Origin of the sequence: Actinoplanes sp. NPDC049802, assembly GCF_040656595.1 — a bacterium.
GTDB lineage: Bacteria > Actinomycetota > Actinomycetes > Mycobacteriales > Micromonosporaceae > Actinoplanes.
The window spans coordinates 1-54,277 of sequence record NZ_JBFAMR010000014.1 but is presented as its reverse complement, the minus strand read 5'-3'; the positions used below and the strand labels follow the sequence as shown (position 1 = coordinate 54,277).

Genomic DNA, 54,277 nt, shown 5'->3' with positions numbered 1-54,277 from the left:
GGCGCACACCACCGGCGGCTTCCTCATCGCCCTGGTGGCCCTCACCGCCTTCGCCCTCTGGGAGCGCCGCGTCGCCGAGCCGATGCTGCCGCTGTCCCTCTTCCGGGACCGCAACTTCCGGGGCGCCAGCCTGTCGCTCGTGCTGCTCTCCTTCTCCACCGGTGGCGTGATGCTGGCGATCACGCAACACCTCCAGTTCGTCCTCGGGTACGAACCGATCCGGGCGGGCACGGCCTTCATCCCGATGATCGTGACGACGATGGCGTTCAACGGGGTCGGCGTGGTGGTGGACAAGAGGTTCGGTGCCCGGGTGGCGCTGTCGGCCGGACTCCTGCTCGTCGCCGGCGGTTTCGCGATCCTCTCGTCGCTGGATGCGGGCGATGGATACCTGATGCTGGCCGCGGCCCTGGTCGTCATCGGGATGGGCGGTGGAGTGGCGGCACCGGCCGCAGTGGGAACGCTGCTGAGCGCGCTGCCGCCGGAGCGCGCCGGAGTCGGCTCGGCTGTCAACGACACGGTGCAGCAGATCGGCACGGCACTGAGCGTGGCGATCCTGGGCAGCGTGCTGACCACGGCATATCGCGCGTCGATGCCCGCGGAGGTCACCGGCCCGGCGCGCGACTCGCTCGGTGACGCGCTCGGGGTGGCCACGGCGACCGGGAACACCGGCCTGGCCGAGACCGCGCGTGCCGCTTTCGTGGACGCCATCGCGGTCACCTCTCTCATCGGCGTGGTGGGTGGGATCGCGGCGGCGGCGCTGGCCGCCGCGGTGTTGCGCCCGAAGCCTGCCACGGATCCGGAGGCGCCCGGCCCGTTGTCCACAGAAGCCGAATCAGCGACTTCGTTGTCCACAGGTCTGGAGGCGAAGGCCGTGGAAATCGAACGCCAGTACTAACATGGCGGCATGACCAGCGCCTACCAGCCTTCGATGCTCGACCTGCTGTCCGGTTCGGCCGCGGTCGAGCCGCTGACCGGCCGCCTCCACCGCCATCACCTCACCGCCGGCGCCTGGATCGATGTCCTGCCCGGCTGGCTGCACGGCTCCGACGCCGTGTTCGAGACGCTGCTCGGCATCGACTGGCGTGCCGAGCGGCGGCGGATGTTCGACGACGTCGTCGATGTCCCCCGGCTTCTCCGCTGGTTCCCGGCGGAGGAGCCGCTGCCCCATCCGGCGCTGACCGCCGCCCGCACCGAGCTGAACCGGCATTACGCCGATGATCTGGGCGAGGAGTTCATGACCGCCGGGATGTGCCTCTACCGCGACGGCCGCGACAGCGTGGCCTGGCACGGTGACACCATCGGCCGTTCCGCCACGCAGGACACGATGGTCGCGATCGTCTCGTTCGGCTCCCCACGAAACCTGCTGCTGCGACCACGCGCGGGCGGGCACGAGACGCTGCGTTTCCCGCTCGGGCACGGCGATCTGATCGTGATGGGCGGGTCCTGTCAGCGCACTTGGGAGCACGCCGTCCCGAAGACCACGAAGGCGGTCGGATCGCGGATCAGCGTCCAGTTCCGCCCTGCCGGCGTCGCCTGAGGTAACAGGGTTATCGCAAGTGGTTGACGAGTCGGCCGAGAAAGTTACACTCCAAGTGTAAATAGTTGATGCTCCATCTCCACCTAGGATCTCCACCGGTCCGGCGAGGCGGCCATGTCAACAGATCCCCCGCTCAAGGAGCTCGCGCTCCACAACATCACGGTCCGCTTCGGCGGCCTGACCGCACTCGAGGACGTCTCCCTGCGCGTGGCGCCGGGGCGGATCGTAGGCGTCATCGGGCCGAACGGCGCAGGCAAAACCACCCTTTTCAACGTCATCTGCGGTTTTGTGAACCCGACCACCGGGTCACTCACGCTCGACGGGCAGCCCTGGCGGCCCCGGCCGCACCAACTGAACCGTCTCGGCATCGCGCGTACCCTCCAGGGAGTCGGCCAGTTCGCCGGCATGACCGTCCTGGAGAACGTGATGGTCGGCGCCCGCAACCGGCACGCCGAGCAGGAGGCGCTCACCGCCCTGGAGCGGTGTGGTGTCGCCCGTTACGCGGCCGCCCATCCCGGCGCGCTGCCGTATGCGATTCGTAAACGCATCGAGCTGGCACGGGCACTGGTCGCCAAGCCACGCATCCTGATGCTCGACGAGCCGGCCGGCGGGCTGGACTCGGATGAGATCCGCTGGCTCGGCAACCTGATCAAAGAGGTCGGCACCACCGTCCTGCTGGTGGAACACCACATGGACCTGGTGATGTCGGTCTGCGACGAGATCCTCGTGCTCGACTTCGGCAAGCCGATCGCGCTCGGGAGCCCCGGCGAGATCAGCGAGAACCCTCGGGTCACCGAGGCCTATCTCGGCGCTCCGGCCTGACCCCGGGCCGCCGTTCCCTCCTCGGTCTGACGGCCCGGGCTCGCTGACCTATTTCCGCACCATCAGCTTTCCGCACCATCGAGGCCGGACCGGCCTCCCATTTCGCATATCCGGAAAGCCGGGCATCAACCGGCTCTCCTCGGCATACCCACCGAGCGGCCCCGAAGGAGGAGCGCCGATGATCACCCGTCCCCCGGCACCGGCCGGAGACACCCCATGAGCGGGGCGTTACTACAGGTCGAAGGCCTGACCGCCGGGTACGGCGCGGCGCCGGTGCTGCACGACGTCGGCCTCACCGTCCAGCCGGGAGAGATCGTCGCCGTGCTCGGGGCGAACGGCGCGGGGAAGACCACTTTGCTGCGCACCCTCTCGGGCCTGGTTCGCACCACGCGTGGCCGGGTCGTCTTCGACGGCGCGGAGCTTTCCGGCACCAAAGTGGAGCACCTGGTGCGGAGAGGCATCGCCCACGTCCCGGAGGGGCGCGGCGTGGTCACCGAGTTGACCGTGGACGAGAACCTCCGGCTCGGCGGCCTGTGGCGGCGCGACCGGGCGGACAGCCGGAAGGCGCTCGACGAGGTCTACGAACTGTTCCCCCCGCTGGCGCAGCGCCGGACCTTCGCCGGCCACCAACTGTCCGGTGGCGAACGGCAGATGCTGGCCCTGGGCCGGGCGCTGGTCGGGCGGCCGAGGCTGCTGCTGCTCGACGAGCCGTCGCTGGGCCTCGCTCCGAAGGTGACCGGGCAGATCATGGCGCTCCTGCGTGACCTGCGGGAACGCACCGGACTCGCGGTGCTGCTGGTCGAACAGAACGTGCGCAGCGCGCTGTCCATCGCCGACGAGGGCGTGGTGCTCGCGCTGGGCCGGGTGGTCGCTCGCAACAAGGCGTCGGTGTTGCGCGACGACGCTGATCTCCGTCACGCCTATCTGGGGTTCTAGCGATGGACCGATTCGTATATCTGACCTTCGACGGGCTCAGCCGCGGGCTGGTCTACGCCGCGTTCGCGCTGGCTCTGGTGCTGATCTGGCGGGCCGCCCGGATCGTCAACTTCGCACAGGGCGCGATGGCGGTCGCCGCGGTGTACGTGGCCTATTCGGTGACGAACGCGACCGGGTCGTACTGGCTCGGGTTCGTGGTGGCTCTGCTGGCCGGGCTGGTGCTCGGTGTCACCGTCGAACGGGTGGTGATGCGGTTCGTCGACCACTCGTCACCGCTCAACGGGGTGGTGGTGGCGCTGGGCCTGGTCCTGATCATCCAGGGCACGCTCGGCATCATCTACGGCAACGAGTACCTGCCGGTGGAGACACCGTTCAGCCGGGACGCGTTCGAGGTGGGCGGGATCGCGATGCTGTCGCGGTACGACCTGTTCGTCTTCGCCGCGGTGGGCACGGTGGTCGTCCTTCTCTCGCTTCTCTTCACCCGTACGGCGATCGGTCTGCGGATGCGGGCAGCGGCCTTCGCTCCGGACGTGTCCCGCCTGCTCGGCGTCTCGGTGGGCGGCATGTTGACGCTCGGCTGGGCGCTGGCGGCGGCGGTCGGATCGCTCGCCGGGATGCTGGTCGTCCCCACCGAACTGGGCGTGCATCCGACCGCCATGGACGTCGTCTTCGTGTCGGCGTTCACGGCAGCGGTGGTCGGCGGTCTGGACAGCCCGATCGGCGCGGTCATCGGCGGCCTGGTCGTGGGGCTGCTGCTGTCGTATGTCAGCGGATACATCGACGTCACCGTCGCCCCGATGGCGATCCTCACCCTGCTCGTGGTGGTCCTGCTCGGCAAGCCGGGCGGATTGTTCTCCAGCTCGAAAGCGAGGGTGGCATGACCGACTGCACCGAGCGGCACCCGGCTGCGCCCCACCACCAACCTCACAGGCGAGGGCCGGGAGGGCATGCCCAGGGAGGGACAGCATGACGGAGGTACAGCAGAAGGCGAACGCGGCGCCCGTACCGGATGTGGGGTTGAGCGTGCCGAAGCGCCGGCGGCGCGTGCACCCGGCTCTGGTGATCGTGGCCGGCGCGGTTCTGGTGGTGGCGCTGACCTACGTGCTGCCGCCGTTCCGGAACTATCAGCTCGCCACGGTGGGCGCCTACTTCTGCGTGACCGCCGGCTTGACCGTCCTCACCGGATTGAACGGCCAGTTGTCGCTGGGGCACGGCGCGTTGATGGCGACCGGCGCCTACACGCTGGCGCTGACCCAGAACAAGTGGGTGAACCTTCCGCTCAGCTTCGCCGTGGCGATTCTGGTGACGACGGTCGCGGGCGCGGTGATCGGTCTGGCCGCGGCCCGGCTGCGCGGTCCCTATCTGGCCGGTCTCACGTTGGCCGTGGCGATCGTCGTCCCGTCGGTGACCAGCACGTTCGACGAGACGTTCAACAGCGATCAGGGCCTGTCGGTGATCCTGAACCCGCCGCCGGAGACGATCCCGATGGAGCGCTGGCAGGCCTGGCTGTGCTGGGGCGCGGCGCTGATCGTGGTGCTGGTCCTGGCGCTGCTGATCCGTGGCCGGTTCGGGCGTGACCTGCGGGCGGTGCGCGACGACGAGACCGCCGCGAAGCTGGCCGGGATCAACATCGCCCGGACCCAGGTGCTGGCGTTCGTGGTGAGCGCCGTCTGCGCCGGTGTGGCCGGTTCCCTGTTCGCCGTGCTCGCGCAGAGCGTGTCGCCCGGCGCTTTCCCGCTGACGCTTTCCCTGTTCCTGGTCATGGCGATCGTGATCGGCGGGCTGGGGAGCCTGTTCGGCGCTCTGTGGGGCGCGGTTCTGCTGGTGCTTCTCCCCACGCTGGCCCAGTCCGTAGGCGAGCAGACCGGATCTCAGCAGCTCGAGGGCAACCTCGCGCTCGTCGTCTTCGGTGTGGTTCTCGTCGTCGTCATGCTCGCCGCCCCGGGCGGCCTCGCATCCATCCCATCCCGAATTTCACGTCTTATCAGGAGGAATCGATGAAACGTACGGCGACGGCGGCTCTGGCCGTCGTGCTGCTCGCCACCGCGGGCTGCACGAGCGATAGCGACGGCGGCGGTTCCAGCAGCGCGAGCGTGCCGGGCGTGACCGACACCGAGATCGTGGTCGGCACCCACATGCCGCTGACCGGTCCGGCCGCGGCCGGCTACTCGAAGATCGCGCCGGCCACCAAGGCGTACTTCGACTATGTGAACGCCAACGGCGGCGTGCACGGCCGGAAGATCAGCTACAAGGTCAAGGACGACGGCTACAACCCGGCCAACACCCAGACCGTGGTGCGTGAGCTGGTGCTCCAGGACAAGGTCTTCGCGATCCTGAACGGCCTGGGCACTCCGACGCACACCGGCGTGCTGGACTTCCTCAAGACGAACCGGGTGCCGGACCTCTTCGTGGCCAGCGGCAGCCGCAGCTGGAACCAGCCGGACAAGTACCCGGGCACTTTCGGCTTCAACCCGGACTACACGGTCGAGGGCAAGATCCTCGGCACGTATGTCAAGGAGAACCTGGCCGGCAAGAAGGCCTGCTTCCTGGGCCAGGACGACGATTTCGGCCGGGACAGCCTGGTCGGCATCGAGAAGATCCTCGGCCCGGTCGCGGCCAAGGAGAGCTACGTGACCAGCAATCCGAACGTGGGCCCGCAGATGGGCGCGCTGAAGGCGGCCGGCTGTGAGGTCGTGCTGCTGGCGACTGTGCCCGGTTTCACTGCCCTGTCGATCGGGACGGCTGCGAAGATTGCGTTCAAGCCGCAGTTCGTCGTCAGCAACGTCGGCGCCGACCCGACCACCGTCGGGAAGACGCTGGGTGCCGCCGCGCCCCTTATGGAGGGTCTGGTGGCAGCCAACTACCTGCCGCTGAACAACGATGACACCAATCCGTGGATCCAGCTGTTCAAGAAGGTGAACGCGGCGCACAACGGCAACGCCGAATTCGACAACAACGTCGTCTACGGCATGTCGGTCGGCTACCTGTTCGTCCAGGCGCTCCAGGCAGCGGGCAAGGACCTGACCCGCGACAAGATCGTCGAGGCCGTGCAGAAGAACGGCTTCCAGGGCCCCGGCCTGGTGCCGCTGCGCTTCTCCGCACAGGACCACTCGGGTTACGGCGGAGAGCAGCTCACCAAGATCCAGGGCGGCAAGGCGGTGTACTTCGGCACGCCGTACACGACTGACGACAAGGACGCTCCGGTCGCGCCGTACTCGGGCCAGGCAGCGACTCCGCCGCAGAACGGCGTACCGGCCCCGTAATATCTGCACTCACACTGCAATAACACGACTTCAGGAGGTTTGAGCGATGGCGGACCAGATAGCGATCGTGACCGGGGCAAGCCGCGGAATCGGGTTCGCCATCGCCCAGCGCTTCGTCGCCAAGGGAGCGAAAGTCGCGATCACCGGCCGTGACGCCGACGCCCTCGAGGCCGCCGTGAAAGAGCTCGGCGGCTCCGAGGTGGCGGTCGGTGTGGCGGGCAAGGGTGACGACCCGGCGCACCGGGCAGCCGTGGTCGACACGGTGCGGGAGCGGTTCGGGCCGATCACCACACTGATCAACAACATCGGGATCAACCCGGCGTACGGGCCGCTCGCCAGCCTCGACCTGAACGCCGCCCGCAAGATGGCCGAGGTCAACCTGATCGGCACGCTCGGCTGGGTCCAGGAGGCGCTGCGGGGCGGGCTCGCCGACGGTGGCTCGATCGTCAACATCTCCTCGGTCTCCGGTGTGCGGCCCGCACCCGGGATCGCCTTCTACGGCACCACCAAGGCGGCTCTGATCCACCTCACCGAAGAGCTCGCGGTCGAGTTGGCCCCGAAGATCCGGGTCAACGCGGTCGCGCCCGCGGTCGTGAAGACCCGGTTCGCCACCGCCCTCTACGAGGGGCGGGAGGCGGAGGTGGCGGCCACGTATCCGCTCAAGCGGCTCGGCGACACCGATGACGTGGCCGGCACCGTGGCATTCCTCTGTTCCCCGGAGGCGGGCTGGATCACCGGGCAGACCATCGTGATCGACGGCGGCCTCACCCTCACCGGGGCCGTCCAGTGAAACGCGTCGTGGTCACCGGCGCCGGCGGCGGGATCGGGGCGGCGCTGGCCCGCCGGTTCGCCGCGGACGGCGCCAAGGTCGTGGTCAATGACCTGAACGGTGACACCGCCCGTTCGGTCGCCGGTGAGATCGGCGGTCTCGCGGTTCCCGGCGACGCTGCCGACGAAGCCGACGTCCAGCATCTGATCGACACCGCCTGGAACGAGTTGGGCGGCATAGACCTGTTCTGCTCCAACGCCGGAGTGCTGTCGTCCGGTGACGAGACGACGCCGGACGCCCAGTGGCAGCGCGACTTCGGGGTCAACGTGATGTCGCACGTCTACGTGAGCCGGGCGCTGCTGCCGCGCTGGCTGGACAGCGGCGAGCCGAAACGACTGCTGATCACGGTGAGCGCGGCCGGGCTGTTGACCCTGCTGGGCAGTGCCACCTACTCGGTGACGAAGCACGCGGCACTGGCCTATGCCGAGTGGCTGCGGGCGACCTACGCCCATCGGGGTCTGATCGTGCAGGCGCTCTGCCCGCAGGGAGTGCGCACCGACATGCTGACCCGCGGCAACGATAGCGGCAGCGGGTCCGCGTCACTGCTCGCCGAGGGTGCGCTGGCCCCCGAGGCGGTCGCCGACCTGGTCGCCGGCTCGCTGGAGGGCGAGGGTTTCCTGATCCTCCCGCACCCCGAAGTCGAGGGTTACTACCGCTTGCGTGCGAGCGATCCGGACCGTTGGCTGGGTGGCATGAACAAACTTCAGCGCGGTTTTGAGCAGAAGGCGTCACAGGCATGATCGACTGCATGGAGCGGCACAGAGCGGTACCGGCCGGAGACTCCGCGGGCGAGGGCCGGGAGAGCATGTCAGGGCAGGCACAGTGAAGGGCCTGGACCTGGAGAGACTCCAGGCCTATCTGGACAGTCCGCCGCTCTCCGGGACGATGTTCGCGGGCGGCAGGTCGAACCTGACGTATGCGGTCACCGACGGCGTGAACCGATGGGTACTGCGCCGCCCACCGCTGGGGCACGTACTGCCCACCGCCCATGACATGGCCCGTGAGCACAAGGTTCTCGACGCGCTATCCAAGGCCGGCTTCCCGGTGCCGAAACCGGTGCTGCTCTGCACCGACACCGACGTGATCGGGGCGCCGTTCTACCTGATGGAGCACGTCGACGGCACCATCTACCGGGACGCGGCCGGCCTCTCCCCCGCCGAGTTCCGGGAGCTGACGTTCACGCTCGTCGACACGTTGGCCGACCTGCACGCCCTGGACCCGCAGGCGATCGGGCTGGGTGACTTCGGCAGGCCGGAGGGCTTCAACGCCCGGCAGGTGCGCCGCTGGAAGCAGCAGCTCGACGCGTCCCACAGCCGCGAGCTGTCCGGCATCGACGAACTGCACGCACGGCTCGCCACCGACATCCCGGACGGTGCCGGCACCGTGGTGCACGGCGACTTCCGGCTCGACAACGTGCTGGTCAGCGACAAGCTGACGGTGAACGCGGTGCTGGACTGGGAGATGTCCACACTGGGCGATCCGCTCAGCGACCTGGCGCTGATGCTGATCTACGCCGGGCGGCCGCTGCTGGAACGCGACGGCATGGCGGTGGCGCCGGTCGACATCCCGGGCCATCCCACCCTCGGCGAGATCTCCGCCCGGTACGCCGAACGGAGCAAACGGGACGTCAGCGACCTGCACTGGTATGTCGGCTTCGCCGCTTTCAAACTCGCCGTCATTCTCGAGGGCGTGCACTACCGCTACACCAAGGGACAGACGGTCGGTCCCGGCTTCGACACCGTCGGGGCGATGGTTCCCGCCCTGGTCGAGCAGGGCCACCGAGCGCTGGAAGGACACTGATGGACTTCGAGTACGACGCGAAGACCGAGGACTACCGCAAGAGACTGCTCGCCTTCATGGACGAGCACGTCTATCCCGCCGAGGCCGAGTTCCACTCCGACGGCGACGGCTGGGAGCCGCCCGCCGTCCTGGCGAGCCTCAAGGAGGCCGCCAAGGAGGCCGGGCTGTGGAACCTCTTCCTGCCCGGCGAGCACGGCGCCGGCCTGACGAACCTGCAGTACGCACCGCTCGCCGAGATCACCGGCCGTAGTCCCGCGGTGGCGCCGCCGGCGCTCAACTGCGCCGCCCCGGACACCGGCAACATGGAGGTGCTGGCCGAGTTCGGCACGCCCGAGCAGCAGGAACGCTGGCTCAAGCCTCTGCTGGCCGGGGAGATCCGGTCCGCCTTCGCGATGACCGAGCCGCAGGTCGCCTCGTCCGACGCCACCAACATCGGCACCCGGATCCAGCGGGACGGCGACGACTACGTCATCAACGGGCGCAAGTTCTACATCACCGGCGCGATGAACCCGAACTGCAAGATCTTCATCGTGATGGGCAAGACCGACCCGGACGCCGCCCGGCACGTGCAGCAGAGCCAGATCCTGGTGCCCCGGGACACCCCGGGCCTGACCGTCGAGCGCGGCATGACGGTCATGGGTTACACCGACGGCGACCACGGCGGTCACGCCGAACTGATCTTCGAGGACGTGCGGGTTCCGGCGTCGAACCTCATCGGCGTCGAGGGCGGCGGCTTCGCCATCTCCCAGGCGCGGCTCGGGCCCGGCCGGATCCACCACTGCATGCGGCTGATCGGCATGGCCGAGCGGGCGCTGGAGCTGATGTGCACCCGGGCTCTGTCGCGCACCACGTTCGGCAAGACCCTCGCCGAGCAGGGCGTCATCCAGGACTGGATCGCCGAGTCCCGGGTGCGGATCGAGCAGGCCCGCCTGCTGGTGCTCAAGGCCGCCTGGCTGATGGACACGGTCGGCAACAGGGGCGCGCACACCGAGATCCAGGCCATCAAGATCGTGGTGCCTTCCGCCGTGGAGTGGATCATCGACAAGGCGATCCAGACGTACGGTGCGGCCGGGCTCAGCCAGGACACCCCGCTCGCCGGCCTCTGGGCGAGTGCGCGCATGCTGAGACTGGCCGACGGGCCCGATGAGGTGCACAAGCGTTCCCTGGCCCACCGAGAACTGAAGCGTTACCGGAGTAATTCGTGACAACACCGCCCACCCGCGTCGATGGTCGCACCGCACGGTCCGAGCGGACCCGCAATGCGATCATCGACGCGCACCTCCGGTTGATCGGCGAAGGGGACATGCGCCCCACCGCCGACCGGGTGGCCAAGCTGGCCGGGGTGTCACTGCGCGCCCTGTGGAGCCACTTCGCCGACATGGAGGCGCTGATGACCGCTAGTGGTCAGCGTGTCCTGGAGCAGCGCGACGCGTCGTACCGGCCGATTCCGGCGGATCTTCCGCTGGCCGAACGGATCGAGGCGTTCAGTGAGCAGCGGGCCCGTCTCCTGGAGGAGATCGGGCCCGCCGCTCGGGCGTCCGCGCTCAAGGAGCCCTTCTCGGCCGGATTGCAGCGCTATCGCAAGTTGCACACCGCGCGGGTGCGTGATGAGTTGACCGCCACCTTCGCCCGCGAGATCGGCAACGACGAGGACCTGCTCAACGCGCTCACCGCGGTCAGCCTCTGGCCGACGTGGGCCTCGTGGCGTGAGGGCATGGAACTGTCGGTCGAGTCGGCCCGGTCCGCTCTGGCCCGCACGGTGTCCGCACTGATCAACCCGGCCACGGCGACCCGCTCCTGAGAGACACCACCGGCTGGCCGCGCCGACGCGCTCGTGAGCAACACCGCCGGTCGGCCCGGCCGGACCACCATGTGCGGTACGAACCGCCCGAGGCGGGTCGAATGGCTCAGCCGGACAGGGTTTCCACCGGCTGCCCGGTGATCGTGGCGATCAGATCGAAGTCTTTGTCCATCGCGAGCACCGTCAAACCCGCCTTCTCCGCGGTCGCCGCGATCAACAGGTCCGGAATGGGCGGGGCCCGGTGCTGACCACGGTCGGCGAGAATCATCTGTACTTCCAGGGCGCGATCCTCGATCGCGGGGGTCAGGTACTCGACGGGCATGTACGACAGCGGCGGCAGCGCGAACTGCCGGCGCCCCGCCTCCCCGGAACGGGCAGAGTAGCCGAGTTCGAGACGCGTGATCGTGGAGAGCCGGACCAGTCCGCGGCTGATCCGGGTGCTCCACCTGTCGCGACCGGCCACCTGCCCGGATTGCAGCCGGGCGTAGGCGGACTTGTCGATCAGCCAGCTGGTCACCGCCACGCGGAGTCCATGACGTCGGGATCGCTGAGATCCGCGAAGACCTCGGCGGATCGTTGCCAGTCATCCGCCGTCACCGTGCGCTCAGCGGAGGTGGCGCCTTCCTCGAATTTGCGGCGCAGGTACTCGTTACGGGACAGGCCGAGCCTCGCTGCCGCGGCGTCGATGCGGTCGACGGCTTCCTGGCTCAGGTCCCGGATGAGGATGTTCGGCACGGCGACCTCCGGCGTACAGGCAGTGATATCACGATATCAACCGGCGATGCCGCTCGATCCCCCGAACGGGTGAGCCGCGCGCTCATGGCCCACACGCCCGCCTCGGGCTGCTGCGCGGTTGCCCCCGCGTGACGAAAGGCCGCATTTCGCAGATCGAACAGGGCGAGGTCTCCACGGTCGAGGTCATCGCCCGCTACGTACAAGCACTGGGCGGCCGTCTGCAGATCTCCGCGGTCTTCGGTGACGATCACTACGTTCTGCGCAGCACCGAGCCCGACGCCGCTTGAAACGACGCGAGCCAGCCCCGGTCGGGGCCGGCTCGCATGCTGGGAACGGTCAGAGGAGAGCGACGGAGCGGGCGCCCTCGCCCCGGGACATGCGGTCGAAAGCGGCCGGGACCTCGGCCAGAGTGATCCGGTCGGTGATCAGGTGGTCGAGGTTGAGCTTGCCGTCGAGGACGTCACGGGCCAGGGCCGGGACCTCGATGTCGGTGTCGGCCTGCCCGTACACCGAGGCTTTGAGCGTGCGCGCCGACGAGAAGATGTCGAGGGCGGCCAGCTGGACCATGTCGTCGGCCGCGCCCATGCCGACGACTGTGACCTGGCCGCCGCGCCGGGTGGCGCGCCACGCGGCGCGGATGGTCGACGCCCGGCCGACGCATTCGATGGCGTGATCCGCGCCGAGTTTGCCGGTCAGGTCCCGGATGTCCTTGGACAGGCTGTCGGAGGAGACCACGAAATCGGTGGCGCCGGCCGCCTCGGCCAGGCCTTTCTTGGCCTCGGTGACGTCGACGGCGATCACCTTGCCGGCGCCGGCGGCGCGGGCCGCCGCGACCGCCGACAGGCCGACCCCGCCGAGGCCGATGACGAGCACCGTTTCGCCCGGCTTGACCCCGGCGGTGTTGCGGATCGCGCCGCTGCCGGTGAGCACCGCGCACCCGAGCAGGGCCGCGACCTCGAAGGGTAGTTCTCTCGGTACGGGGATGACGGCGTTCTCCGGCGCCACCACCTGTTCCGCGAAGGCGCCCAGTCCGAGGGTGACGTGGACCGGCGCCCCGTCGAGGGTGAGCCCGTTCTCCAGGGCCGCGACGCCGTGCGAGGTGGCGCACAGCCACGGCTCGCCGTGGTCGCAGTACCAGCAGTTCCGGCAGGCCGGCTGCCAGTTGAGGACGACGTGGTCGCCCACCTGGGCGCGGGTCACGTGTGCGCCGACCTCGACGACCTCGCCGGCCGCCTCGTGGCCGAGGACCAGCGGGTGCGGCGGGCGCAGCGTTCCGTTGATCATGGAGAGGTCGGAGTGGCAGACACCGGCCGCGCGCACCTTGATCCGCACCTGGCCGGGTCCGATCTCGGGCAGCCGCAGCTCGGCGAGCTGGGCCGGCGTGCCCGCGCCGCGGACCACCAGCCCGGTCATGTAATGGCTCATGCCGTCACCTCCGCTTTGTTCCGGTGCCGCCATGAGTTCGAGACTGAGCTGAATGATTCGCTCGCAAGCTCGCTCATGCCGCCACCTCCGCTTCGCTCCGGCGTCGGCATGAGTCCGACCCTGAGCCGACTGATTCGCTCGCAAGCTCGCTCATTGCTGGATCGCCTTCACCTGCTGGAATTCGGCCAGGCCGTACGCGCCCAGCTCACGGCCGATACCGGACTGTTTGTAGCCGCCGAACGGCGCGAACGGGTTGAACGCGCCGCCGTTGACGTCGACCGCCCCGGTGCGCAGCCGGCGTGCCACGGACAGGGCCCGCTCGTCGCTGCCCCAGACGGCGCCCGCCAGCCCGTACCTCGAATTGTTGGCGATCGCGACGGCCTCGTCGTCGGAGTCGAAGCCGATGATCGACAGCACCGGGCCGAAGATCTCCTCCTGGGCCAGCTCGCTGTCCGGGTCGACGTCGGCGAAGACGGTCGGCGCGACGAAGTGGCCGGCGGCCGGCACCGGCGCGTCCAGGCCGCCGGCGACGAGCCGGGCGGTGGCCCGTTCGATGAACCCGCGCACCCGCTCCTTCTGCCCGGCCGAGGCGAGCGGCCCGAGGCGGGTGGCCGCGTCGAACGGGTCGCCGAGGGTGTAGCCGGCGGCGGTCTTGGCGGCCAGTTCGACGGCCTCGTCGTAGTGGGAGCGGTGGACGAGCATGCGGGTCCACGCCGTACACGTCTGGCCGGAGTTGAGGAAGGCGTTGCCGACGCCGACCTTGACCGCCTTGACCAGGTCGGCGTCCTCCAGGATGACGTTGGCGGACTTGCCGCCGAGTTCGAGCGACACCCGGGCGATGCGGTCGGCGGCGGCGTGGCTGATGGCGCGGCCGGTCGCGGTGGAGCCGGTGAACGAGACCATGTCGATGGCCCGGTGCCCGGCGATGGCCGCGCCGACGACCGGGCCGGTGCCGCTGACCAGGTTGAACGCTCCGGGCGGCAGGTCCGCCTCGGCGGCCGCGTCGGCGAGCAGGAACGCCACCAGCGGGGTCATCTCGCTCGGCTTGAGCACGACCGTGTTCCCGGCCGCGAGGGCCGCGCCGACCTTGGCGATGACCTGGTGCAGCGGGTAGTTCCACGGGGTGATGGCGCCGACCACGCCGACCGGCTCGTGCACCACCAGGGAGTTGCCGATCGACTCCTCCGTCCATGGCCGGGCGGCGAGTTCGGCGTACCCGGCGAGGACGGTGAGCGGCAGGCCCGCCTGGACCGCCTTGGCGATCTTGAGCGGTGTGCCGAGTTCGAGGCCGACGGTCCGGGCGATCTCGTCGGCGCGGGCGGTGAGGGCCCGGTGCAGGCGCCCGAGGGCCGCGCCGCGTTCGGCGGACGGCAGGCCGGCCCACACGGGCAGGGCGGCGCGGGCCGCGGAGACGGCGAGGTCGACGTCCTCGGCCGTGCCGGCCGGCACGTGCCCGAACACCTCCTCGGTGTACGGGTTCTCCACTCCGATCCGTGCGCGCGAATCCGGTGGCACCCACGCGCCCCCGATGTAGAGCTGCTCACGGTGGACCGGCGTCATCGGCGTACCCCCTGGTCGTAGCGATCAGACAGGCTGGTGATCAGCAGATCCAGCCCGAGTTCGAAGGCGCCCTCGTCGACTGCGGCCCGGTGGGCGGCGAGTTCGTGGGCGCGGTGCAGGTGCGGATAGTGGTCGTACAGCTCCGGGTCGGCGTCGAAGCCGAGCGCGAAGGAGCCCAGCGCGGAGCCGGTGATCAGGTAACGCATCAGCGCGCCGATGTGGGTGGCCCGGGCCCGCGACCAGCCGGCTTCGATCAGCGCGCCGTAGACCGCCTCGGCCATGGCCAGGCCGGCCGGGCGGCGGCCGGGGCCGGTGGCCAGCACCGGCACGATGTTCGGGTGCGCGGCGAGGACCGCGTGGTACGACTTCGCCCACAGCCGCAGCCCCTCACGCCAGTCGTTGCCGCCGAAGACGGTGATGTCGACCTGCGCGACCACCGCCTCGGCGACCGCGTCGACGATCTCCGCCTTGGTGGCGAAGTGGTTGTAGAGCGACGGCCCCTGCACTCCCAGCTCGGTGGCGAGGCGCCGCATCGAGCACGCGTCCAGCCCTTCGGCGTCGATCAGAGCGGCCGCCGCCTCGACGATGCGCTCCTTGGTGAGCAGCGCCTGCCGGGGCCTGGCCATGAGAACTCCTGAGAAAACCGAAATCAACACTGGACGTGTAAAAACTTACGCCGCTAGTTTAAGCACAGCTGCGACGTACATCACTAAGGGAGATCAGCATGACGACGCTTTCCCTCGCCACGGTTCTGGCCGAGGCCGCGCGCCGGTACCCCGAGAAGGTGGCGATCGTCGACGCCGGCGGTGAGCGCATCACCTATCGGGAGCTCTGGGCGCAGACCCGGGCGTACGCGGCGGGCCTGCGCGAGTTGGGCGTCGGCCCGGGCGACACGGTCGCGATCATGATTCCGAACGTGGGCGACTTCCCCCGCGTCTACTACGCCGCGCTGGCGGTGGGCGCCCGGATCGTTCCGGTCTCGCTGCTGCTCAACGCCGAGGAGGTCGGCTACGTGCTGACCGACAGCGGCGCGAAGCTGCTGGTCACGCACTCCGCGTTCCTGGCGGCGGGTGCTCCGGCGGCGGCCGCGGCCGGCACGAAGCTGGTCAACGTCGGCCCGCTGCCGGCCGATCTGCCGCAGTACCCGCCGCGGCTGGAGGAGATCTCGGCCGGGCTGGAGCCGCTGCGGACCTACGTGACCCGCGAGGCCGAGGACGTCGCGGTGATCCTCTACACCAGCGGCACCACGGGCAAGCCCAAGGGCGCCATGCTCACCCACCTCAACCTGGTGATGAACGCGGCCGTGAACGTGTTCGACGTGCACCCGCTGACCGGCGACGACGTGGTGCTCGGCTGTCTGCCGCTGTTCCACACGTTCGGCCAGACGGTCGGGATGAACGCGACGTTCCGGCTCGGCGGGACGCTCGTGCTGCTGCCCCGGTTCACCGGCGAGGCGGCGATCGAGCTGATGCTCAAGGAGAACGTGACGATCTTCCACGGCGTGCCGACGATGTACATCGGCCTGCTGGAGGCGGCGGCGAAGGCGGACCGGCTGCCGCGGCTCAAGCTCTGCGTCTCCGGTGGCGCCTCGCTGCCGGTCGCGGTCCTGGAGAAATTCGCCGGAGCCTTCGGCTCGACGATCTGGGAGGGGTACGGGCTGAGCGAGACCTCCCCGACGGCGACCACCAACCAGCCGCTGTTCGGGGCGAAGCCCGGTACGGTCGGGCACCCGATCTGGGGTGTCGAGGTGGAGATCGCCCGTCCGGAGGTGCCGGAACGGATCGAGTTCCTGCCGGACGGCGAGCTGGGCGAGATCGTGATCCGCGGCCACAACGTCTTCGCCGGCTACCTGAACCGGCCGGAGGCGACCGCCGAGGCGCTCGTCGAGGGCTGGTTCCGCACCGGGGACCTGGGTGTGCGGGACGAGAACGGCTTCATCAGCATCGTCGACCGTACCAAGGACCTGATCATCCGGGGCGGCTTCAACGTCTACCCGCGTGAGGTGGAGGAGGTCCTGGCCCGGCACCCGTCGATCCAGCAGGTCGCGGTGATCGGCGTGGCCGACGAGACCCTCGGTGAGGAGATCTGCGCGGTCGTGGTGCGCGAGGACCAGGGCCTCACCGAGGACGAGCTGATCGAGTGGTCGAAGGAGCGGCTCGGCAAGCACAAGTACCCGCGGCAGGTCCGGTTCACCGAGTCGCTGCCTCTCGGCCCCAGCATGAAGGTGCTCAAGCGGGAGCTGCGCAAGCAGTACTCCTAACGTTCGAGCAGTGCGGGCAGCTCCGCCACGATCGGCACGTCGGCGGGCAGCCACGGGACGCTGTCCAACTGGTCCACGGTCAGCCAGCGCATGGAGCGGTGCTCCAGCGCCTCCGGGACGTCGCCACCGAGCAGGGTGACGGCGTAGACGCGGAGCACGGCCCGGCCGTGGGCCAGTGGCACGTCCGGGCCGACCCGGTCGCCGACCTCCACCCGTACGCCGAGCTCCTCGGCGCACTCCCGGGCCAGGGCCTGCCGCTCGGTCTCGCCCGGTTCGACCTTGCCGCCGGGGAACTCCCACCGCCCAGCCGCTTCCGGCGGGGAGCCGCGCTCGCACGCGAGCACCCGGCCGGCGGTGATGATCACAGCCGCCACAATCACCCTGGGTGAGGGTGTGGGCTTGACGTATTGTTCGGGCCGCATACGATCAAAGATCGCACAAAAGTTCATCGTTCAGGTTGCCCGCTGGTGCCCCGATCGTCACGCAAACACGTATATGTGGGCGTGGACACCAGTGTCCCGACGGACGAAACTGTGGGGCACCGACCATGACGACACGGCGACAGTTCGGCCACAAGCCGGCAACGACGCTTAGGGGGGTGCGGCAGTGCGGGCCAGAAGACGCCGGGACTCCGGCGCGGATTATCTCAACGACGCACTTGAGCTGCTGAGTGGCTGGACCCGCGACGGGGTGCAGCTTCGCCGTGATCTGGCTTGTGACGACAGCCAGCACGCGGCGTTGACCGAGCGCATCAAGGTGGCGGCGGACACTCTGCACATTCGGCCCACCATCCGTCGGACGAACGGTCACACAGAGATCTGCCTGGGCCCTCAGGACGGTTCAACCATCACCCACGGTGAGGTGACCCTCGCGGCCCGGATCGAGGATTTCTATCGCACCGTGGTCGGAAGGCCGTAGAACGGGCGGACTACGCTGCGCCGCATGACTGACGTGGCATACGACAACAAGGGCCAGCTCGAGCAGATCCAGAGCGGTCTGCTGGACGGCGAGCAGATCATCGCGGTCTATGACGCGATCGGCGCCGGGACCGGGTTCATCGGCCTCACCAACCGGCGGATCATCGTCCAGGACAAGTCCTTCGTCGGGAAGCGTTTCGCGATCACCAGCATCCCGTACTCCAAGGTGAGCAGCGTCAGCGTGATCAGCAACAAGAGCTGGGCGGGCCAGTTCTTCTCGTCCGGCACGATCGGCATCACGGTCGGCACCCACGTGTACGAGATCGAGTTCCGTGGCTCCGACAAGGCGCACCACGTGCACAACCTGATCCTGTCGCACACCTCCTGAGAGGCTTTCAGGACCCGCCGACCGCCTGCGTGAGGTCCCAGACGTAGCGGCGGCCGGCGGGTTTCTCGTCCCGCCACACGACCTCCCAGCGGCCGCGGACGTCCCGCTCGGGTTCGCTCATCCGGCCGTACCCCTGTCGTTCCTTGACGCTGGGCGGCTGGTCGCTGTCCGGGAAGCTGAAGGTCACCTGGAAGCGGGTGAAGGCGGACGGGGTGCCGCTCGCGGTGGGCAGCCGGTCCTCCCAGATCAGTTGGTCCCAGCCGCGTTCGCGCAGTGGCCGCCACAGTCCCCGCGGCTGGTACTCGACCTGCCACTCGGTCGGCGTGGTCATCGCCGGGTCGAAGATGAGCCAGACCCGCAGCAGCCGGGCCTGTTCCAGGGGCAGCACGGTGATGGAACCGCCGACCGGCCGCAGCGTCTTGAACGAGATCCCGTCGAGGCGGGCCAGCGCGTCGGTGTCGGTGGGCACGATCGGCCGCATGGTCCGGTTGGTGACCAGCGGCTCCGGGGTGGTGACCCGCTTCTCCACGATCAGGTCGCTGTCGTCGTCGGCGCCGATGGTGACGAGCACCTCGAGGGTCTCCGACCAGAGCGGCTTCTCCCGGTCGCTGATCCGCTGGATGGCGTCCAGGTAGTGCTGGTGGCCGGCCTGCTGCAGGGCGAGTTGGGTGGTGGTCCCCTGAAGGGACTCCTTCAGGTCGCGGATCCGGACCACGAAGGCGAGCTGCCACAGCCGGACCACGAAGTAGAGCAGGCAGGCCAGGGATATCGCGGTGAGCGCCCACTGGCCGATCCGGGTGGGTATCTCGACGAGCTGCGCGACACCCGATGCCAGACCGATGAGCACGACCGAGACGTTCAGGGTGCCCCTGAACAGTGTTTGATACGTCGACGGTGTCTCCGGCATCGCCCCAATGATGGCGAAACACCTGTTACCGACAAATCCTCATAAGGAGTGAATGACCACGGGCTGGGACGCCTGTTCGCCCGATGTCCATTGACCGATCAGGGGAACCGTCATGCCAGACCGGCCCACCCGCGGCGATTACCCACGGGTAACCATTGCTCGCCGAATCCGGCCCGCCGCATGCTACCGGGAGTCACCACAATCGATCGAGTAACACCGTTCGATCCTCGACCCCCCCCGGAGGCGATCACCGGTGCTCACCCATCTGCCGAAGCCGTCGACCCGGAGACACCGAGCCGAATTGTTCGGCCACGACCCGGGCCCGGCCCCGGCGGTGAACGGCGGCGAGGGCGGCCAACCGCGCCGGCATGCGATCCTGCTCGGCCACAACGCCGTCTTCGCGGTGGCGCTACTGCTCTCGGCGGTGCTGGTGGGTCTCGCCACGGTCGCTCTGCATTGACCGGGGCGAAACCCACCGACTGTCAGCTACCGCCTTCGCCGCCCTTGCCGGACATGGTTCTCCTCACACAAACGGATGGACTCCGAAGTCACAACGGAGCCGGTCACCTCCGGGTTGCGGATGCCGTATCAGCGTATCCAGGTAGCACACGGGTAGGCAGCGGAGTCTCGAGAACACCTCCGTCGGCGGCGCGCTTCAGCTCGTACGCCGAAGGCCCCTCCCGATCGGCGACCGCCTCGGACAGTGACGTGCCCCGGAAGATCAGCCCCGCGCCGTCGTCGGTGGCGTAGCCGTCGCCGACGTGGCAAGGACGGTGGGGACGCCGACGGTCACCGCAACATCATCGCGCACGCGCCGGCGGTCACCGCAACATCATCGCGCACGCGTCGGTGGTCTCCAGGACGAGATCGGCGGCCAGGTCGATCGCGGCGCTCAAACGCACCGGATCGCCGTCGACCGCGGCGAACACGGCGTCCGTCCGGGCCTTGAACCGCGGCGGCGCGCCGGGCAGGGCGGCCGCCGCGGCGACCGCACCCTTCTCGTTGATCAGCCACCGGCCGGCCGCGCCGTGCAGCCCGTGCGCCAGCACCCCGGCCATCCGGAACAGGCATCCCGCGACATACGCGCTGTCACCGCGGGACACCGCCTTGCGGGCCAGCCCCACCAGGAAGTCGGCCTCCCACAGCCCGGCCACCAGCGCCTCGGCCAGCGGCCTCGGATAGACCAGCATCCCCGCCCGGAGATCGGCCAGCTCACCGGAGGGATCGGCGAGCACGCGGCTCAGGGCCAGTTCGCCGGGGTACGAGAAGTCGGCCACGCCGAGCGGATGGCCGGCCTGGACGTGGAACGAGTACCGGCCGCGCTCGGCGTCGGACCAGCAGCCGCGGACCCGGTCGACGTCCCGGTAGATCCAGTCCACCGGGCCGCCGTCGACGGTCAGCCAGCCGCCGCCGTCCACCCACGGGCCCCACTCGCCGGCCCCGGTGACCCTGGCGCCCGGCCCGGCCACCGCCGTGGCCAGCTCCCCGAGCCGGGCGGTGTCCAGCGGCGCCCGGTAGTAGACGCCCAGGTCGGTGTCCGAGTCGGGGGTGTGCGTGCCGCGGGCCCGGCTGCCGCCGAGCACCACCCCGACCACGCCGGGCACGGTGACCAGCCGCTCGGCGAGCTCGGTCAGACGGGCGTCGGTCAGTCCCATGTCCCCGATCATCGCCCAGCGACGGTCAGCACAGGGAGGCGGGTTCCAGCCGTACGCCGTCGAGCAGTTCCTCACCCGCCGCCAGCAGGTCCTCCTCGGTCACGACGGTTCCCGGCGACGGGGGCACACCCGGGTCGCCGGCGGCCTCCGGCGGGCACACCGCGGTACGCCCCAGCGGCACGCAGATGCTCAGCGCCTGCTCGCACGCCGGGTCCAGGGCCGACTTGCGGCGGGCGCCGAACACCACGACCCGGTTCTCCGGCTTGCGGGTGACGGTCGTGCCGAGCAGCCGGCGGGCGGTCTGCCTGCCGTCGGTGAGGGTGACCAGGTACCGGACGGTCTCCTCACCGGGCGCGCCGGGCGACTGCACGTACCGGGCGCCGCGGGGCAGGTCCTGGTCGCGGACCACCTTCGTCTGGAACGGGATGGCCCGGGTCTCGACGTCGGTGCGGGTCGTGACGACCGGTCCGGCGGCCGGTTCCCGGCGGTCCCGGGCGGCGCGCCCGCCGGGACGCCGCGCGGGCCGCGGCCCGGTCCGGTCGGCGCGCTCGTCGGCGACCCGGGCCCGGCTCAGCTGGTCGGTGGTGGCCGGCCGCACCGTGGTGGGGGCCGGCACCGGGGTGTGGGGGTGGCGTTTGGGCAGCGGCTGGGCGGCGGCCGCGGCACGGCTGACCACCTCCGGGTCCTCCTCCAGCCGGGCGGCGCCCGGGTCGGGTTCGGTGGCCGCCTCGGTTGCCGCGGGCGGCGTACCGTCCGGGGTGGTCATCGTGGCGATCCCCGCCGCTCCGCCGCCGACGAGCACGAAGAGCGCGCCCACGCCGGCGGTCATCCGGACACCGAACGGCAGCCGGGCCCACCAAGACTTTCGTGGCATTTCGAGCAGATGCTGCCAAGAGTCACTAGTTGTCTGGTTTTGCACCAAAGCATTGTTACTTTCTCAGCGCCGCAGGCAAGTTCTTTCCCTGTCACCCGAAATGGGGACCCGCGCAGCCCGCCACCCGGTTCACGCGTTGCCCCGGCGAGGCGCAAAATCGGTTCGCACCCCGCACGTAACATCGGATCCATGCCCGACGCAGGCCCCGTACCGCTCAGCCCGGACGAGGAGGCAGTGATGCGGGCACTCGGCCGGTTCCTGCTGGTCATGCCGCGCGCGCTGGACGCCGACCTGGTCCGCGAGCAGCGCATGTCCGCCAGTGAGTACGCGGTGTTGCGCCACCTCTCCGAAACGCCCGGCCAACTGCTGCGGATGAGCGAACTGGCCACCGCGTGCGACATGTCACTGAGCGGGATGACCCGGCTCGCCGCGAAACTCGAATCGCTCGGCTACCTGCGCCGGATCCGCTGCCAGGAGGACGCGCGCGGCGCCAACGCCGTCCTCACCGAGAAAGGACTGGCCCGGCTCCGGGAGGCCTGGCCGACACATCTGGCCAGCGTCCGCCGCCACATCTTCGACCACCTCGGCGAACTCGACCTGAAAAGACTCGCGGCCGCCTTCCAGGCGATGGCCACCGACACATGAGCGTTTCGTGCCACCACCGCACCCGGTCGCGGTTGCGATGATGGGGCCGTGCTCAACGCTGCCACCGAAGACCGCCGGGACGTTCTGGACCGGCTCGCCGCCGTCGTCTCCGAGGTGCTGGCCCCCGCGGTCCTGGTGGCCGCCCTCCTGCTGACCGTCGGCTGGCACGCCGGGAACACCCCCGGAGTCTCCCGCTGGTGGGGCCTGCCCGGAGCACTGTTCGCCGCGGTGATCCCGCTCGGCTACGTGCTGCACGGCGTACGCAAAGGCCGGCTCACCAACCACCACATCCCGGAACGCGCCGCCCGGCGGATCCCGCTGCTGTTCGGCACCGCCTCCCTGGTGGCCGGCCTGCTGCTGATGCTCGCGCTCGGCGCCCCACGCGAAGTCCTCGCCCTGCTCACCGCGGGCGGCACCGGCCTCGCCGTGTTCGCCCTGGTCACCCACTGGTGGAAGATGTCCATCCACGCCGGCGTGGCCTCCGGCACGGTCGCCGCGCTCACCGCGGTCTACGGCCCGGTCGCCCTCCTCGGCGTCCCGCTGGTGCTGCTCGGCTGCTGGGCGCGGGTGCGGCTCACCGCGCACACACCCGCCCAGGTGGTGGCCGGGGCTCTGGCGGGCGCGATCATCGCGGGCACGATCTTCCCGGCGCTCCGCTGAAAACCACTTCCCGGTACGCGCGCCGCGAACCCGCCGTCGAAGGAGCTCCCACGCCAGGCTTACACGTCGACGAACCCCAACGGTAGGGGACACCGGCACTCGGGGCCCGCCGCATCCGGCACTGGCAAGGCAGAACCCTCCACCGAAATCATGATCACCTATTCGCTGATCCTCCGGGGTGAACGCCCCGCCGCTGGTGTCCGAAGGAACCCGTGCCCTTGAGATCCACCGCCGTCACCCGCCGCTCGACCGCCGCGGCTGTCACCGCCGTGTGCGCGGCCATCCTCACGCTGTCTCCCGAGGATGCGGCGGAAACCGGCGGCCGACGTTGACGCAGACAACGCCAGCCCCGGCCGGAGAGCCGATCGTGCCGGGTCCCCACGACCAGGGAAACGGCGTGACCAGCAAGATCACGGCGGTGACGCGCGGCCGCGCCGTCATCGCTGCCGCGGTCGCGGCAGTCGTCCTGGCGGCCGGGGGTACGTGGTACGCCCTCAACGCATCCGGACACCTGTTGTGGGAAGGGCCTTTGATGGGCGCCCATGACGAGATCGTGAAAACCCAGTTGGAAGCCGACGACACCCGCGTGCTCTGGGGGTCGTTGCTGTTGCACAACGACACCGCTCACAGCATGGTCCTGGAGAGTGTCGAGATCGCCGACAACCCGGGTGGGATCGCTCTGGCAACGGAGCCGTATCTGTGGGACACCGATCGTGTCGCCCTACTCGGAACCGGTGCAGTCGCCGTCCACCCGATGCCGCTGCCCTCCGACTGGAAGATCCCGCCGAAACACGCGGTGGCGGGGTTCGTCATCTCCCCGCACGCCGAGTCCGAGAGTGTCGAAGTGCTGTTCGAACTCCAGGCTCCGCCGCGCGCGGCCACCGTCTCCGGGATCACCGTCACGTACCGCACCGCGGGCTGGACCTATCGCAACACCTACAACATCCAGTTGACGATCTGTCCCTCCACGGACCTGAAACCGTGCGCATAGAGCAGCCCGTCGGGTAGACGGAGGCGGAGCGGTTGCTCACGGCCGGCAGACGGGTTTGGTGGAGCAGGCAATCCGCAGGGCCGGCATCTCCCTGGGCGATCTGGACGACCACGGCACGATGCCGGCTCGCCGGGTAACCGGTGACGTTCTGCGGGTTGCTCAGTCGCTGGTGGCGGTCCTGCTGCTGATGCTCGCGCTCGGCGCCCCACGCGAAGTCCTCGCCCTGCTCACCGCAGGCGGCACCGGCCCCGACGTCTTCGCCCTGGTCACCCATTGGTGGAAGATGTCCATCCACGCCGGCACGGTCGCCGCGCTCACCGCGGTCCACGGCCCGGTCACCCTCCTCGGCGTCCCACTGGTGATGCTCGGCTGCTGGGCGCGGGTGCGGCTCACCGCGCACACACCCGCCCAGGTGGTGGCCGGGGCACTGGCGGGCACGATCTTCCCCGCGCTCCGCTGAGAACCCTGATCCGGTGCGCGTGACGCCGCACCCACCGCGGAAGACAGCGACCTCATCCTGGTCCGGGCCGCGGGGCCCGCGCCGGGCTTGAGCGCCGGTCGCCTTTCCTTGTTCACCCCGGACGGCCTACAACGGGATGGCGCGGATCCTCGAACCGCACAGCTTGACCATGTCGTCGACGTCGGAGGTCAGGATCGCGACCGGCGCCGGGAGTCGCAACGCCACCTCGGCGACCATGGCGTCGATGGCGTACTTGTGACCGTGCAGTCTCGCCGCCTTCAGCAGCCCCGCACTGCGCCGGGCGCTCTCCTTGGTCACCGCCTCGACCCGAATGCGGGACAGCAGCCAACTCAACCGCGCGACGTCCACACCGGAATGGGACACCTCGCTGATCGTGGCGGCCGAGATGGCGAGGTCGACCCCGTCACGCTCCGCCTGTTCCAGCAAGCGCATCACTTTGCGATCTCGGTCGATCCACCCCGACATGCCTTGCGAGTCGAGCACGAGCGACTCGAGGCTCACGCCGCACGCTCCGCCCTCTCGGGGCCATGCAGAAGCTCCCGGGCCCCGGACATCTCCTCGTCGGTGAACGCCCCGAACTCCTCCTGGTAGCGGTCCAGTTCCTCCCGCAGGAGCCTGCGCCGCTCAGCCCGCTCGGCCAGCTCGGTCAAGTAGCCCGAGACGTTGTCGGTATGGGCCTTGATGCTTTCGAGCAGCTCCACCGGCAGCGTGATCGTGACCTTCTTCGTCCTCGCCATCAATCGACCATACCAAGGTGTTACCGATGCTCGACCGCCTTCGAGGGCACCAGCCTCACGGCCCGCTGCAAACAAGCCCCGACCCTTCCCGATTCGCTACGCTAGTCCCATGACAGCCCTGCCGGACTGGATGCGCCCGCCACGGGCGGAAGGCTGGTTCGCAGAGGACCTGGACCGCCTTCCCGAGGCTCCCCGCCACACCGAGCTCCTCGACGGAGCGCTCGTCTTCATGATGTCCCCGCAACGGGCCTGGCACAGCCGGGCCGTGTCCGCCCTCAAGCACGCGCTTGCGGCACAGGCGCCGGCAGGCGTCGAGGTCGATCAGGAGATGACGATTCGGCTCGACGAGCGCAATCGGCCGGAGCCGGATGTCGTGGTGACCACAGCCGCCTACGACCCCGGCAGAACCTACTTCATTCCGGACGTGGTGCGACTGGTCGTCGAAGTCGTCTCTCCGGAGTCCGCGCACCGGGACCGCACGGTCAAGCTTCGCAAATACGCGGAAGCCGGGATCCCGCACTACTGGCGGATCGAGGACGAGGAAGGGTTGCCGGTCGTGCAAGCCTACGAACTGGACGGACCGACCAGAGCCTACGTCGCCACCGGGATCCATCGGGGCGCGCTCCGTTGCCCGGTTCCGTTCGACATCGACATCGACCTGGACGGCCTCGTGCCCCGCCGTCCCTGATCGGAGAGCGGGGCGCCGGGCGAATCAGACGTTGAAGCGGAACTCGACCAGATTCCGCCGCCGAACAACATCACGCTGTGCTCGACCAGCGAGGCAGTAGAGGGAACTCACACCGCCACAAGCCGAACCCGGCCGCCGCAGAGCTTCACCATGTCGTCGACGTCGGAAGTCAACATGACCACAGGGCGTTGCTGACGCAACGCAGCCTCGGCGACTGCCGCATCAATCGCGTACCTATGCCCATGTAGACCAGCGTCCATCAGCAGCTTCGACGCCGCCCTTGCTTCCTCGTCGCCAATCGGAATCACTCGCAACCCGGAGAGAACCCAATTCAGGCGAGCCTTATGGGTACGGGCATGGACAGCCTCGATGATGGTGAGCGCGCTGATCACCACCTCCATGCCGCGCGAGCGCGCCTCGGCGGTCATTGCCACGACCTGCTCGTCGTCGGAGAGCAACTTCGAGAGCCCTTCGCTGTCGAGGACCAGCGTTCCCTCGTGGATCAGCTTGCGGCGGGCCACTCGCCCTCCTCGGCGAACACCTCGTCGAAGACCTGCCGCGCCCGCTGGCGAGCCTCGTCGGAGACCGGCCCCTTGCGGCTCTCGTAGTCGGCCAGGTACTCGTCGAGCACTTGTCCGCGCAACTCCCGCTCGACTGCCCCGGCAATGAACGCAGAGAATTCCCGCTTGCCCACCCGTGCCCGGATCGCCTCGGCCGTCCCTTCAGGCAGCGACAAGCTCACCCGTGTCGCCGGCCCTTCACCGATGCGGTACACACCTTCGCTCATCACCCCAGTGTGTCAAACGAGTAGGAAACCTGCCACGATCTGCGCGGCTACGACTGGCCGGGCTACACGGCAGACGCTGGACCGGAATCAGACATTAAATCTGAATTCGACGACGTCGCCGTCCTTCATGATGTAGTCCTTGCCCTCCATGCGGACCTTGCCGGCCGCCTTGGCCGCGGACATCGAGCCGGCGGCCATCAGGTCGTCGAAGCTGACGATCTCGGCCTTGATGAAGCCGCGCTGGAAGTCCGAGTGGATGACACCGGCGGCCTCGGGGGCGGTCGCGCCGACCGGGATCGTCCAGGCGCGGGCCTCCTTCGGGCCGGCCGTCAGGTAGGTCTGCAGGCCCAGGGTGTCGAAACCGACGCGGATCAGCCGGTTCAGGCCGGGCTCGGACTGGCCGGTCGACTGCAGCAGTTCCAAGGCCTCGTCCTCGTCCAGCTCGATCAGCTCGGACTCGATCTTCGCGTCCATGAAGACCGCCTCGGCCGGGGCGACCAGGGCGCGCAGCTCGTCCAGGAACGCCTCGTTGCCCAGCTCGGCCTCGTCGACGTTGAACACGTACAGGAAGGGTTTGGTGGTGAGCAGGTGCAGCTCGCCCAGCAGGTCCAGGTCGATGCCGGCGGCGCCGGCCCCCTGGTAGAGGGTGACCCCGTCGTTGAGCAGCTTGAACGCGGCCTCGGCTGCGGCCACCGCGGCGGCCTTCTCCTTCTTGAGCTTGGCCTCCTTCTGCAGGCGGGGCAGCGCCTTCTCGACCGTCTGCAGGTCGGCCAGGATCAGCTCGGTGTTGATCGTCTCGATGTCGTCGGCGGGCGACACCTTGCCGTCGACGTGCAGCACGTTCGGGTCGGAGAAGGCCCGCACCACCTGGCAGATCGCCGACGCGTCACGGATGTTCGCAAGGAACGCGTTGCCCCGGCCCTGGCCCTTCGACGCGCCCCGCACCAGGCCGGCGATGTCGACGAAGCTCACCGGCGCCGGCAGGATCTTCTCGCTGCCGAACAGCTCGGCCAGCTTCCCGAGCCGCTCGTCGGGCAGGCCCACCACGCCGACGTTGGGCTCGATCGTGGCGAACGGGTAGTTCGCGGCGAGCACGTCGTTCTTGGTCAGGGCGTTGAACAGGGTGCTCTTGCCGACGTTGGGCAGGCCGACGATTCCGATGGTGAGGCTCACGGAACGCCAGTCTACGCAGTGCTCAACGGAAGAACTTCCGCAGTTCGGCCGCGACCAGCGCCGGGCGGCCGCTGTCGTCGGCGGCGACATGACCGACGCCGGTCAAGGTCACCCGCCGCACTCGCGGCAGGACCGGCTCCAGCCCGTTCAACACCCCGGTGAGGTACGCCGGGGAGCGCTCGCCACCGAGCAGCAGCGTCTCCGCGGTGACCGTGGCATACGTGCTCAACGGGCCGGCCGCGTCCTCGATGACCGCGGCGTCGAGGCGCATCGTCGGGATCAGGTCGCCGATCCGGCGGCCCTGACCGGTGCGAAGGGCCAGGCCGGCCATCGGGATCAGGGCGGCGCGGGGCGCGTACCGAAAATCGCCTGTGCCTTTGGCGACGGTGACGAACGCGGCGGCCCGTCTGCCGCGGAACAGCTCCTTCTCGAACCTCGGCAGCCAGGCGACCGGGTCGTGGTCGCCGTGCTTGAGCGGTGGCTCGTAGAGCGCGAGCCGGTCGATCGGCAGCTCCATGGCCGCTCGCAGCGCGATCACCGCGCCGGAGCTGAGGCCGAACACGTTGCGTGCCCCGGTCTCGTCGAGCAGCGCCGCCAGGTCGTCGATCTCGGCACGGAGGCCGTGGCCGGGGGCGGCCGGACCGCTCAGGCCGCGCCCGCGCCGGTCCGGGACGTAGACGGTGAAGTCGGGTGCGAGAGCGCGGGCCAGTTTCGTGAAGTTCGCCGAGGTCTGCATGCCGCCGTGCAGGAGCACGACCTTGGGGCCGCCACCGAGGGCTCGCCACCGGATGTCCGTCCTTGCCGCCATCGCCTTCATACTGTCAACCGTAGTTGACACAGCCGCGGCTCGTCAACCACGGTTGACAGAACAGTGATCGGCGGCCCTCTCGTGACCCGGCATCGACCGGCACGGCCATGTCCGAATCCCGCCAGCCACACCGCCCCGCGCGAAGGCAGACTCGACGGCATGGAGCTGGACTTCGAACGCTGCTACCGGGCCGTCGACAGCCGCGACCAGCGGTTCGACGGATGCTTCTACACGGCCGTCCGCACCACCGGCATCTACTGCCGGCCGTCCTGCCCGGCCGTCACACCCAAACGGGAGAACGTCACCTTCTATCCCAGCGCCGCAGCCGCCCAGCGCGGCGGCTACCGGGCCTGCCGCCGATGCCGGCCCGACGCCGCACCCGGCTCACCCGAATGGGACAGCCGCGCCGACACCGTCGGACGGGCCATGCGGCTCATCGGCGACGGCGTCGTCGACCGGGAAGGCGTACCCGGACTCGCCAGCCGGCTCGGCTACACCGAACGGCACCTCCACCGGATGCTCACCGCCGAACTCGGCGCCGGGCCCCTCGCCCTCGCCCGGGCACAACGCGCCCAGACCGCGCGGATCCTCGTCGAGACCACCGACCTGGGACTCGCCGAGATCGCGTTCGCCGCCGGATTCGGCAGCGTACGGCAGTTCAACGACACGATGCTCGAGGTGTACGCGCAGGCGCCCAGCCAACTGCGCGAACGGCGGCCGAAAGAACGCGGCGAAGCGGGAGTGGTCAACCTGCGGCTCGCCTACCGGACGCCACTGCACGCCGGGTCGCTGCTGTCGTTCTTCGCCGCCCGGACCCTTCCCGGCGTGGACGAAGTGGACGGGCAGACGTACCGGAGAGGGCTGAACCTGCCGCACGGCGGCGCGGAGGTCGCGCTGCGGCCGGGAGCGCGATGGGTGCACGCAACCGTCCGGCTCGAAGACGTTCGGGACCTGGCGCCGGCGGTCGCACGGTGCCGGCGGTTGTTCGATCTCGACGCTGATCCGGTGGCCGTGGACGGGATACTGGGGGCCGATCCTGGGCTGCGTGAGGTGGTGGCGGCGGAGCCGGGGGTTCGGGTGCCGCGGGCTGTGGACGGGTTCGAGATGGCCGTTCGGGCTGTGGTGGGGCAGCAGGTGAGTGTGGCGGGAGCTCGGACGACGTTGGGGCGGATGTTGCGGGCCGCGGCGGGGTCGGGAGAACCCGCTGCTTCGGGGGAACCCGCCCCCATCCCCCAAACCGCCACCACGCCCGGCCGCCTGACCGGCTTCCCGGCCGCGCACACCGTCGCCGACCTGCCCGACGACGCCTTCGGCATGCCGGCCGGCCGCCGCGACACCATCCGCGCCGTGGCCCAGGCGGTTGCCGACGGCAAACTCGACCTGGACCCGGGCGCCGACCGAGCCGAGACGACCGCCCGCCTGACCGAACTGCCGGGCATCGGACCGTGGACCGCCGGTTACATCGCCATGCGCGCGATCGGCGACCCCGACGTCTTCCTGCCGACCGATCTGGCCGCCCGCCGTGGCGCCACGGCGCTGGGTCTTCCGGACACGGCCAGGGCCTTGGCCGAACACGCGGAACGCTGGCGTCCCTGGCGTTCCTACGCGCTGGTGCGGCTTTGGCGCGCCGCCTGAGCCGGACATTACCCGCTCCCGAGTCCCGGCGCGGCGTTGTCCACATCGGCGTTCCGGACGCCGCGGTCGTCCACAGGCGTGGCGGTTCTCCGCCCGTGCCCCGGAAATTCGAGCCACGCTGGTGGCCCCCTCGTGAGGAGAAGACGATGTTGGATTATTCGACGATGGACACTCCGGTCGGCCCGTTCACCGTGGTGGTGAGCCGGGCCGGGGCGGTGCGCGCGGCCGGTTTCACGACCGAGGTGCGCGAGTTGATGAGCCTGGTGCATCCGGTTCTGCTGGAGCCGGTGCGGGCGGTCGACCGGACGGTGGTCGACGAGCCGGTGCTGGCCTATCTCGACGGTGATCTGACGGCGATCGACGCGGTGCCGGTGGAGCAGCACACGGCCGGCGAGTTCATGCGGCATGCCTGGCGGGTGATGCGGGGCATCAAGCCGGGCGCACCGGTGACCTATACGGCTTTCGCCGGGTTGTCGGGCCGTCCGGCGGCGGTGCGGGCGGCCGCGGCGGCGTGTGCCCGTAATCCGGCCGCGTTGTTCACGCCATGCCATCGGGTGTTGCGGACGGACGGTTCGCTGGGCGGCTACCGGTGGGGTCTGGGGGTGAAGGAGTGGCTGTTGAGGCACGAGTCGGGCGATTGAGGCGCCGGCGCGGGGCGGGCACACTGCATATGACCGCCGCGCGGAGGTGTCATGGGGTTCGCGGAGTGGCTCGCCGCCTGTCGTCTGCCGTCGAGGGTGGTGCACGTTTGTTCGGTTTGTGGGCGGCCGATGACGCGGACGTTCTACCGGGCGTCGACGGGGGAGACGTTCTGCGCCCGGCATCAGGGCGAGCGTTCGTGTCGGTGTTGTGGCATGCCGTCGGATCCGCGGCTGGGCCTGGAGATGGCGTTGTGTGGCCGGTGCGCGGCGACGGCGGTGCGGGATCAGGCGGGGGTGAAGCGGGTGCTGCCGCCGATCGCGAGGCGGATCCGGGCGTTGTCGATCCGGACGACGACTCCGGTGCGGGTGCGCCTGGTGTCGCGCGGCGAGTTGCGCGCCCATCATCCGGAGGGTGCGGACGCGCTGGGTTTGACGGTTTCGATGGGCACCCGGGTGCTGGATCTGATGGTGGTGCGGGATCTTCCGTTGGTCCAGTTCGGTTCGACGGTGGCGCACGAGGTGATGCACGCCTATCTGGCGCAGCAGGGTTTCGGGGTGTTGCCGCCGCCGGTGGCGGAGGGTCTCTGTCAGTTGCTGGCTTACGCGTGGTTGCGTGATCAGCCGGGCCCGCTGGCCGCGGTGGAGCGGCGCCGGATCGCGGAGGATCCGGGGCCGGTGTATGGGGACGGTTTCCGGGCTGCCCGGGCGGCGTCCCGGCGGTTGGGGGTCCGGGCGATGCTCGATCATGTGCGCCGCAACGGCTCGTTCCCTTGAAGCTTGTGGACGATTGTCCGGGCGGCGGCAACCGAATCGGTGATTTCGCGGGTTCGGCGTCCGTCTTGGAGGGGCGAATCTGGTTTCGGGTGGCCGGGCCTCGATAGGCTCACGCACAACGTCGCCGCAATTGATCTTCATCGTGGGGCGGGATCCCCGACTTTGCCAGCACAATTCCTGACCTAGCAGCGCAGGAGCGGATATGGCCGACTCGCGACAAGCAAACGACGACAGGGTTCTGGCTCTGGCGTTCTATCTCCTGGTCGACGTCTCGTATTCGATGGACGGCACGCCCCTGGACGCGGTGAACCGGATTCTGCCGGAGGTCATCGACACGATCGAGGAGAGCCCGACGCTCGGTGACATCGTGCGGTTCGGGGCGCTCGACTTCGCCGATGACGCGCGGACGGTTCTTCCGCTCGGCGATCTGCGGGATGTGGAGAGCATCCCGAGTTTCACGGCCCGCGGCGGCACGTCGTATGCGGCGGCTTTCCGCCAGCTCCGTAAGGACATCGAGCATGATCTGGCGCAGTTGAAGAGCGACGGCTACAAGGTCTACCGCCCGGCGGTCTTCTTCATCACCGACGGCGCTCCGACCGACGACATGACGGATGTGCAGGCGGCGTTCAGTGATCTGACCGATCCGGGTTTCCGGGGCCGTCCCAACATCATTCCGTTCGGGGTGTCGCCGTCGCTGTCGAAGGCGGTGCTGGATCCGTGGGTGTCGCCGAAACCCGCGGAGAGCAACAAGGCGATGCGCAGCTATGTCTACAACGGTGCCGGTGACGCGGCGACGGCGATCAAGCAGGTCGCCGAGGTGCTGATCAGCAGCATCGTGGCGTCGGCGACGTCGGTGAACGATGCGGGCACGGCGGGCGGGTTCGTGCCTCCGGACGACGACGACCTGGACGACTGGATCTAGCGCGGGGCGACGGATCGGCATGGTGATGGGGAAGAAGCCGCAGCAACCCGAGCCGACGAGGGTCGAGTTCCCGCCGCACGTTCCGGCGAACCGGCCGGAGAGCGACTCGCCGGGCCGGGAGTTTCCCGAGTTGGAGGCGCTGGCGCCGTCTCACCTGCCACCGGCGCGGGGGCAGGTGTATGTGTCGCGCCGCCATGAGGTGGACCGCTACGACGATCCGGACGAGGACGAGCGGTACACCTTTCCCGGCCCGCCGCAGGATCCGTTCGAGGTGGCCGAGACGTCGGAGCCGCACCCCGTCGACGGGCACCGGCCGGACCGGGTTCCGGATTCCGGGCATCACGAGCACGACCCGCGCGCCTTCGACGAGATCCGGCGACATCAGGAGCGAGACTCGCGGGGGTACGCGGAGGCGGTCGCCCCCGAGGAGCCGGAGTGGGATGCGGCGGCCGCTTCGGGGCCGGCCGGGGACGGTGAGGAGCAGGCCGGCCCGTGGGAGCGGCATCCGAACGACCGCTGGGTGGTCGGTGACGCCGGGAACCAGCCGGCGGTGCGGTCGCGGGTGCCGCACAGGTTCCGTAATCCGCCGCCGGACACGGTGATCGACGGCGCGGAGATCGGCTCGATCTCGTACCGTGCGGCATCGGTGCGCGGGATCAGCCATCAGGAGCGGGGTGAGCCGCGGCAGGACGCGTACGCGGTGCATTTCACCCGTGACCAGGCCTGGCTGGTGGGGTGCATCTCGGATGGCGTGTCGCAGGGGACGCGTTCGCACGAGGCGGCGGCGGCGATCTGTGAGCGGATCAGCCGCGCCCTGGTGGATCATCTGATCGCGTCGCCGCCGTCGGCGGACAGTGGTCGCTGGCCGGAGGAGATCGGGAGCATCCGCTGGGCGGACGCGGTGCGGTCGGCGAATGCCGCGGTGTGTGAGCTGGCCCGGCCGTACCTGGAGAAGTCGGCGCAGAAGCGGGGTGGGCCGCCGGCGGTGGAGCCGGGTGATCCGGTGCCGTTCGCGCAGGCCCGGCTGATCATGTCGGGGACGGCGCTGGCGTTCGTGGTGGCGACGGAGCCGTCGCCGAACGGCACGTTCCGGGCGATGTTGGCGAATGTGGCGGGTGATTCGGCGGCGTTCGTGGTGCAGGACGGGCACTGGGTGCCGCTCACGATGATCAAGAACGAGGGTGAGGCGATCTTCTCCAGTGCGGTGAAGGCGCTGCCGGCCGACACCGAGGTGCATGCGAAGCCGTTCTATCTGGAGCCGGGCCAGCCGTTGATCATGATGACGGACGGGCTCGGTGATCCGCTGGGGGCGGCCCGGGGAGCGGTGAGCCGGTTTCTCGGCACGCGGTGGCGCACTCCTCCGGATCTGCTGGCGTTCGCGCAGCATCTGGCGTTCTACCGGAAGACGTTCACCGACGACCGTACCGCCGTGGTGGTGTGGCCGGGCCCGGTCCGGAGCGCGAGATGACCGCTCCGCTGGAGTTGACGCCGGGCCGGCTCGGCCGTCTGGACGAGCTGGCCCGGGGCGGCACGGCGACCGTCTATCTGGCGCCGGAGTTGCGGCTGCCGGGGCTGGGCGACGAGCGGTTCGTCTACAAGAAGTACAACGAGGCGACGAAGCGGGGCGCGGGCCCGTCACTGGGCACGGGACTGTCGAATTTCGTGCGGTTCCGGGAGCGGCTGCCGGAGGAGCAGCGGGAGGCGTGGGACGCGCGGATCATCTGGCCGGTGTCGGTGGTGGTCGACGATTCCGGCGCCGCCGACGGGGTGATCATGCGGTTGATCCCGGAGCGGTATTTCCAGGAGTTCACCAAGCGGGCCGGTGGGGTGAACCGGAAGCCGCGTGAGGTGGAGACGTTGTTCGGCGACGATGTGACGTCGGCGCGCAAGGGTCTGCCGCGGGTCGATCTGCTGGCGCGGATCCGGCTGATCCGGGCGATCGCCGCGGCGTACGGGATGATGCACAAGCAGAACGTGGTGGTCGGCGACATCTCCGGCCGCAACATCATCTACGACCCGGATCCGGCCCGCCCGAGCATCATGGTGGTGGATGTCGACAGTGCCCGGATCAGGGGCAACCGGGCGGTTTTCGGGATGCAGCCGCACACGCCGAATTGGCTGCCGCCGGAGGCGCGGCTGGCGAGCGCGGAGTTGCAGCGGGCCTCCCGGTCGTCGCCGGCGGCGCCGGTGGAGACGCTGGACCGGCTGCGCAGCCGGTGGGCGATTCAGACGACGGCCACGGATGTGTACAAGTTCGCCCTGATGACGGTGCGGATTCTCAGTAACGGCCGGGGCGGGGCGGTGAGCCTGGATCCGGCGCGGGCGCGCGGCATTCTGAAGGCGGGGATCGGTGACACCGCCGCCGATCTGCTGGACGCGAGTTTCTCCGGTGACGCGAAACAGCGGCCGACGATGCGCGACTGGTATGACGCGCTGCAGCACCGCATGCCGGGGTCGAGGACGCCGTCGCCGCGTCCGGCCACGGCGGAGAAGCCGTCGGCGCTGTTGGCGAACGGTCACCGGGTCGGCCAGTGGGTGTGGGTCGAGGGGCAGGGCTGGGTGCGGAGTGGTTCCCGGGTCCGTCCGTGACTATGGGGTCCGCTGCCCCGGAACGCTGTTGGGTTGGTGTGCCCCGGAGTAGCCGGGCGGGCTGACCGGCCCGGAGTCGCGGACCCAGTGGCGCAGGTCCTCTTCGGCCTGTTCGAGGGTCCGCTGCCGCCATGTCTCCAGGACCCGGCCCATCACCTCGGTCTGGGTGTCGACGATCACCTGGTTGCCGGCGATCGCCGCTTCGGAGGCGCGGCGCAGCCGGTCCTGTTCGGTGCGCAGTTCGTGGTCGCGGCGTTCCCGGTCGAGTCGTCGCAGGTGGTCGCCGTTCTCTCGGGCGACCTTCTCGTAGTCGGTCTCCGGCCCGAGGACCTGCAGCGTCTTCATCAGCACCGGCAGCAGTTCGAGGGCGAGGAAGAGCAGGAACAGCATGAAGTGCGCGGTCTGCAGGGTGGGCCGGTCACCGGCGATCTCCTCGAGCGCTTCGAGGCGGGCGAGCAGGCCGGTGTCCTCCTTGGACGCCGCCGCATGTGCCGCTTTGTCGGCTTCGAGCCGGGCGCGGAGTTCGGTGAGGCGTTCCCGGTTCTCGGTGAGGCGGGTGCGGGCGGCGTCGGCGGCGCTGGTCTGGGCGGTGCTGAGGGCGGCGCGGGCGGCGGTGCGGGCGGCGGTGAGCCGGGTGGAGGCCTCGTTGCGGGTTTCGCGGGCTTCCTTCTGGATGGCGACTTTCTCCCGGTAGGCGATGCCGGCGCCCGCCGCGCCGGATCCGCAGGTGCCCTCTTTCTCGCAGACCACGTCGGCCTGGGCTTTGAGGAACGCTTTCTGGGCCGCGTCGTACTGTTTGCGGGCGTCGACGACGGCCGGGTCCTTCTCGATGTTGATGCCCGCGCCGCCGGCGGCGACCTGTTCGTCGGCGGCGATGGTCTTCTCGAGTTCGGGGATGCTCGCGTAGTCGGGGTTCTGCGCGGTCTGCCGGTTGTATTCGGCGACCTGCCGGGCGTGCATGACGGTGAGCTGGGTCCTGATCTCGGCTTCGAAGATCTTCAGCACGACCGGGGTGGAGATGACGGCGCCGAGCACGAGGGCGAGCAGGAGCCGGGGGATCGCCATCATGAGGGTGAGCCGCCTGCTGCCCTGCCGGGTCATCTGCACGACGAGCAGCCGGTCCAGGTTGAAGATGATCAAACCCCAGGCCAGACCGATGAGTACGGCGGCGAGCACCCCGGTGCCGAGTGCCATGTGGACGGCCATGGCGGCGGACGCGGCCGCCACCAGGGCGGTGGAGACGATGACACCGCCCATGGCCGCGTACCGCAGTTCGTCGCCCGGTGTGACCCCGAGCACCTTCGCCTGTCCGCCCGCGAATCCGGCGAGGGTCCTTTTCAAGCCCATGGTCTCCTCAATCTCGGCCACCTGCGCCGGGGCCGGCCGGGCCGCTCGCCGAAGAAGCGTGCGACGTCGATCGGGAATCGGGTCAGTGACAGTGCGGCGGGTGGTTCCGCGGGCACCGGCACCGGAGGTATGTCGGGCAGCATGTGCCGGCTGTAGTGGGCGAGCATGTCGGCCCACTGGTCGGTGCGCGGGTCGCGCGCGTCCAGTGGGCTGCCGGGAAGCCGCACCTCGGTGATCCGGGGCAGCCGGAAGACGTGCACGTGCGCGGTGTCGGCCCGGTGTCCGCCGACCCGGTTCGCGGCCCGCAGCCGGACCGCTCCGGGCCGGGTCATGACGACCTGGACCTGGCCCTGGTCGCGGCCGGTGGCGACGACGACGGCCCCGTCCGGTCCGGTGATCTCCAGCCGGTCGATGTAGCGGCCGCGCCAGCGCACGGTCACCGGCGAGCCGTCCGGCACGATCACCGGGCTGACCTGGACCTGTTCGATGACCGGTGGTCCCTGCAGGACGGTCGCCCGGTGGTCGAGGTAGTCGCTCCACTCGGTGGCGGACGGCAGCCGGTCGGCGACGTTGGAGCGGGCTCGCCGCAGCAGGGCCTGCCCATCGGTGTCGAGGAACGCGAAGACGCAGTGGTCGACGAACCGGCCGAGCCAGAACAGGTCGGCCGACCGGTCGGTTCCGAGCCGCGCGCCGGTGCAGTCGGTGATCAGCACCTCGGGGTCGGTGCCGGTGGTGTACGCCGCCGATTCGAGGGCCGCCTCGCCGAGCACGGCGCCGACGGCGTGTGCGGCGGCCATCGCGGCGGCGAGGGCGGCGCAGAGCCGGGCGCGCAGCACCCCGTCGGAGGCGTCCGGCGTGTCCGGGCCGGACAGCGGCTCCGGTCCCCGCGCGGTCATCCGGCCCGCGGCGAACCGGTCCGGCGGCCGCGGCAGCAGCAGACCGACGGCGGTGGCCGGATCGTCGCCGACGACCACCCGGTACGGCCACAGCAGTCGTTCCGCCAGTTCGTCGCCGCCGGGGGCGGCCCGGACCGCGACGAGGTCGATCAGGTCGGCGGCCGGCCGCCCACCGGGTTCGGCGAAGCGGTGGAACACGCCGGCGCCGGGTTCAGCCACGTGGCGGAACGCGCCGGCGTCGCGTTCGGCGACGACCCATTGGGCGTAACGGAGGCGGGTGAGGCCGTGCTCGGCGGACTGGTGGGCGCCGCGGGCGATCCAGTGGGCCACGTCCGGCACGTCGGCCAGCGACGAGATCACCGTGGCGTCGACGTCGGTGTGCTCGGCGGCCAGGTCCTCGGCGATGGTGCCGTCGGCGCCGGGCAGGCTCACCAGCAGCACCATCGGCGTCCACTCGAGCAGGGCGGCCAACTCGGCGGCCCGGTCGCCGGCGCCGTCCAGGGAGTGCCCGGAGGTCGCCACCACCACGATCGGCGGCCGCACCTCGGCGGCGTCGGCCTCCAGCAGGTCGATGTCGCCGGTGATCCGGCGGCGCAGGGCGCGCAGAGCGGCGGCCAGGGTCGGCTCCTCGATGGTGGTGACCATCTGCGGGATGCGCGAGACCAGATCGACCTGCTGCAGCTGCATCAGGGTGGTGGTGTGGTCGGCGTTGTCGTACAGCTCGATGCCCCAGCGGACCGCCCAGGCCAGCAGCGGATCGCCGGTGATCTCGTCGGCGAGGTGGCCGAGGAGCAGGTTGACGGCGGCCAGGTCCTCCTCGCGCATGCGCACGGACGCGTCGCAGAGCAGGTAGAGCGGCTGCAGTGTCTCCTGTGCGGTGTGCGTCACCCGGATCCTCGGCATCTCTCCGGGGCGCTGACCCGGCCCGGCCCACAGTAATCAGGTGATTCCACATCGCACATCGCCGGAACGGTCCCGTCAGCCGCGGTCCACTGCGGAGCGCCGGGTAGCGACACGGTCAAAACGGCTCGCCGGTCCGGCCGGGTGGCCCTACGCTGACCGGCATGACTGATACGGGAACCGGGCGTCACGGTCCCCCCGAGCGGCCGTCGTTGGACGGGCTCGAGGAGAAGTGGGCGCCGCGCTGGCAGGAGGAGGGCACATACGCGTTCGACCGTTCCAAGGAGCGGGCCGACGTGTATGCGATCGACACACCTCCGCCTACCGTATCGGGCTCGTTGCACGTCGGGCACGTCTTCTCGTACACGCACACCGACACGGTCGCGCGGTTCCAGCGGATGCGCGGCAAGACCGTCTTCTATCCGATGGGGTTCGACGACAACGGGCTGCCGACCGAGCGGCGGGTGCAGAACCTGTTCCAGGTCCGGTGCGATCCGTCGCTGCCCTACGACCCGGACTGGGAGCCGTCGCCGGGTGCCGGCGAGGAGCGGATCTCCCGGCGTAACTTCGTCGAGCTGTGCGGCCGGCTGACCGTCGAGGACGAGAAGGGGTTCGAGGCGCTGTGGCGGCGGCTCGGCCTGTCCGTCGACTGGGGGCTGACGTACACGACCATCGGCGCGACCGCCCGGGCCGTCTCGCAGCGGGCGTTCCTGGCGAATCTGGCGGCCGGTCAGGCGTACACGGCGGAGGCGCCGACGTTGTGGGACGTCGGCTTCCGCACGGCTGTCGCGCAGGCGGAACTGGAGGATCGGAAGCGGCCGGGGGCGTACCACACGTTGCGTTTCCACGGCCCGGACGGGCCGGTCGAGATCGACACCACCCGGCCGGAGCTGCTGCCGGCGTGTGTCGCCCTGGTGCGTCATCCGGACGATTCCCGCTTCGCGGGTCTCACCTCGGTCCGGACCCCGTTCTTCGACGTCGAGGTCCCGGTCCGTGCCCACCCGCTCGCCGACCCCGCCAAGGGTACGGGCATAGCGATGGTCTGCACGTTCGGCGACCTGGCCGACGTCACGTGGTGGCGTGACCTGGACCTGCCCACGCGGGTCGTGCTGGGCCGTGACGGCCGGTTCCTGCCGGACGCCCCGGACGGTGTCCCGGTCGCCGCCTACCGGGGGTTCGCCGGGCTGACCGTCGCGGCGGCGCGCGCCGAGACGGTCCGGTTGCTGCGCGAGTCCGGCGATCTGGTCGGCGAGCCGCGCCCGGTCACGCATCCGGTCAAGTTCTACGAACGCGGCGACCGTCCGCTGGAGATCGTCACGAGCCGGCAGTGGTTCATCCGCAACGGCGGCCGCGACCCTCAGCTGCGGGAGCGGCTGCTGGCCCGGGGCCGGGAGCTGCGGTGGACGCCGGACGGCATGCGGCACCGCTACGAGCATTGGGTCAACGGCCTGACCGGGGACTGGCTGATCAGCCGGCAGCGGTTCTTCGGCGTGCCCATCCCGGTCTGGTACGAGCTGGACGCGCACGGCGAACCCGACTACGGCCGGCTGCTGGTCCCGGACGACGCGGCGCTGCCGGTCGACCCGTCGTCGGACTGTCCGCCCGGTTTCACCGAGGCGCAGCGGGACGTTCCGGGCGGGTTCACCGCCGACCCGGACGTCATGGACACGTGGGCCACGTCGTCGCTGTCGCCGCAGATCGTCACCGGCTGGAGCACCGACGACGACCTGCACGCCCGCACGTACCCGATGGATCTTCGCCCGCAAGGTCAGGAGATCATCCGGACCTGGCTGTTCTCGTCGGTGTTGCGGGCCGATCAGCTCGGCGGGACCCTGCCGTGGCGGCGGGCGGTGCTGTCCGGCTGGATCCTCGACCCGGACCACAGGAAGATCTCGAAGTCGCTGGGCAACGAGGTCGAGACCCCGATTCAACTGCTGGAACAGTTCGGGTCGGACGCGGTCCGCCACTGGGCGGCGAGCGGCCGGCCGGGCGCCGATCTGGCGTTCGAGCCGGCGCAGCTGAAGGTGGGGCGGCGGCTGGCGACGAAGCTGCTGAACGCGTCGAGGTTCGCGCTCGGGCTGGGCGCGGCCGCGGCGCTGCGCCGGCCGGTCACCGAGCCGCTGGACCGGGCCGTGCTGGGCCGGCTGGCCGAGGTGGTCGTCACGGCGACGACGGCGTTCGAGGAGTACCAGCACACCGACGCGTTGCAGGCCACCGAGACGTTCTTCTGGACGTTCTGCGACGACTACATCGAGCTGGTCAAGGACCGGGCGTATGCGGAGGGCCCGGGCGGTGACTCGGCCCGGGCGGCGCTGGCGGCCGGGCTGTCGGTGCTGTTGCGCCTGTTCGCGCCGTTCCTGCCGTACGTCACCGAGGAGGTCTGGTCGTGGTGGCGCTACGGTTCGGTGCACCGGGCCACCTGGCCCACGAGGTACGAGCTGACCCGGGTGGCGCCGGAGAGCGATCCGGCGCTGCTCGACCTGGCCGGTGAGGCGCTGCGGCAGGTCCGCCGGGCCAAGTCGGACCGGAAACTGTCGATGCGGACCGAGGTGCCGCTGGCCGAGGCGCTCGGCCCGGCCGAGATGCTGGACCGGCTGGCGCTGATCGACGGCGACTTCCGGGCGGCCGGCCGGATCGGCAAGCTCGATCTGCTTCGCGACCGCACCCCGGAGCTGGTGATCGCCTGCGCATTCTGAGTCCGGCGGCCACCATGGGAGGCATGTCGCTCGCCCCTGAGGAGGTCCGGGCCCCGGCCCGGGACGCGGTGCTGTTCCGGTCGTCGCCGGCCCGGACCTTCGTCATGGTGTTCGCCGTGCTGATGGTCGCCTACCTGGCGGTGTCGCCAGCCGTCGACTGGATCGCCGGGGACACCGGCGACCCGTGGTGGGTGACCGTGCTGCAGGCGGTGCTGATCGGTGCGGGCGTGGCCGGGGCGTACTCGGTGTCCGCCCGCGCCGCACTGCCCACCTGGGTGCGGGTGTCGTCGGGTGGCCTGGAGCTGGCCGCGCAGGAGTCCGACCCGGTCCTGCTGGACTGGGCGGACATCGCGGCCGTGGTGATCCGCCGGGACGGGCTGCGGACCGTGCTGGAGGTGGTGCCCGCCGATCTGGACAGCGTGCACCCGGTGCAGGAGGGCGACACCGGTGGGCCGGCGCTGGCCGACACGCCACGCGGACCGGCGTTCACCGCCGATCTCACCCAGATCTGGCCGGGCCCGCGGGCGCTGCGCCGCGAGATCGCCCGCCGCATGCGGCGCTAGAAGTCGCCGCCGAAGTCCCCGAAGTCCCCGAAGTCGCCGCCGAAGTCACCGGGGTCACCGGAGGCGTCGAAGTCCATGTCGCCGAACCCGGGTGACAGCAGCGCGTCGAAGATCAGCATGCCGCCGAGGACGCCCGCGCCGGCGCCGAGCGCCGTCTTCCACACCGGCGTCGAATACCACCCGGCGGGCACCGGCCGGCCCTGCACCCGCCCGCCCGGGTAGTAGTAGGGGGTGTCCTTGCCCGGCCGTGGCGCCGCCTTGTAGGAATGCCCCTCGACCGTCACCTCGCGCTCCTGGGTGATCTGGCCGGCGCCCTGGGCGGCGTGCAGCGGCGGCAGGTCGGGCCCGGGGTCGAGGCCCATGGCCAGGCGGGCGGCCCGCACATAGGTGAGACCCTCCAGCGCCGACTCCCGGGCCAGCTCGAACTGCCGGACCGAGCCGGCCTGCTGCAGTTGGCCGCCGGCCGCGTTGTAACGCTCGCCCGCGTCGGCGAGCGCCTGCCGGGCGGCCGGGTCGTCGGAGCTGAGATTCATCACCTGGCCGCCGAGCCGCTCATACCACCGCTGGGCGTCGGCGCGGGCGTCGTCGAGTCGCGTCTGCCGGCGGGCCTGGCCGCTGCGCTGAACGGCGGCGATGAACAGCAGAACCATCGCGACGATGGCCAGAAGCAGCAACACGCGCATCATGTTTTCCACGCTACCCCCGCCTGTCGCGCCCGGCCCTTCTGGCAATCTGCGGTGGTGACGTTCTCGACACTGGTTGTGGTCCTCGCCTGTCTGGCCGCCGGGGCGGCGATCGGCTGGCTCGCGGCGCGGGCCCGCGCCGCCACCGACATCGCCCGCCTGGAGGCGACGCTCGCGGCCGCCCGTGACGGCGAGCAGCGGCTGGAGCAGTCGCTGCGGGCACTGTCCTATGAGGCGACCGCCCAGTCGCAGGAGGCGGTGGCCCGGGCCGTCGCGCCTCTGCACGACACCCTTCAACGGTACGAGCAGCGCGTCGCCCAACTGGAGCACGACCGTGTCGACGCCTACGCCGAGCTGCGTGAACAGGTGCGGTCGATGGGCCTGGTGTCGGGTGAGCTGCGGACCGAGACCCGGCAGCTGGTGGCCGCGCTGCGGGCCCCGCAGGTGCGCGGCCGGTGGGGTGAGCACCAGCTGCGGCGCATCGTCGAGGCGGCCGGGCTGCTGGAACACTGCGACTTCGCCGAACAGGTGACCGCCGCCACCGACGAGCAGGGGGTGCGGCCCGACCTCGTGGTGCGGCTGTTCGGCGGGCGGACCGTGGTGGTCGACGCGAAGGCCCCGCTGGAGGGGTATCTGTCGGCCATGGAGGCTCGCGACGAGCACACCCGCGACGGCCATCTCGATCAGCACGCCCGGCATCTGCGCATGCACGTGGACGCGCTGTCGGCGAAGCGGTACTGGTCGGCGTTCGAGTCGGCGCCCGATTTCGTGGTGTTGTTCGTGCCGGCCGACCCGTTCCTGGACGCCGCCCTGCAACGGGATCCGGCGCTGATGGAGCACGCCTTCCGCCGCAACATCGTGCTGGCCACCCCGGCCACGCTGATCGCCATGCTGCGGACGGTCGCCTACTCGTGGCGGCAGGAGGCACTGACCCGCAACGCCGCCGCCGTGCACAGCCTGGCCCGTGAGCTCTACGGCCGGCTGTCGACACTCGGCGACCATGTGGACAAGCTGGGGACATCGCTGTCCGCGGCGGTCACCGCCTACAACCGGGCGGTCGGGTCGCTGGAGTCACGGGTGCTGGTCAGCGCCCGCAAACTGGCCGAGATGGGAGTCTCCGACGAGGAGCTGCTCCCGCCCGTACAGGTGGAAGTGGCCCCTCGCCAGCCGCAGGCGCCGGAACTCAGCTAGCCTTCGCCGCCGCCGCGGCCTTCATGTCGCGGCGCAGCTCCTGCGGCAGCGAGAACGTCAGGCGCTCCTCGGCGGTGGTGAACTCGGTGACCTCGCCGAAGCCCCGCTCGGCGAGGTGCGCCAGCACCTCCATGACCAGGTCGTCGGGGACGCTGGCGCCGGACGAGACACCGACCGTGGTGGCACCGGCCAGCCACTCGTCCTGGATCTCGGAGGCGTAGTCGACCAGGTGGCCGGCCCGGGCGCCGGCGCCGAGAGCCACCTCGACGAGACGCACCGAATTCGACGAGTTGGTGGAACCGACCACGATCACCACGTCACACTCCGGCGCGATCTCCTTGATCACGTGCTGCCGGTTGGAGGTGGCATAGCAGATGTCGTCGCTCGGCGGCGACTCCAGCAGCGGCAGCCGCTGCTTGAGCCGGGCGACCGTCTCCATCGTCTCGTCGACCGACAGCGTCGTCTGGGACAGCCACACCACCTTCGACGGGTCGCGGACCACCACGTTGTCCACGTCGTCGGGGCCGTCGACGAGCTGAATGTGCTCGGGGGCCTCGCCCGCGGTGCCGATGACCTCCTCGTGGCCCTCGTGACCGATGAGCAGGATGTCGTAGTCGGCGGCGGCGAACCGTTTGGCCTCGTGGTGCACCTTCGTCACCAGGGGGCAGGTCGCGTCGATCGCCTTGAGGTTGCGCTCACGCGCCTGGTCGTGCACCTCGGGGGCGACGCCGTGGGCCGAGAACACCACGGTCGAACCCTCGGGCACCTCGTAGTTCTCCTCGACGAAGATCGCGCCACGGGCTTCGAGGGTGCTGACCACGTGCTTGTTGTGCACGATCTGCTTGCGCACGTAGACCGGGGCGCCGTAGAGCCTCAGCGCCTCCTCGACGGTCTGCACGGCGCGGTCGACACCGGCGCAGTAGCCACGCGGCTTGGCGAGCAACACCCGCTTACGAGGTTCAGTCACCCGGCCATGGTACGTGCACCACCCGGCACCCCGCCTCCGGCGCGATCAGCGCCACAACCGTTCTGGCGCCGCCTTGCCATACTCGCGCGCATGACCGTGACCGGAACCGCCGCGACCGGAGCCGGGAACATCGCGCCCGGCCGGATCCTCCGCCTGGTGATCGGGCAGATGAGCCTCACCGCCGGCGTGTTCTGGCTGGTCATGGCCCTGACCGTGCCGTACCCGCGCGACTTCTTCGTGGGTGGGGCGCTCGCTGCGGGCGGCCTGGCCCTGCTGCTGTGGAGACGGCTGCGCCCGCCCGTCCGGTTCGTGTCGGTCACCGCCGCGATGACCGCGATCGGCGGCACGGCGGCCGGTCTCGCCGTCCACACCACCAGCATGGGCGGGATGTTCGGCTGGTTCGAGAGTCGCGGGTGGCCGTTCGCGTGGGCCGGGCTCGGCGGGCTGGCCGACACCACGGAGGAGGCGCACCGGCAGGCGGTGGCGGACGGCTGGGGTCTCGACTGGTTCCGTCTTCTCGTGGACGTGACGCTCTGGGCGTACGCCGGATTGGTGGTGGCCGTGGTGATCGGCCTGGCCTGGCGCGCTCTGCGCAAATGACCCGTTTCGCCCCGGATACCGCGTTAGCGGTCTGATAATCGACTCGTGAACGCGGAGCTGTGGCCCTCGATTCCGGCCGTCCTCCGCGTGATGGCGGGCTGGTTCCTGCTCGGCGTCGGCCTGCTGAACCTGGCGGTCGAGGCGGACGGCGGCCTGGACCGCGTGTACCTGGTCTTCCACGTGGTCCTCGCGGCCGGCGGCGCGCTGCTGCTGATGCGGCGGCGGCTGATCCCGAGCCGCCCCGGCATCCTGCTCGGCGCCGGTGTCACCCTGGCCGCGACGGTGGCGTCCACGATCCCCACCACGTCGCGGTGCTGCATGGAGGCGTACCCGGAGCGGCACGGCTACCCGTTCCCGTTCCTGGGCGTCGGCGGCGGCGGGCACACCGACGTCAAGTACCTCGCCGCCGACCTGACCTTCTGGTTCTGTGCGGGCCTGCTCCTGCTGGCCGTGCTGACGGTGGCCGAGGCCCGGCTGCCGGAGCGGCGCACCCCGGTCGATCTGACCCGGTACGCCGGCCACGCCGAACCGCGCATGATGGCCGCCACCGGCGATCGCACCGGCGAAAATGTCGGAGGGCTTACGTAGTCTGGCCGGGTGAACGAGCCCGACAGCACGGCACGCAGCACCGCCGAGGACCCGTGGCCGGTCCGCGTGGTCAGCCAGAAGATCGGCGGCTGGATAGCCAAGCTCGGCTGGGTGTGGGTGGACGGGCAGGTCGCCCAGATCAGCCGCCGCCCCGGCTCCGGCGTGGTGTTCCTGACGCTGCGTGACCCGTCGGCCGATCTGAGCCTGACCGTGACGGCGCACCGTGACGTGCTCGACGCCGGCGCCCCCGAGCTGTCCGAGGGCGCCCGGGTGACGATGCACGCCAAGCCGGAGTTCTATCCGGCCCGGGGCACGCTGAGCCTGCGCGCCGACGAGATCCGCCAGGTCGGCCTCGGCGAGTTGCTGGCCCGGCTGGAGAAACTGAAGCGCCTGCTCGCCGCGGAGGGCCTGTTCGCCCGCGAGCGCAAGCGACCGCTGCCGTTCCTGCCGCGGCGGATCGGCCTGATCACCGGCCGGGCCAGCGCCGCCGAGCGGGACGTGCTGATGAATGCTCGCCGCCGCTGGCCGTCGGTGGACTTCCGGGTGATCAACGTGCCGGTGCAGGGCGCCACCGCGGTGCCCCCGATCATCGACGCGCTCAAGGTGCTCGATCACGACGACACCGTCGACGTGATCGTGATCGCCCGCGGCGGCGGCGGTGTGGAGGACCTGCTGCCGTTCTCCGACGAGGCGCTGTGCCGGGCGGTGTTCGCGGCGCGGACCCCGGTGGTCAGCGCGATCGGCCATGAGACCGACACTCCGCTGCTCGACTACGTGGCCGATCTGCGGGCGTCCACCCCGACCGACGCGGCGAAACGGATCGTGCCCGACCTGGCCGAGGAGCAGCGGCTGATCACCACCGCCCGGGCCCGGCTCGACCGGGCGGTGCTCACCCTGATCGACCGGGAGCGGCAGCGGATCGACGCGTGGCGGTCCCGGCCGGTGCTGGCCCGCCCGGAGGTTCTGGTCGACCAGCGGGGCGCCGAGGTGACGGCCCTGCGCGACCGGGCCGTGCGCAGCCTGGAGCACCGGCTGCGCCGCGCCGACGACGCGCTGGAGCACACCGTGGCACGGCTTCGTGCCCTGTCCCCGGCCAAGACGCTGGAGCGGGGTTACGCGATCGTGCAACGCTCCGACGGCCACGTGGTCCGCGCCGCGGACGAGGTGGCGGCGGACGACCTTGTTCGGATCCGGCTCGCCGAGGGCGAGCTGCAGGCTGCGGTGGTGGAGAGCTGATGAGCGACGACAACCTGACCTATGAGCAGGCGCGTACCGAACTGGCGACGGTGGTGGAGCGGCTGGAGCAGGGCGGCGGCACCCTGGAGGAGTCGCTGGCCCTGTGGGAGCGCGGCGAGCGGCTGGCCGACGTGTGCCGGCGCCGGCTCGACGGCGCACGGGAGCGCATCGAGACGGCCCGGGCGGCTCGCGCCGACGACTAGCCGGGTTCAGGGCAGGGCGGAGGCCAGCTTCTGGAGGTTCTCGGTGTCCCCACCATCCCCGATGATCACGATGGTCCGGTCCGGTTCGGCCGAGATCAGCGCGGTCTCGCCCGGCCGGCCGGTGTACTGCATCCACACCCGCGCGTCGGTGCGGTAAGCGCCGACCCGGGTGCCGGAGTCGCCGACCTCCGCCGGGATCAGGGTGGCCGACGCCACGGTGCTCTGGATGAGCTGCATGGCCTTGCCGGCCGGGCCGACGTATCCGATACGCAGCGTGGCGCCGCCGTCGGCACGCCGGAAGACGGCCGACGAGACGTGCCAGTCGTCCTCGTCGAGGCCCCGCGGCTGGGCGACCGGAAACTCCCGCTCCGCCTGCTGGATCGCCGACGTCGGGTCGATCGAGATCGGTTCGTCCCCGTCCAGGACCACCCGGTAGAAGGTCAGGAGCAGCGCGATCGGCACCAGCAGCACGAGCAGCGACAGGAGCATGTCGCGCGGCGACCGGCCTTCCCGCGCGGCGAGGCGGGGTGACGGCTGGGGTTCGGCGGGGGTGGGTTCCACCAAGCCATTGTTAACCATGTCGCTGAATCGAGACTTGGCGCGTCCTGAGATGCCAGGATCGGAGGACATCCAGCCCCGCAACGTCGCGAGGAGGCCGCCGTGCCCGCCCGAGTCCCCCAGGACCTCGACCGTAACATCGCCCTCGACCTCGTCCGCGTGACCGAAGCCGCCGCCATGGCGGCCGGCCGCTGGGTCGGCCGCGGAGACAAGAACGGCGGTGACGGCGCCGCCGTCGACGCCATGCGCAAACTCATCAACTCGATCCAGATGCGCGGCGTCGTCGTCATCGGTGAGGGTGAGAAGGATGAGGCGCCCATGCTCTACAACGGGGAGAAGGTCGGAGACGGCACCGGCCCCGAGGTGGACGTCGCGGTCGACCCGATCGACGGCACCACACTGATGAGCAAGGGCATGCCCGGTTCGATCGCGGTTCTCGCGGTGGCCGAGCGCGGCGCCATGTTCGACCCGAGCGCCGTCTTCTACATGGACAAGATCGCCGTCGGGCCGGACTGCGCCGACGTCATCGACATCGACGCCGGTGTGAAGGAAAATCTGCGCCGCATCGCCAAGGCCAAGCGGTCCAGCGTCTCCGACGTGACGGTGTGCATCCTGGACCGGCCGCGCCACACCGAGCTGGTGGAGCAGGTGCGGCACGCGGGCGCCAACATCAAGTTCATTTCGGACGGTGACATCGCGGGCGCCATCTCGGCGGCCCGGCTGGAGTCCGACGTCGACGTGCTGATGGGCGTCGGCGGCACCCCGGAGGGCATCACCGCGGCGTGCGCCCTCAAATGTCTCGGCGGCATGATCCAGGCCAAGCTGTGGCCGCTCGACGACGCCGAGCGGGAGAAGGCGATCGCCGGCGGCCACGACCTCGACCGTGTCCTCACCACCGACGACCTGGTCACCGGTGACAACTGCTTCTTCGTGGCGACCGGTGTGACCAGCGGCGACCTGCTCAAGGGCGTCCGTTACCGGTCCGGCGGCGCGCACACGCAGTCGATCGTGATGCGGTCCAAGAGCGGCACGATCCGGGTCATCGACTCCTACCACCGGCTGGAGAAACTGGCCCTCTACTCGGCGGTCGACTTCGACGGCCATCTGCCGGCGGTCCCGCTGAGCGACCCGATCATCTGATCGGCACGTCCACCCCACAGGGCCGATTTCCGGTACGGGTGGGACCAGTCGCCGCCGGACGACGCGAGCCGGGCGCGGCTCAAGCCTGTGCCGCGCCCGCCGGGCTGAGCTCGGTGGTCCAGCCGCCCTCAGAGCTGCCTCACCACCCCCGGAACAGCGCCCGGAGCCGGCTCGATCTTCTCGACTGGCCCCAGCGGTGCCTCACAACGCCCGAGACAGCGCAGTGGGGGCCAGCCGACCACCGCGGCCGGCCCGCAGCACTGCCTCACGACACCCGAACAGCGCTCAGGGCCGGCCGGGAGGATCAGCGGCGGCGGAACATGATCGCGGCGATGATGCCGCCGAGCAGGCCGAGCGCGTGCCCCTGCCAGGAGACGCGCTGGTCGGTCGGCAGGATGTTGAAGAACTGGTACCAGTAGAGCAGCCCGATGAACGCGGCCACCGCCAGATGCCACCAGCTGCGCTCGACCAGTCCGCGGGCCAGCAGCAGACCGAGATAGCCGAAGATCACGCCGCTGGCGCCGACCACCACCGTGTTCGGGTCGCCGACGAACCAGACGCCGAGCCCGGCGACCGCCATGATCAGGGCGGTGGACCAGGCGAACCGGCGCACTCCCCCGGCCAGCACGAACGTGCCGAGCAGGATGAGCGGGACGGCGTTGCCGTACAGATGCTCCCAGTCGGCGTGCAGGAACGGGCTGAACAGCACCCCGTCGATCCCCTCGACGGCGTGCGGGATGATGCCGCCGGCCACGTCGAGGGTGCCGGCCCCGAGAGCGACGTCGATCCCCTCGATCAGGAACAACGCCGGGACCACGGCGCACATCGTCACGAACGCGCGGCCCAGCGACGCGTAGAAAGCCTCGGTGCCGAAGCGCCCCGCATCGTCCGTGCGTGCGCCGGCCGCCCACCCGTACCCCATGTCTCGATGGTCGCAGGGTGGCGCACGCACGGCCACTCGAGGAGACGGTCAGCTCAGCTTGCGCACGGCCTGCCCGATCGCCTCCCGGTACGCGGAGATCTGGGTGTACACGCCGAAGTATCCGTCGCGGGCGCAGCCCAGGCCCCAGCTGACGATCCCGACCTGAACCCACCGCCCGGCCCGGTCGCGGCGCACCATGGGGCCGCCGGAGTCACCCTGGCAGGTGTCGACGCCACGCCGCCCCGCGCAGATCGACTTCTCCTGCGCCAGTTCGACGCCGGCCTTGCGGTAGGCGGCCGCGCACTCGGCGTCCGGGATCGTCGGCACCGTCGCGTAGTGCAGCCGGCGCTCCTGCCGCGGTGAGCTCTCCCGGGTCTGCCCCCAGCCCATCACCGTGAAGGTGCCCTGGTCGACGTCGTCGGCGGCGAGTTCCAGGGTGGGCAGGGGAAGCTCACGTTCCAGGCGGACCACCGCCCAGTCGTCGCCGGCGGTCTCGGTCACGAAGTCCGGGGAACGGTAGACCTCGACCGACTTGACGCTCGTCGCGTGTTCGGAGTCCAGGTCGGTGGCGCCGGCGGTGACGGTGATCCGGTCGTTCGGGCCGGTCGGCCCGACGCAGTGCCCGGCGGTGAGCACCACCCGGGGTGCGGCGAGGGCGCCGCCGCAGCCCATCGAGAGCCGGACCGCCCAGGGGAACCGGCCGGCACCGGCGATCTTGCCGCCGACCACCTCACGCAGCGGCGGCTTCCCGGCCTCGGCCCGGGCGACGCCCGCGCCGGCCGTGGCCGACACCAGGACCGCGAGCAGAGACAAACCCGCTTTCTGGACCATACGGACATTGCATCACAGCAAAAACGGGGCCACGCGGATTGCCGCGCAGCCCCGTCAGCGAGCTCGGATCAGTACCAGCCGACGTCCTGCGAGTGACCCCAGGCGCCACAGGGCGTGTTGTAGCGGCCTTCGATGTAGCGCAGACCCCATTTGATCTGGGTGGCCGGGTTGGTCTTCCAGTCGTCGGCGACCGACGCCATCTTGCTGCCCGGAAGTGCCTGCGGAATCCCGTACGCCCCGGAGGACCGGTTTGTGGCCTTGTAGTTCCAGCCACTCTCCTTGTCCCACAGGTTCTCCAGGCACGGGAACTGGTCGAGGCCGAACCCGGCGTCGAGCATCAGCGCACAACCGATCTTGCGGCTACCGCTGTACTCGTTGCAGGACTCCGGGATCTCCCCGGTGAAGGCGACCGGGCCGGAGGCCTCCTCGGCCTTCTTGGCCTCTTCGGCCTCCTTGGCCTCGATGACCTTCTTCTCCAGCGTGCGCGCCTTGGACGCGGCCGCCTTCGCCTCTTCGGCCGCCTTGGCCGCGGCGGCCGCCTCCGCCTGCGCCCGGTGCGCCCGGGCCGCGGCGTGGTCCGCCTGGCGCTGCCTCAACAGCCGGATCTCGTCCTCATTGGCCTGCGCGATGAGCTGCGCCTGGGCGCCCTGCTGCTGGACGTCCCGGTCCTGCCCGAGGTACACGCCACCGGTGAGTCCCGCCACGAGAAGACCGACGGACGCCGCACGGACTCCGAGCCGGCTCCAGAGCCGCTTCACGAAGATTCCCTTCGTCGGGGGCAATGAGGCGGCGCGTCTCCGCCGCCTGATGGGGCGGACCGCGCCGCGAGCACCGCGACAAGTGGTGAATCATCGCCTGATGCCCGCGGAACACCATGGCGCAAGGTGAAGTGGATGTGAAACGCCAGCGCGGTGATGTGACTTTAGTCACGAGACTTTCTGGCTTAATCCGGCACGAAATCACCGCGCTGGCGCTATCAAGATCACTACAGCGGGATCTCCTCCAGCAGGTCGGTCACCACCTCGGCGATCGGCGACCGCTCCGACCTCGTGAGGGTCACGTGCGCGAAGATCGGGTGGCCCTTCAGCGCCTCGATCACCGCGGTGACACCGTCATGCCGGCCGACCCGCAGATTGTCGCGCTGAGCCACGTCATGGGTCAGCACCACCCGCGAGTTCTGCCCGATCCGGGACAACACGGTGAGCAGCACGTTGCGTTCCAGCGACTGCGCCTCGTCGACGATCACGAAGGCGTCGTGCAGGCTCCGGCCCCGGATGTGGGTCAGCGGCAGCACCTCGAGCATGCCGCGGGCCAGCACCTCCTCGACCACGTTGGCGTGCACCACCGAACCGAGGGTGTCGAAGACCGCCTGGGCCCACGGCGACATCTTCTCCGACTCGCTGCCGGGCAGGTAGCCGAGTTCCTGGCCGCCGACCGCGTACAACGGGCGGAACACCACCACCTTCTTGTGGCGGTTGCGCTCCATGGTGGCCTCCAGGCCCGCGCACAGCGCCAGGGCCGACTTGCCGGTGCCCGCCCGGCCGCCCAGCGACACGATGCCGATCTGTTCGTCGAGCAGGATGTCCAGCGCCACCCGCTGCTCCGCCGACCGGCCCCGCAGCCCGAACGCGTCCCGGTCCCCGCGGACCAGCTTGACGGACTTGTCCGGGCTGACCCGCGCCAGCGCCGACCCGCGCGGCGAGTGGATCACCAGGCCGGTGTGACAGGGCAGGTTCTCCGCCTCCTCCACCTCCAGCTCGTCACCGGCGTACAGCGAGTTCACCTGCTCCTCGGACAGCTCCAGGTCGGCCATGCCGGTCCAGGTGGGATCGCTGGCCTGACCGTGCCGGTACTCGTCGGCGGTCAGGCCCACCGAGGCGGCCTTCACCCGCAGCGGCATGTCCTTGCTCACCAGGGTGACATCGCGCCCCTCGGCGGCCAGCCCGAGCGCCACGGAGAGGATCCGCGTGTCGTTCGAGTCGTTGCGGAACCCGTGCGGGAGCGCGCTCTGATCGGCGTGGTTGAGCTCGACCCGCAGCGTGCCGCCCTCGTCGTTGCAGAGCACCGGCTGGTCCAGCCGGCCGAACTTGATCCGCAACTCGTCCAGCATCCGCAGCGACTGACGCGCGAACCAGCCGAGCTCGGGGTGGTGACGTTTCCCCTCCAGTTCGGAGATGACCACGAGCGGGATGACCACTTCGTGGTCGGTGAACCGGCGAAACGCCGCCGGGTCGGACAGCAGGACCGAAGTGTCCAGGACGAAGACCCTGCCGGCAGGGGCGGGCTCCGCGTCGGTGTGCCGGTCCCGGGTCCTACGGCGCCCGGTGGTGGCGCGGCTGCTGGGCACTTTGTCGGCCGGGTTCTGGTCGATCCCGGCATCGGTACGGCGAGATGTCACAGGCCTGCTCCAGCGGGCGTGCAACCCGGTCCGCCCGCGGTCCGCCACCTACCGGTCGCCGGCCCTCTGCACGGGGTCGGATTGCGGTCCCCGTGGCGCAGTCGTCGCAGGTCCGGGCCGACCGGCTGGCCCGGGACGACCCCGCGCCATGACTCAAACGCTAGCGGTCAACTACGCCGCGCGGTAGTGCGCAAAATCCACCTCGCGAGGGTGATGACCGCCGCATCGGGAAATCGCCCGGCATAAAAGGCGACCATCCACGGGTAGTCTGGGCGCGTGGCAGAGACTGCACGTCCGACCCATCCACTGACCACCGACGAGGCGTGGGCGTTCACCGCTGAGCGCGCCTCCGCGACGACATTCTTCTTCGACTTCGACGGTGTCCTGTCCCCCGTCACCGAAGATCCGGACGCCTCCCAGCCGGTGCCCGAGGTGCTCGGCGTTCTGGAGCGGCTCGCCGATTCGGTCGCCCGGGTGGCGATCGTCTCCGCCCGGCCGGTCAGTTTCCTGCGATCCCGCTTCGAGACCCTCGACAACGTCGACCTGCACGGGCTCTACGGTCTCGAGGTGTGGCACGACGGCCAGGTCGTCACCGAGCCGGCCGCTCTCGACTTCGTCCCCGCCATGTCCAGCCTGGCCGAGGCCGCCCGGGCCGAGCTGCCCGGCGAGACCCTGGTGGAGTACAAACGGCTCTCCGTCGCCCTCCACTACCGGACCGCCCCCGATCAGGCCCGCGCCGTCGAGCGCTGGGCTCACGAGCAGGCCGAGCGCCTGGGCCTGCGCATCCAGCACGGCCGCATGGTGGTCGAGTTGAAACCCCCGGTCGACCAGGACAAGGGCATGGTCATCACCGAAGGCGTCCGCAACGCCGGCTGCGCCTGGTATTTCGGCGACGACATGTCCGACATCAAGGCCTTCGACGCGCTGCGGGCGCGCGAGGCCGTCGACCCGGCCTTCTTCGGCATGGCGGTGGCGGTCGCCAACCCCGAGACCGGCGCCGAGGTCTCCAGCGCCGCCGACCTCACCCTCGAGTCCCCCCAGGCCGTCGCCACCTTCCTGACCGAGGGCCTGCGCCGCTTCTAAACCTTCTTCGGTACGGGAACGAGCCGCTCCCCACAGGATCCGGCCCGTCCCGCCGACGCCACGCGAGCACCCGCCCGCTCCATCCTGTGCCGCGCCCACCGGGCTGAGCTCGTGGGTTCGGCTGGCTCTGGGCTGCCTCACGCGTGTTGGTAGCGGCCTCGCTGTGGAGGCGGCCCTGCCATGGCGGCCGTGATCCACAACTGACGGACCTGATCCGCGATAGGCGCGAGATCCC

60 protein-coding genes and 1 pseudogene (1 of these 61 cut by a window edge) are annotated in these 54,277 nt (G+C 70.3%); 37 read left to right on the top strand and 24 right to left on the bottom strand.

What is annotated here, in order from left to right:
* The 12 genes from AB0I88_RS12850 to AB0I88_RS12795 form a co-directional block, all read left to right on the top strand.
* Nucleotides 1–895: the 3' portion of an MFS transporter gene (locus tag AB0I88_RS12850; protein ID WP_361022137.1), read on the top strand. It extends 671 nt beyond the left edge of the window; 895 of the gene's 1,566 nt are visible here — the last part of the coding sequence; the start codon falls outside the window, past its left edge; its stop codon occupies nucleotides 893–895.
* A 9-nt stretch (nucleotides 896–904) separates the two neighbouring features.
* Nucleotides 905–1,537 (top strand): alpha-ketoglutarate-dependent dioxygenase AlkB, encoded by a 633-nt coding sequence (locus AB0I88_RS12845; RefSeq protein WP_361022134.1) that lies wholly within the window; start codon nucleotides 905–907, stop codon nucleotides 1,535–1,537.
* 114 nt (nucleotides 1,538–1,651) lie between these two features.
* The gene (locus AB0I88_RS12840; RefSeq protein WP_361022131.1) at nucleotides 1,652–2,359 is read left to right on the top strand and encodes an ABC transporter ATP-binding protein; all 708 of its coding nucleotides are present in this window, start codon (nucleotides 1,652–1,654) and stop codon (nucleotides 2,357–2,359) included.
* A 216-nt stretch (nucleotides 2,360–2,575) separates the two neighbouring features.
* Nucleotides 2,576–3,295: an ABC transporter ATP-binding protein gene (locus AB0I88_RS12835; protein ID WP_361022128.1), complete on the top strand. Its 720-nt coding sequence runs from the start codon at nucleotides 2,576–2,578 to the stop codon at nucleotides 3,293–3,295.
* 2 nt (nucleotides 3,296–3,297) lie between these two features.
* Nucleotides 3,298–4,176, top strand: coding sequence for a branched-chain amino acid ABC transporter permease (locus AB0I88_RS12830; protein ID WP_361022125.1), 879 nt, complete (start codon nucleotides 3,298–3,300; stop codon nucleotides 4,174–4,176).
* An 85-nt stretch (nucleotides 4,177–4,261) separates the two neighbouring features.
* Nucleotides 4,262–5,296 carry a branched-chain amino acid ABC transporter permease gene (locus tag AB0I88_RS12825; protein WP_361022122.1) on the top strand — a complete coding sequence of 345 codons (1,035 nt, stop codon included), beginning with the start codon at nucleotides 4,262–4,264 and terminating at the stop codon, nucleotides 5,294–5,296.
* Nucleotides 5,293–6,558 carry an ABC transporter substrate-binding protein gene (locus AB0I88_RS12820; protein WP_361022119.1) on the top strand — a complete coding sequence of 422 codons (1,266 nt, stop codon included), beginning with the start codon at nucleotides 5,293–5,295 and terminating at the stop codon, nucleotides 6,556–6,558. Before AB0I88_RS12825 ends, AB0I88_RS12820 begins: the two co-directional genes overlap by 4 nt.
* A 46-nt stretch (nucleotides 6,559–6,604) precedes the next feature.
* On the top strand, nucleotides 6,605–7,348 hold the full coding sequence (locus AB0I88_RS12815; RefSeq protein ID WP_361022116.1) for an SDR family oxidoreductase: 744 nt from the start codon (nucleotides 6,605–6,607) through the stop codon (nucleotides 7,346–7,348).
* Nucleotides 7,345–8,127 (top strand): SDR family oxidoreductase, encoded by a 783-nt coding sequence (locus tag AB0I88_RS12810; RefSeq protein WP_361022113.1) that lies wholly within the window; start codon nucleotides 7,345–7,347, stop codon nucleotides 8,125–8,127. The genes AB0I88_RS12815 and AB0I88_RS12810 overlap by 4 nt, the downstream gene beginning before the upstream one ends.
* 82 nt (nucleotides 8,128–8,209) lie before the next feature.
* A complete protein-coding gene (locus AB0I88_RS12805) occupies nucleotides 8,210–9,187 on the top strand; it encodes a phosphotransferase family protein (protein WP_361022109.1) in 978 nt (325 codons plus the stop codon).
* Nucleotides 9,187–10,392, top strand: a complete 1,206-nt coding sequence (locus AB0I88_RS12800) for an acyl-CoA dehydrogenase family protein (RefSeq protein ID WP_361022106.1) — start codon at nucleotides 9,187–9,189, stop codon at nucleotides 10,390–10,392. Before AB0I88_RS12805 ends, AB0I88_RS12800 begins: the two co-directional genes overlap by 1 nt.
* The gene (locus AB0I88_RS12795) at nucleotides 10,389–10,988 is read left to right on the top strand and encodes a TetR/AcrR family transcriptional regulator (protein ID WP_361022103.1); all 600 of its coding nucleotides are present in this window, start codon (nucleotides 10,389–10,391) and stop codon (nucleotides 10,986–10,988) included. Before AB0I88_RS12800 ends, AB0I88_RS12795 begins: the two co-directional genes overlap by 4 nt.
* Before the next feature lie 106 nt (nucleotides 10,989–11,094).
* Here AB0I88_RS12795 and AB0I88_RS12790 read toward each other — a convergent pair whose 3' ends face one another.
* Together AB0I88_RS12790 and AB0I88_RS12785 are read right to left on the bottom strand one after the other, a co-directional pair.
* Nucleotides 11,095–11,511, bottom strand: a complete 417-nt coding sequence (locus tag AB0I88_RS12790) for a PIN domain nuclease (protein WP_361022100.1) — start codon at nucleotides 11,509–11,511, stop codon at nucleotides 11,095–11,097.
* Nucleotides 11,502–11,723 carry a hypothetical protein gene (locus AB0I88_RS12785; protein ID WP_361022097.1) on the bottom strand — a complete coding sequence of 74 codons (222 nt, stop codon included), beginning with the start codon at nucleotides 11,721–11,723 and terminating at the stop codon, nucleotides 11,502–11,504. The genes AB0I88_RS12790 and AB0I88_RS12785 overlap by 10 nt, the downstream gene beginning before the upstream one ends.
* 128 nt (nucleotides 11,724–11,851) lie before the next feature.
* On the opposite strand from AB0I88_RS12785, the pseudogene AB0I88_RS12780 reads away from it, so the two are divergent.
* Nucleotides 11,852–12,010, top strand: a pseudogene (locus AB0I88_RS12780) (hypothetical protein); the annotation flags it as partial.
* A gap of 49 nt (nucleotides 12,011–12,059) precedes the next feature.
* On the opposite strand, the gene AB0I88_RS12775 reads toward AB0I88_RS12780, so the two are convergent.
* From AB0I88_RS12775 to AB0I88_RS12765, 3 genes are all read right to left on the bottom strand, one after another.
* Nucleotides 12,060–13,148 carry an alcohol dehydrogenase catalytic domain-containing protein gene (locus tag AB0I88_RS12775; protein ID WP_361022094.1) on the bottom strand — a complete coding sequence of 363 codons (1,089 nt, stop codon included), beginning with the start codon at nucleotides 13,146–13,148 and terminating at the stop codon, nucleotides 12,060–12,062.
* A 150-nt stretch (nucleotides 13,149–13,298) separates the two neighbouring features.
* Nucleotides 13,299–14,708 (bottom strand): aldehyde dehydrogenase family protein, encoded by a 1,410-nt coding sequence (locus tag AB0I88_RS12770; RefSeq protein ID WP_361022091.1) that lies wholly within the window; start codon nucleotides 14,706–14,708, stop codon nucleotides 13,299–13,301.
* Nucleotides 14,705–15,334, bottom strand: coding sequence for a TetR/AcrR family transcriptional regulator (locus tag AB0I88_RS12765; protein ID WP_361022088.1), 630 nt, complete (start codon nucleotides 15,332–15,334; stop codon nucleotides 14,705–14,707). Before AB0I88_RS12765 ends, AB0I88_RS12770 begins: the two co-directional genes overlap by 4 nt.
* 98 nt (nucleotides 15,335–15,432) lie before the next feature.
* Between AB0I88_RS12765 and AB0I88_RS12760 the strand changes: the two genes are divergently transcribed.
* Nucleotides 15,433–16,968, top strand: coding sequence for a long-chain fatty acid--CoA ligase (locus AB0I88_RS12760; protein WP_361022085.1), 1,536 nt, complete (start codon nucleotides 15,433–15,435; stop codon nucleotides 16,966–16,968).
* Here AB0I88_RS12760 and AB0I88_RS12755 read toward each other — a convergent pair.
* Entirely contained in the window at nucleotides 16,965–17,390 is a 426-nt protein-coding gene (locus tag AB0I88_RS12755; RefSeq protein WP_361022082.1) for a (deoxy)nucleoside triphosphate pyrophosphohydrolase, read from the bottom strand. The two genes, AB0I88_RS12760 and AB0I88_RS12755, sit on opposite strands and share 4 nt — an antisense overlap.
* A gap of 184 nt (nucleotides 17,391–17,574) precedes the next feature.
* On the opposite strand from AB0I88_RS12755, the gene AB0I88_RS12750 reads away from it, so the two are divergent.
* Nucleotides 17,575–17,886, top strand: a complete 312-nt coding sequence (locus AB0I88_RS12750; RefSeq protein ID WP_361022080.1) for a pterin dehydratase — start codon at nucleotides 17,575–17,577, stop codon at nucleotides 17,884–17,886.
* 24 nt (nucleotides 17,887–17,910) lie between these two features.
* Nucleotides 17,911–18,273 (top strand): PH domain-containing protein, encoded by a 363-nt coding sequence (locus AB0I88_RS12745; protein WP_361022077.1) that lies wholly within the window; start codon nucleotides 17,911–17,913, stop codon nucleotides 18,271–18,273.
* 7 nt (nucleotides 18,274–18,280) lie between these two features.
* On the opposite strand, the gene AB0I88_RS12740 is transcribed toward AB0I88_RS12745, so the two are convergent.
* On the bottom strand, nucleotides 18,281–19,180 hold the full coding sequence (locus tag AB0I88_RS12740; RefSeq protein ID WP_361022074.1) for a hypothetical protein: 900 nt from the start codon (nucleotides 19,178–19,180) through the stop codon (nucleotides 18,281–18,283).
* A 253-nt stretch (nucleotides 19,181–19,433) separates the two neighbouring features.
* Here AB0I88_RS12740 and AB0I88_RS12735 point away from each other — a divergent pair, with 253 nt between their 5' ends.
* Nucleotides 19,434–19,640 carry a hypothetical protein gene (locus AB0I88_RS12735; protein ID WP_361022071.1) on the top strand — a complete coding sequence of 69 codons (207 nt, stop codon included), beginning with the start codon at nucleotides 19,434–19,436 and terminating at the stop codon, nucleotides 19,638–19,640.
* A 361-nt stretch (nucleotides 19,641–20,001) separates the two neighbouring features.
* Here the strand turns inward: AB0I88_RS12735 and AB0I88_RS12730 are convergent, their stop codons facing one another.
* Complete coding sequence (locus tag AB0I88_RS12730; protein ID WP_361022068.1) at nucleotides 20,002–20,835, bottom strand: nucleotidyltransferase domain-containing protein; 834 nt, start codon at nucleotides 20,833–20,835, stop codon at nucleotides 20,002–20,004.
* 25 nt (nucleotides 20,836–20,860) lie between these two features.
* The gene (locus AB0I88_RS12725) at nucleotides 20,861–21,709 is read right to left on the bottom strand and encodes a G5 domain-containing protein (RefSeq protein ID WP_361022066.1); all 849 of its coding nucleotides are present in this window, start codon (nucleotides 21,707–21,709) and stop codon (nucleotides 20,861–20,863) included.
* Nucleotides 21,710–21,898: 189 nt separating this feature from the next.
* On the opposite strand from AB0I88_RS12725, the gene AB0I88_RS12720 reads away from it, so the two are divergent.
* The 4 genes from AB0I88_RS12720 to AB0I88_RS12705 all read left to right on the top strand — a co-directional run bounded on the left by AB0I88_RS12720 (nucleotide 21,899) and on the right by AB0I88_RS12705 (nucleotide 24,465).
* Nucleotides 21,899–22,354: a MarR family transcriptional regulator gene (locus AB0I88_RS12720; protein WP_361022063.1), complete on the top strand. Its 456-nt coding sequence runs from the start codon at nucleotides 21,899–21,901 to the stop codon at nucleotides 22,352–22,354.
* A gap of 48 nt (nucleotides 22,355–22,402) precedes the next feature.
* Entirely contained in the window at nucleotides 22,403–23,014 is a 612-nt protein-coding gene (locus AB0I88_RS12715) for a phosphoesterase PA-phosphatase (protein WP_361022060.1), read from the top strand.
* Nucleotides 23,015–23,411: 397 nt separating this feature from the next.
* On the top strand, nucleotides 23,412–24,005 hold the full coding sequence (locus AB0I88_RS12710) for a hypothetical protein (RefSeq protein WP_361022057.1): 594 nt from the start codon (nucleotides 23,412–23,414) through the stop codon (nucleotides 24,003–24,005).
* 58 nt (nucleotides 24,006–24,063) lie between these two features.
* On the top strand, nucleotides 24,064–24,465 hold the full coding sequence (locus AB0I88_RS12705; protein WP_361022054.1) for a hypothetical protein: 402 nt from the start codon (nucleotides 24,064–24,066) through the stop codon (nucleotides 24,463–24,465).
* 126 nt (nucleotides 24,466–24,591) lie between these two features.
* On the opposite strand, the gene AB0I88_RS12700 is transcribed toward AB0I88_RS12705, so the two are convergent.
* Nucleotides 24,592–24,987 (bottom strand): PIN domain-containing protein, encoded by a 396-nt coding sequence (locus AB0I88_RS12700; RefSeq protein ID WP_361022051.1) that lies wholly within the window; start codon nucleotides 24,985–24,987, stop codon nucleotides 24,592–24,594.
* Entirely contained in the window at nucleotides 24,984–25,223 is a 240-nt protein-coding gene (locus tag AB0I88_RS12695) for a hypothetical protein (protein ID WP_361022048.1), read from the bottom strand. The genes AB0I88_RS12700 and AB0I88_RS12695 overlap by 4 nt, the downstream gene beginning before the upstream one ends.
* 109 nt (nucleotides 25,224–25,332) lie before the next feature.
* On the opposite strand from AB0I88_RS12695, the gene AB0I88_RS12690 reads away from it, so the two are divergent.
* Nucleotides 25,333–25,911 (top strand): Uma2 family endonuclease, encoded by a 579-nt coding sequence (locus AB0I88_RS12690; RefSeq protein ID WP_361022045.1) that lies wholly within the window; start codon nucleotides 25,333–25,335, stop codon nucleotides 25,909–25,911.
* Between the two features lie 107 nt (nucleotides 25,912–26,018).
* Here AB0I88_RS12690 and AB0I88_RS12685 read toward each other — a convergent pair whose 3' ends face one another.
* From AB0I88_RS12685 to AB0I88_RS12670, 4 genes are all read right to left on the bottom strand, one after another.
* Nucleotides 26,019–26,432, bottom strand: coding sequence for a hypothetical protein (locus tag AB0I88_RS12685; RefSeq protein WP_361022042.1), 414 nt, complete (start codon nucleotides 26,430–26,432; stop codon nucleotides 26,019–26,021).
* On the bottom strand, nucleotides 26,414–26,698 hold the full coding sequence (locus AB0I88_RS12680; protein ID WP_361022039.1) for a hypothetical protein: 285 nt from the start codon (nucleotides 26,696–26,698) through the stop codon (nucleotides 26,414–26,416). Before AB0I88_RS12680 ends, AB0I88_RS12685 begins: the two co-directional genes overlap by 19 nt.
* Before the next feature lie 87 nt (nucleotides 26,699–26,785).
* Complete coding sequence (gene ychF / locus AB0I88_RS12675) at nucleotides 26,786–27,871, bottom strand: redox-regulated ATPase YchF (RefSeq protein WP_361022036.1); 1,086 nt, start codon at nucleotides 27,869–27,871, stop codon at nucleotides 26,786–26,788.
* 22 nt (nucleotides 27,872–27,893) lie between these two features.
* A complete protein-coding gene (locus AB0I88_RS12670; RefSeq protein WP_361022032.1) occupies nucleotides 27,894–28,679 on the bottom strand; it encodes an alpha/beta fold hydrolase in 786 nt (261 codons plus the stop codon).
* Between the two features lie 159 nt (nucleotides 28,680–28,838).
* Between AB0I88_RS12670 and AB0I88_RS12665 the strand changes: the two genes are divergently transcribed.
* The 6 genes from AB0I88_RS12665 to AB0I88_RS12640 all read left to right on the top strand — a co-directional run bounded on the left by AB0I88_RS12665 (nucleotide 28,839) and on the right by AB0I88_RS12640 (nucleotide 35,240).
* Nucleotides 28,839–30,314: an AlkA N-terminal domain-containing protein gene (locus AB0I88_RS12665; RefSeq protein ID WP_361022028.1), complete on the top strand. Its 1,476-nt coding sequence runs from the start codon at nucleotides 28,839–28,841 to the stop codon at nucleotides 30,312–30,314.
* A 146-nt stretch (nucleotides 30,315–30,460) separates the two neighbouring features.
* Entirely contained in the window at nucleotides 30,461–30,955 is a 495-nt protein-coding gene (locus AB0I88_RS12660) for a methylated-DNA--[protein]-cysteine S-methyltransferase (protein WP_361022025.1), read from the top strand.
* A 213-nt stretch (nucleotides 30,956–31,168) separates the two neighbouring features.
* Nucleotides 31,169–31,729, top strand: coding sequence for a protein DA1 (locus AB0I88_RS12655; protein WP_361022022.1), 561 nt, complete (start codon nucleotides 31,169–31,171; stop codon nucleotides 31,727–31,729).
* A 202-nt stretch (nucleotides 31,730–31,931) separates the two neighbouring features.
* Complete coding sequence (locus AB0I88_RS12650; RefSeq protein WP_361022019.1) at nucleotides 31,932–32,651, top strand: VWA domain-containing protein; 720 nt, start codon at nucleotides 31,932–31,934, stop codon at nucleotides 32,649–32,651.
* Between the two features lie 19 nt (nucleotides 32,652–32,670).
* A complete protein-coding gene (locus tag AB0I88_RS12645; protein WP_361022016.1) occupies nucleotides 32,671–34,119 on the top strand; it encodes a protein phosphatase 2C domain-containing protein in 1,449 nt (482 codons plus the stop codon).
* On the top strand, nucleotides 34,116–35,240 hold the full coding sequence (locus AB0I88_RS12640; RefSeq protein WP_361022013.1) for a hypothetical protein: 1,125 nt from the start codon (nucleotides 34,116–34,118) through the stop codon (nucleotides 35,238–35,240). Before AB0I88_RS12645 ends, AB0I88_RS12640 begins: the two co-directional genes overlap by 4 nt.
* Here AB0I88_RS12640 and AB0I88_RS12635 read toward each other — a convergent pair whose 3' ends face one another.
* Both AB0I88_RS12635 and AB0I88_RS12630 read right to left on the bottom strand, forming a co-directional pair.
* Nucleotides 35,241–36,587 carry a DUF4407 domain-containing protein gene (locus AB0I88_RS12635; protein ID WP_361022010.1) on the bottom strand — a complete coding sequence of 449 codons (1,347 nt, stop codon included), beginning with the start codon at nucleotides 36,585–36,587 and terminating at the stop codon, nucleotides 35,241–35,243.
* Nucleotides 36,578–38,371: a hypothetical protein gene (locus AB0I88_RS12630; RefSeq protein WP_361022007.1), complete on the bottom strand. Its 1,794-nt coding sequence runs from the start codon at nucleotides 38,369–38,371 to the stop codon at nucleotides 36,578–36,580. Before AB0I88_RS12630 ends, AB0I88_RS12635 begins: the two co-directional genes overlap by 10 nt.
* Nucleotides 38,372–38,547: 176 nt before the next feature.
* Here AB0I88_RS12630 and valS point away from each other — a divergent pair, with 176 nt between their 5' ends.
* Nucleotides 38,548–41,079, top strand: coding sequence for a valine--tRNA ligase (gene valS, locus AB0I88_RS12625; RefSeq protein WP_361022004.1), 2,532 nt, complete (start codon nucleotides 38,548–38,550; stop codon nucleotides 41,077–41,079).
* Between the two features lie 23 nt (nucleotides 41,080–41,102).
* On the top strand, nucleotides 41,103–41,642 hold the full coding sequence (locus AB0I88_RS12620) for a hypothetical protein (RefSeq protein ID WP_361022001.1): 540 nt from the start codon (nucleotides 41,103–41,105) through the stop codon (nucleotides 41,640–41,642).
* On the opposite strand, the gene AB0I88_RS12615 is transcribed toward AB0I88_RS12620, so the two are convergent.
* The gene (locus tag AB0I88_RS12615) at nucleotides 41,639–42,325 is read right to left on the bottom strand and encodes a hypothetical protein (protein WP_361022341.1); all 687 of its coding nucleotides are present in this window, start codon (nucleotides 42,323–42,325) and stop codon (nucleotides 41,639–41,641) included. The genes AB0I88_RS12620 and AB0I88_RS12615 overlap by 4 nt on opposite strands.
* Before the next feature lie 57 nt (nucleotides 42,326–42,382).
* On the opposite strand from AB0I88_RS12615, the gene AB0I88_RS12610 reads away from it, so the two are divergent.
* The gene (locus AB0I88_RS12610) at nucleotides 42,383–43,516 is read left to right on the top strand and encodes a DNA recombination protein RmuC (protein ID WP_361021998.1); all 1,134 of its coding nucleotides are present in this window, start codon (nucleotides 42,383–42,385) and stop codon (nucleotides 43,514–43,516) included.
* Here the strand turns inward: AB0I88_RS12610 and AB0I88_RS12605 are convergent.
* Entirely contained in the window at nucleotides 43,509–44,483 is a 975-nt protein-coding gene (locus AB0I88_RS12605; RefSeq protein WP_361021995.1) for a 4-hydroxy-3-methylbut-2-enyl diphosphate reductase, read from the bottom strand. The genes AB0I88_RS12610 and AB0I88_RS12605 overlap by 8 nt on opposite strands.
* A 90-nt stretch (nucleotides 44,484–44,573) precedes the next feature.
* Here AB0I88_RS12605 and AB0I88_RS12600 point away from each other — a divergent pair, with 90 nt between their 5' ends.
* The 4 genes from AB0I88_RS12600 to AB0I88_RS12585 are packed head-to-tail and all read left to right on the top strand — an operon-like array spanning nucleotide 44,574 to nucleotide 47,110.
* The gene (locus AB0I88_RS12600; RefSeq protein WP_361021992.1) at nucleotides 44,574–45,083 is read left to right on the top strand and encodes a hypothetical protein; all 510 of its coding nucleotides are present in this window, start codon (nucleotides 44,574–44,576) and stop codon (nucleotides 45,081–45,083) included.
* A 45-nt stretch (nucleotides 45,084–45,128) separates the two neighbouring features.
* Nucleotides 45,129–45,671 carry a hypothetical protein gene (locus tag AB0I88_RS12595; protein WP_361021989.1) on the top strand — a complete coding sequence of 181 codons (543 nt, stop codon included), beginning with the start codon at nucleotides 45,129–45,131 and terminating at the stop codon, nucleotides 45,669–45,671.
* A gap of 9 nt (nucleotides 45,672–45,680) precedes the next feature.
* Entirely contained in the window at nucleotides 45,681–46,907 is a 1,227-nt protein-coding gene (gene xseA / locus AB0I88_RS12590; RefSeq protein WP_361021986.1) for an exodeoxyribonuclease VII large subunit, read from the top strand.
* The gene (locus AB0I88_RS12585; protein ID WP_361021983.1) at nucleotides 46,907–47,110 is read left to right on the top strand and encodes an exodeoxyribonuclease VII small subunit; all 204 of its coding nucleotides are present in this window, start codon (nucleotides 46,907–46,909) and stop codon (nucleotides 47,108–47,110) included. Before xseA ends, AB0I88_RS12585 begins: the two co-directional genes overlap by 1 nt.
* Before the next feature lie 6 nt (nucleotides 47,111–47,116).
* On the opposite strand, the gene AB0I88_RS12580 is transcribed toward AB0I88_RS12585, so the two are convergent.
* The gene (locus tag AB0I88_RS12580) at nucleotides 47,117–47,671 is read right to left on the bottom strand and encodes a DUF4245 domain-containing protein (RefSeq protein WP_361021980.1); all 555 of its coding nucleotides are present in this window, start codon (nucleotides 47,669–47,671) and stop codon (nucleotides 47,117–47,119) included.
* Nucleotides 47,672–47,770: 99 nt separating this feature from the next.
* On the opposite strand from AB0I88_RS12580, the gene glpX reads away from it, so the two are divergent.
* Entirely contained in the window at nucleotides 47,771–48,808 is a 1,038-nt protein-coding gene (glpX, locus tag AB0I88_RS12575) for a class II fructose-bisphosphatase (protein ID WP_361021976.1), read from the top strand.
* A gap of 304 nt (nucleotides 48,809–49,112) precedes the next feature.
* On the opposite strand, the gene AB0I88_RS12570 is transcribed toward glpX, so the two are convergent.
* From AB0I88_RS12570 to AB0I88_RS12555, 4 genes are all read right to left on the bottom strand, one after another.
* Nucleotides 49,113–49,730 carry a rhomboid family intramembrane serine protease gene (locus AB0I88_RS12570; RefSeq protein ID WP_361021973.1) on the bottom strand — a complete coding sequence of 206 codons (618 nt, stop codon included), beginning with the start codon at nucleotides 49,728–49,730 and terminating at the stop codon, nucleotides 49,113–49,115.
* Nucleotides 49,731–49,778: 48 nt separating this feature from the next.
* Entirely contained in the window at nucleotides 49,779–50,543 is a 765-nt protein-coding gene (locus AB0I88_RS12565) for a serine protease (RefSeq protein ID WP_361021970.1), read from the bottom strand.
* Between the two features lie 86 nt (nucleotides 50,544–50,629).
* The gene (locus tag AB0I88_RS12560) at nucleotides 50,630–51,319 is read right to left on the bottom strand and encodes a lytic transglycosylase domain-containing protein (RefSeq protein WP_361021967.1); all 690 of its coding nucleotides are present in this window, start codon (nucleotides 51,317–51,319) and stop codon (nucleotides 50,630–50,632) included.
* A 227-nt stretch (nucleotides 51,320–51,546) separates the two neighbouring features.
* On the bottom strand, nucleotides 51,547–52,959 hold the full coding sequence (locus AB0I88_RS12555) for a PhoH family protein (RefSeq protein WP_361021964.1): 1,413 nt from the start codon (nucleotides 52,957–52,959) through the stop codon (nucleotides 51,547–51,549).
* A 276-nt stretch (nucleotides 52,960–53,235) separates the two neighbouring features.
* Between AB0I88_RS12555 and otsB the strand changes: the two genes are divergently transcribed.
* Nucleotides 53,236–54,042, top strand: coding sequence for a trehalose-phosphatase (gene otsB, locus AB0I88_RS12550; RefSeq protein WP_361021961.1), 807 nt, complete (start codon nucleotides 53,236–53,238; stop codon nucleotides 54,040–54,042).
* The last annotated feature ends 235 nt before the right edge of the window (nucleotides 54,043–54,277 follow it).

What these genes read in the sequence shown, in the direction of transcription:
- AB0I88_RS12680 (WP_361022039.1), bottom strand. Translation starts at nt 26,698, where the DNA reads ATGAGCGAAGGTGTGTACCGCATCGGTGAAGGGCCGGCGACACGGGTG.
- AB0I88_RS12670 (WP_361022032.1), bottom strand. Translation starts at nt 28,679, where the DNA reads ATGGCGGCAAGGACGGACATCCGGTGGCGAGCCCTCGGTGGCGGCCCC.
- AB0I88_RS12570 (WP_361021973.1), bottom strand. Translation starts at nt 49,730, where the DNA reads ATGGGGTACGGGTGGGCGGCCGGCGCACGCACGGACGATGCGGGGCGC.
- AB0I88_RS12820 (WP_361022119.1), top strand. Translation starts at nt 5,293, where the DNA reads ATGAAACGTACGGCGACGGCGGCTCTGGCCGTCGTGCTGCTCGCCACC.
- AB0I88_RS12720 (WP_361022063.1), top strand. Translation starts at nt 21,899, where the DNA reads ATGCCCGACGCAGGCCCCGTACCGCTCAGCCCGGACGAGGAGGCAGTG.
- AB0I88_RS12800 (WP_361022106.1), top strand. Translation starts at nt 9,187, where the DNA reads ATGGACTTCGAGTACGACGCGAAGACCGAGGACTACCGCAAGAGACTG.
- AB0I88_RS12840 (WP_361022131.1), top strand. Translation starts at nt 1,652, where the DNA reads ATGTCAACAGATCCCCCGCTCAAGGAGCTCGCGCTCCACAACATCACG.
- AB0I88_RS12845 (WP_361022134.1), top strand. Translation starts at nt 905, where the DNA reads ATGACCAGCGCCTACCAGCCTTCGATGCTCGACCTGCTGTCCGGTTCG.
- AB0I88_RS12815 (WP_361022116.1), top strand. Translation starts at nt 6,605, where the DNA reads ATGGCGGACCAGATAGCGATCGTGACCGGGGCAAGCCGCGGAATCGGG.
- AB0I88_RS12740 (WP_361022074.1), bottom strand. Translation starts at nt 19,180, where the DNA reads ATGCCGGAGACACCGTCGACGTATCAAACACTGTTCAGGGGCACCCTG.
- AB0I88_RS12650 (WP_361022019.1), top strand. Translation starts at nt 31,932, where the DNA reads ATGGCCGACTCGCGACAAGCAAACGACGACAGGGTTCTGGCTCTGGCG.
- AB0I88_RS12830 (WP_361022125.1), top strand. Translation starts at nt 3,298, where the DNA reads ATGGACCGATTCGTATATCTGACCTTCGACGGGCTCAGCCGCGGGCTG.
- AB0I88_RS12655 (WP_361022022.1), top strand. Translation starts at nt 31,169, where the DNA reads ATGCCGTCGGATCCGCGGCTGGGCCTGGAGATGGCGTTGTGTGGCCGG.
- AB0I88_RS12635 (WP_361022010.1), bottom strand. Translation starts at nt 36,587, where the DNA reads ATGGGCTTGAAAAGGACCCTCGCCGGATTCGCGGGCGGACAGGCGAAG.
- AB0I88_RS12745 (WP_361022077.1), top strand. Translation starts at nt 17,911, where the DNA reads ATGACTGACGTGGCATACGACAACAAGGGCCAGCTCGAGCAGATCCAG.
- AB0I88_RS12730 (WP_361022068.1), bottom strand. Translation starts at nt 20,835, where the DNA reads ATGGGACTGACCGACGCCCGTCTGACCGAGCTCGCCGAGCGGCTGGTC.
- AB0I88_RS12825 (WP_361022122.1), top strand. Translation starts at nt 4,262, where the DNA reads ATGACGGAGGTACAGCAGAAGGCGAACGCGGCGCCCGTACCGGATGTG.
- AB0I88_RS12615 (WP_361022341.1), bottom strand. Translation starts at nt 42,325, where the DNA reads ATGCGCGTGTTGCTGCTTCTGGCCATCGTCGCGATGGTTCTGCTGTTC.
- AB0I88_RS12665 (WP_361022028.1), top strand. Translation starts at nt 28,839, where the DNA reads ATGGAGCTGGACTTCGAACGCTGCTACCGGGCCGTCGACAGCCGCGAC.
- AB0I88_RS12695 (WP_361022048.1), bottom strand. Translation starts at nt 25,223, where the DNA reads ATGGCGAGGACGAAGAAGGTCACGATCACGCTGCCGGTGGAGCTGCTC.
- valS (WP_361022004.1), top strand. Translation starts at nt 38,548, where the DNA reads ATGACTGATACGGGAACCGGGCGTCACGGTCCCCCCGAGCGGCCGTCG.
- AB0I88_RS12760 (WP_361022085.1), top strand. Translation starts at nt 15,433, where the DNA reads ATGACGACGCTTTCCCTCGCCACGGTTCTGGCCGAGGCCGCGCGCCGG.
- AB0I88_RS12690 (WP_361022045.1), top strand. Translation starts at nt 25,333, where the DNA reads ATGACAGCCCTGCCGGACTGGATGCGCCCGCCACGGGCGGAAGGCTGG.
- AB0I88_RS12660 (WP_361022025.1), top strand. Translation starts at nt 30,461, where the DNA reads ATGTTGGATTATTCGACGATGGACACTCCGGTCGGCCCGTTCACCGTG.
- AB0I88_RS12725 (WP_361022066.1), bottom strand. Translation starts at nt 21,709, where the DNA reads ATGCCACGAAAGTCTTGGTGGGCCCGGCTGCCGTTCGGTGTCCGGATG.
- AB0I88_RS12585 (WP_361021983.1), top strand. Translation starts at nt 46,907, where the DNA reads ATGAGCGACGACAACCTGACCTATGAGCAGGCGCGTACCGAACTGGCG.
- AB0I88_RS12775 (WP_361022094.1), bottom strand. Translation starts at nt 13,148, where the DNA reads ATGAGCCATTACATGACCGGGCTGGTGGTCCGCGGCGCGGGCACGCCG.
- AB0I88_RS12645 (WP_361022016.1), top strand. Translation starts at nt 32,671, where the DNA reads ATGGTGATGGGGAAGAAGCCGCAGCAACCCGAGCCGACGAGGGTCGAG.
- AB0I88_RS12640 (WP_361022013.1), top strand. Translation starts at nt 34,116, where the DNA reads ATGACCGCTCCGCTGGAGTTGACGCCGGGCCGGCTCGGCCGTCTGGAC.
- AB0I88_RS12835 (WP_361022128.1), top strand. Translation starts at nt 2,576, where the DNA reads ATGAGCGGGGCGTTACTACAGGTCGAAGGCCTGACCGCCGGGTACGGC.
- AB0I88_RS12765 (WP_361022088.1), bottom strand. Translation starts at nt 15,334, where the DNA reads ATGGCCAGGCCCCGGCAGGCGCTGCTCACCAAGGAGCGCATCGTCGAG.
- AB0I88_RS12600 (WP_361021992.1), top strand. Translation starts at nt 44,574, where the DNA reads ATGACCGTGACCGGAACCGCCGCGACCGGAGCCGGGAACATCGCGCCC.
- AB0I88_RS12770 (WP_361022091.1), bottom strand. Translation starts at nt 14,708, where the DNA reads ATGACGCCGGTCCACCGTGAGCAGCTCTACATCGGGGGCGCGTGGGTG.
- AB0I88_RS12620 (WP_361022001.1), top strand. Translation starts at nt 41,103, where the DNA reads ATGTCGCTCGCCCCTGAGGAGGTCCGGGCCCCGGCCCGGGACGCGGTG.
- AB0I88_RS12755 (WP_361022082.1), bottom strand. Translation starts at nt 17,390, where the DNA reads ATGCGGCCCGAACAATACGTCAAGCCCACACCCTCACCCAGGGTGATT.